Origin of the sequence: Bradyrhizobium sp. BWC-3-1, assembly GCF_032917965.1 — a bacterium.
GTDB lineage: Bacteria > Pseudomonadota > Alphaproteobacteria > Rhizobiales > Xanthobacteraceae > Bradyrhizobium > Bradyrhizobium canariense_D.
Map to the genome: position 1 here is coordinate 6,422,593 of NZ_CP136625.1, position 56,583 is coordinate 6,479,175.

Annotated in this window: 55 protein-coding genes and 1 pseudogene (2 of these 56 cut by a window edge); 20 read left to right on the forward strand and 36 right to left on the reverse strand. The window is 64.1% G+C overall.

Translation table 11 applies throughout. The annotated features are described in order from the left end of the window. From RX329_RS31025 to RX329_RS31050, 6 genes are all read right to left on the reverse strand, one after another. Positions 1-423 carry the start of an NAD(P)/FAD-dependent oxidoreductase gene (locus RX329_RS31025; protein ID WP_231190911.1) on the reverse strand. The gene continues 762 nt to the left of window position 1, outside the view, so only the first 423 of its 1,185 coding nucleotides appear in the window; it begins with the start codon at positions 421-423; its stop codon lies beyond the left edge, outside the window. Positions 424-466: 43 nt separating this feature from the next. Continuing rightward, on the reverse strand, positions 467-895 hold the full coding sequence (locus RX329_RS31030) for a globin family protein (protein WP_026233298.1): 429 nt from the start codon (positions 893-895) through the stop codon (positions 467-469). A gap of 119 nt (positions 896-1,014) precedes the next feature. Further along, entirely contained in the window at positions 1,015-2,394 is a 1,380-nt protein-coding gene (locus RX329_RS31035) for an MFS transporter (RefSeq protein WP_018457089.1), read from the reverse strand. 338 nt (positions 2,395-2,732) lie between these two features. Continuing rightward, entirely contained in the window at positions 2,733-3,527 is a 795-nt protein-coding gene (locus RX329_RS31040; RefSeq protein WP_085362269.1) for an ABC transporter ATP-binding protein, read from the reverse strand. 12 nt (positions 3,528-3,539) lie between these two features. Then, positions 3,540-4,436: a nitrate ABC transporter permease gene (ntrB, locus tag RX329_RS31045; protein WP_085352122.1), complete on the reverse strand. Its 897-nt coding sequence runs from the start codon at positions 4,434-4,436 to the stop codon at positions 3,540-3,542. A 60-nt stretch (positions 4,437-4,496) separates the two neighbouring features. After that, the gene (locus tag RX329_RS31050; RefSeq protein WP_085362268.1) at positions 4,497-5,816 is read right to left on the reverse strand and encodes a CmpA/NrtA family ABC transporter substrate-binding protein; all 1,320 of its coding nucleotides are present in this window, start codon (positions 5,814-5,816) and stop codon (positions 4,497-4,499) included. A gap of 665 nt (positions 5,817-6,481) precedes the next feature. Between RX329_RS31050 and RX329_RS31055 the strand changes: the two genes are divergently transcribed. Together RX329_RS31055 and RX329_RS31060 are read left to right on the forward strand one after the other, a co-directional pair. Next, positions 6,482-7,321 carry a formate/nitrite transporter family protein gene (locus RX329_RS31055; RefSeq protein ID WP_018457093.1) on the forward strand — a complete coding sequence of 280 codons (840 nt, stop codon included), beginning with the start codon at positions 6,482-6,484 and terminating at the stop codon, positions 7,319-7,321. A 55-nt stretch (positions 7,322-7,376) separates the two neighbouring features. After that, the gene (locus RX329_RS31060; RefSeq protein WP_085385886.1) at positions 7,377-9,113 is read left to right on the forward strand and encodes a bifunctional protein-serine/threonine kinase/phosphatase; all 1,737 of its coding nucleotides are present in this window, start codon (positions 7,377-7,379) and stop codon (positions 9,111-9,113) included. Positions 9,114-9,137: 24 nt separating this feature from the next. On the opposite strand, the gene RX329_RS31065 is transcribed toward RX329_RS31060, so the two are convergent. Then, positions 9,138-9,761, reverse strand: a complete 624-nt coding sequence (locus tag RX329_RS31065) for an SDR family oxidoreductase (protein WP_317246453.1) — start codon at positions 9,759-9,761, stop codon at positions 9,138-9,140. After that, entirely contained in the window at positions 9,652-10,452 is an 801-nt protein-coding gene (locus RX329_RS31070) for an NmrA/HSCARG family protein (RefSeq protein ID WP_317244785.1), read from the reverse strand. Before RX329_RS31070 ends, RX329_RS31065 begins: the two co-directional genes overlap by 110 nt. A 102-nt stretch (positions 10,453-10,554) precedes the next feature. On the opposite strand from RX329_RS31070, the gene RX329_RS31075 reads away from it, so the two are divergent. Beyond that, positions 10,555-11,448 (forward strand): LysR family transcriptional regulator, encoded by an 894-nt coding sequence (locus RX329_RS31075; RefSeq protein WP_085362265.1) that lies wholly within the window; start codon positions 10,555-10,557, stop codon positions 11,446-11,448. A 21-nt stretch (positions 11,449-11,469) separates the two neighbouring features. Here the strand turns inward: RX329_RS31075 and RX329_RS31080 are convergent, their stop codons facing one another. Then, positions 11,470-12,387, reverse strand: coding sequence for an intradiol ring-cleavage dioxygenase (locus RX329_RS31080; protein ID WP_085362264.1), 918 nt, complete (start codon positions 12,385-12,387; stop codon positions 11,470-11,472). A gap of 172 nt (positions 12,388-12,559) precedes the next feature. Here RX329_RS31080 and RX329_RS31085 point away from each other — a divergent pair, with 172 nt between their 5' ends. Continuing rightward, complete coding sequence (locus tag RX329_RS31085; RefSeq protein WP_317244786.1) at positions 12,560-13,834, forward strand: serine hydrolase domain-containing protein; 1,275 nt, start codon at positions 12,560-12,562, stop codon at positions 13,832-13,834. A gap of 49 nt (positions 13,835-13,883) precedes the next feature. On the opposite strand, the gene RX329_RS31090 is transcribed toward RX329_RS31085, so the two are convergent. From RX329_RS31090 to RX329_RS31105, 4 genes are all read right to left on the reverse strand, one after another. Beyond that, positions 13,884-15,203 (reverse strand): TRAP transporter large permease, encoded by a 1,320-nt coding sequence (locus tag RX329_RS31090; RefSeq protein ID WP_085362262.1) that lies wholly within the window; start codon positions 15,201-15,203, stop codon positions 13,884-13,886. Beyond that, a complete protein-coding gene (locus RX329_RS31095) occupies positions 15,200-15,715 on the reverse strand; it encodes a TRAP transporter small permease (protein ID WP_085362261.1) in 516 nt (171 codons plus the stop codon). The genes RX329_RS31090 and RX329_RS31095 overlap by 4 nt, the downstream gene beginning before the upstream one ends. Positions 15,716-15,799: 84 nt before the next feature. Then, the gene (locus RX329_RS31100; protein WP_085362260.1) at positions 15,800-16,798 is read right to left on the reverse strand and encodes a TRAP transporter substrate-binding protein; all 999 of its coding nucleotides are present in this window, start codon (positions 16,796-16,798) and stop codon (positions 15,800-15,802) included. Positions 16,799-17,171: 373 nt separating this feature from the next. Further along, positions 17,172-17,405, reverse strand: coding sequence for a hypothetical protein (locus RX329_RS31105; RefSeq protein WP_085362259.1), 234 nt, complete (start codon positions 17,403-17,405; stop codon positions 17,172-17,174). A 137-nt stretch (positions 17,406-17,542) separates the two neighbouring features. Here RX329_RS31105 and RX329_RS31110 point away from each other — a divergent pair, with 137 nt between their 5' ends. The 3 genes and pseudogenes from RX329_RS31110 to RX329_RS31120 all read left to right on the forward strand — a co-directional run bounded on the left by RX329_RS31110 (position 17,543) and on the right by RX329_RS31120 (position 20,830). Next, positions 17,543-17,887, forward strand: a complete 345-nt coding sequence (locus RX329_RS31110) for a DUF1236 domain-containing protein (RefSeq protein WP_085362447.1) — start codon at positions 17,543-17,545, stop codon at positions 17,885-17,887. A gap of 346 nt (positions 17,888-18,233) precedes the next feature. Then, a pseudogene (locus RX329_RS31115) lies at positions 18,234-19,680 on the forward strand (sensor histidine kinase). A gap of 13 nt (positions 19,681-19,693) precedes the next feature. Next, positions 19,694-20,830: a mandelate racemase/muconate lactonizing enzyme family protein gene (locus RX329_RS31120; protein WP_085362257.1), complete on the forward strand. Its 1,137-nt coding sequence runs from the start codon at positions 19,694-19,696 to the stop codon at positions 20,828-20,830. Here RX329_RS31120 and RX329_RS31125 read toward each other — a convergent pair. Both RX329_RS31125 and RX329_RS31130 read right to left on the reverse strand, forming a co-directional pair. Further along, positions 20,827-21,558 (reverse strand): cytochrome c biogenesis CcdA family protein, encoded by a 732-nt coding sequence (locus RX329_RS31125; protein WP_085362256.1) that lies wholly within the window; start codon positions 21,556-21,558, stop codon positions 20,827-20,829. The genes RX329_RS31120 and RX329_RS31125 overlap by 4 nt on opposite strands. Positions 21,559-21,759: 201 nt before the next feature. After that, positions 21,760-22,026 (reverse strand): hypothetical protein, encoded by a 267-nt coding sequence (locus tag RX329_RS31130; protein WP_018457109.1) that lies wholly within the window; start codon positions 22,024-22,026, stop codon positions 21,760-21,762. Positions 22,027-22,541: 515 nt separating this feature from the next. Here RX329_RS31130 and RX329_RS31135 point away from each other — a divergent pair. From RX329_RS31135 to RX329_RS31155, 5 genes are all read left to right on the forward strand, one after another. Continuing rightward, the gene (locus RX329_RS31135) at positions 22,542-23,588 is read left to right on the forward strand and encodes a LysR family transcriptional regulator (protein WP_018457111.1); all 1,047 of its coding nucleotides are present in this window, start codon (positions 22,542-22,544) and stop codon (positions 23,586-23,588) included. Between the two features lie 29 nt (positions 23,589-23,617). Next, positions 23,618-23,989 carry a helix-turn-helix domain-containing protein gene (locus RX329_RS31140; protein ID WP_026233304.1) on the forward strand — a complete coding sequence of 124 codons (372 nt, stop codon included), beginning with the start codon at positions 23,618-23,620 and terminating at the stop codon, positions 23,987-23,989. 374 nt (positions 23,990-24,363) lie between these two features. Continuing rightward, positions 24,364-25,713: a murein L,D-transpeptidase gene (locus RX329_RS31145; RefSeq protein ID WP_317244788.1), complete on the forward strand. Its 1,350-nt coding sequence runs from the start codon at positions 24,364-24,366 to the stop codon at positions 25,711-25,713. Between the two features lie 111 nt (positions 25,714-25,824). Beyond that, positions 25,825-26,646 carry an enoyl-CoA hydratase gene (locus RX329_RS31150; protein ID WP_018457114.1) on the forward strand — a complete coding sequence of 274 codons (822 nt, stop codon included), beginning with the start codon at positions 25,825-25,827 and terminating at the stop codon, positions 26,644-26,646. Positions 26,647-26,826: 180 nt separating this feature from the next. Continuing rightward, entirely contained in the window at positions 26,827-27,111 is a 285-nt protein-coding gene (locus tag RX329_RS31155; RefSeq protein ID WP_085352111.1) for a hypothetical protein, read from the forward strand. A gap of 33 nt (positions 27,112-27,144) precedes the next feature. On the opposite strand, the gene RX329_RS31160 is transcribed toward RX329_RS31155, so the two are convergent. From RX329_RS31160 to RX329_RS31170, 3 genes are all read right to left on the reverse strand, one after another. Continuing rightward, the gene (locus RX329_RS31160) at positions 27,145-28,224 is read right to left on the reverse strand and encodes an isocitrate/isopropylmalate dehydrogenase family protein (protein ID WP_085352110.1); all 1,080 of its coding nucleotides are present in this window, start codon (positions 28,222-28,224) and stop codon (positions 27,145-27,147) included. Between the two features lie 131 nt (positions 28,225-28,355). Beyond that, a complete protein-coding gene (locus RX329_RS31165; RefSeq protein WP_085352109.1) occupies positions 28,356-29,423 on the reverse strand; it encodes an alcohol dehydrogenase in 1,068 nt (355 codons plus the stop codon). A gap of 184 nt (positions 29,424-29,607) precedes the next feature. Continuing rightward, positions 29,608-30,804, reverse strand: a complete 1,197-nt coding sequence (locus RX329_RS31170; protein ID WP_317244789.1) for a CaiB/BaiF CoA transferase family protein — start codon at positions 30,802-30,804, stop codon at positions 29,608-29,610. Positions 30,805-30,999: 195 nt separating this feature from the next. Here RX329_RS31170 and glgA point away from each other — a divergent pair, with 195 nt between their 5' ends. Continuing rightward, entirely contained in the window at positions 31,000-32,415 is a 1,416-nt protein-coding gene (glgA, locus tag RX329_RS31175; protein WP_039799962.1) for a glycogen synthase GlgA, read from the forward strand. A 128-nt stretch (positions 32,416-32,543) separates the two neighbouring features. Here the strand turns inward: glgA and RX329_RS31180 are convergent, their stop codons facing one another. The 3 genes from RX329_RS31180 to RX329_RS31190 form a co-directional block, all read right to left on the reverse strand. Then, positions 32,544-33,542: an oxygenase MpaB family protein gene (locus RX329_RS31180; protein WP_249799825.1), complete on the reverse strand. Its 999-nt coding sequence runs from the start codon at positions 33,540-33,542 to the stop codon at positions 32,544-32,546. A gap of 36 nt (positions 33,543-33,578) precedes the next feature. Further along, positions 33,579-34,724: a patatin-like phospholipase family protein gene (locus RX329_RS31185; RefSeq protein WP_018457121.1), complete on the reverse strand. Its 1,146-nt coding sequence runs from the start codon at positions 34,722-34,724 to the stop codon at positions 33,579-33,581. A gap of 68 nt (positions 34,725-34,792) precedes the next feature. After that, a complete protein-coding gene (locus RX329_RS31190) occupies positions 34,793-35,608 on the reverse strand; it encodes a 3-hydroxybutyrate dehydrogenase (protein WP_094183368.1) in 816 nt (271 codons plus the stop codon). A gap of 177 nt (positions 35,609-35,785) precedes the next feature. Between RX329_RS31190 and RX329_RS31195 the strand changes: the two genes are divergently transcribed. Continuing rightward, positions 35,786-36,673: a LysR family transcriptional regulator gene (locus RX329_RS31195; RefSeq protein WP_018457123.1), complete on the forward strand. Its 888-nt coding sequence runs from the start codon at positions 35,786-35,788 to the stop codon at positions 36,671-36,673. 24 nt (positions 36,674-36,697) lie between these two features. Here the strand turns inward: RX329_RS31195 and RX329_RS31200 are convergent, their stop codons facing one another. Beyond that, positions 36,698-37,414 carry a peroxiredoxin-like family protein gene (locus RX329_RS31200; RefSeq protein WP_085362251.1) on the reverse strand — a complete coding sequence of 239 codons (717 nt, stop codon included), beginning with the start codon at positions 37,412-37,414 and terminating at the stop codon, positions 36,698-36,700. Between the two features lie 80 nt (positions 37,415-37,494). Continuing rightward, positions 37,495-37,779, reverse strand: a complete 285-nt coding sequence (locus tag RX329_RS31205) for a hypothetical protein (protein ID WP_204510571.1) — start codon at positions 37,777-37,779, stop codon at positions 37,495-37,497. Positions 37,780-38,021: 242 nt separating this feature from the next. On the opposite strand from RX329_RS31205, the gene RX329_RS31210 reads away from it, so the two are divergent. Further along, entirely contained in the window at positions 38,022-38,504 is a 483-nt protein-coding gene (locus tag RX329_RS31210; RefSeq protein WP_204510570.1) for a cupin domain-containing protein, read from the forward strand. A 100-nt stretch (positions 38,505-38,604) separates the two neighbouring features. Next, positions 38,605-39,807 carry an MFS transporter gene (locus RX329_RS31215; RefSeq protein WP_204510569.1) on the forward strand — a complete coding sequence of 401 codons (1,203 nt, stop codon included), beginning with the start codon at positions 38,605-38,607 and terminating at the stop codon, positions 39,805-39,807. Here RX329_RS31215 and ccoS read toward each other — a convergent pair. The 10 genes from ccoS to RX329_RS31265 all read right to left on the reverse strand — a co-directional run bounded on the left by ccoS (position 39,804) and on the right by RX329_RS31265 (position 49,215). Continuing rightward, positions 39,804-39,971 (reverse strand): cbb3-type cytochrome oxidase assembly protein CcoS, encoded by a 168-nt coding sequence (gene ccoS, locus RX329_RS31220; RefSeq protein ID WP_007594007.1) that lies wholly within the window; start codon positions 39,969-39,971, stop codon positions 39,804-39,806. The genes RX329_RS31215 and ccoS overlap by 4 nt on opposite strands. Then, positions 39,971-42,163 carry a cation-translocating P-type ATPase gene (locus RX329_RS31225; RefSeq protein WP_204510568.1) on the reverse strand — a complete coding sequence of 731 codons (2,193 nt, stop codon included), beginning with the start codon at positions 42,161-42,163 and terminating at the stop codon, positions 39,971-39,973. Before RX329_RS31225 ends, ccoS begins: the two co-directional genes overlap by 1 nt. 11 nt (positions 42,164-42,174) lie before the next feature. Beyond that, the gene (locus RX329_RS31230) at positions 42,175-42,660 is read right to left on the reverse strand and encodes a FixH family protein (protein ID WP_085352098.1); all 486 of its coding nucleotides are present in this window, start codon (positions 42,658-42,660) and stop codon (positions 42,175-42,177) included. Positions 42,661-42,675: 15 nt separating this feature from the next. Continuing rightward, complete coding sequence (ccoG, locus tag RX329_RS31235; protein ID WP_204510567.1) at positions 42,676-44,142, reverse strand: cytochrome c oxidase accessory protein CcoG; 1,467 nt, start codon at positions 44,140-44,142, stop codon at positions 42,676-42,678. A gap of 110 nt (positions 44,143-44,252) precedes the next feature. Beyond that, positions 44,253-45,128 carry a cytochrome-c oxidase, cbb3-type subunit III gene (gene ccoP / locus RX329_RS31240; RefSeq protein WP_247300295.1) on the reverse strand — a complete coding sequence of 292 codons (876 nt, stop codon included), beginning with the start codon at positions 45,126-45,128 and terminating at the stop codon, positions 44,253-44,255. Positions 45,129-45,134: 6 nt separating this feature from the next. Beyond that, positions 45,135-45,299, reverse strand: a complete 165-nt coding sequence (locus tag RX329_RS31245) for a CcoQ/FixQ family Cbb3-type cytochrome c oxidase assembly chaperone (RefSeq protein WP_018457132.1) — start codon at positions 45,297-45,299, stop codon at positions 45,135-45,137. 13 nt (positions 45,300-45,312) lie between these two features. After that, positions 45,313-46,047 carry a cytochrome-c oxidase, cbb3-type subunit II gene (gene ccoO, locus RX329_RS31250; protein WP_247300297.1) on the reverse strand — a complete coding sequence of 245 codons (735 nt, stop codon included), beginning with the start codon at positions 46,045-46,047 and terminating at the stop codon, positions 45,313-45,315. Positions 46,048-46,057: 10 nt separating this feature from the next. After that, on the reverse strand, positions 46,058-47,707 hold the full coding sequence (ccoN, locus tag RX329_RS31255) for a cytochrome-c oxidase, cbb3-type subunit I (protein WP_317244790.1): 1,650 nt from the start codon (positions 47,705-47,707) through the stop codon (positions 46,058-46,060). A 210-nt stretch (positions 47,708-47,917) separates the two neighbouring features. After that, entirely contained in the window at positions 47,918-48,343 is a 426-nt protein-coding gene (locus tag RX329_RS31260) for an HPP family protein (protein WP_317244791.1), read from the reverse strand. A gap of 38 nt (positions 48,344-48,381) precedes the next feature. After that, positions 48,382-49,215 (reverse strand): universal stress protein, encoded by an 834-nt coding sequence (locus tag RX329_RS31265; protein ID WP_204510564.1) that lies wholly within the window; start codon positions 49,213-49,215, stop codon positions 48,382-48,384. A gap of 205 nt (positions 49,216-49,420) precedes the next feature. Between RX329_RS31265 and fixL the strand changes: the two genes are divergently transcribed. The 4 genes from fixL (at position 49,421) to RX329_RS31285 (ending at position 52,843) form a co-directional block, all read left to right on the forward strand. Next, on the forward strand, positions 49,421-50,938 hold the full coding sequence (gene fixL, locus RX329_RS31270; protein WP_085362240.1) for a sensor protein FixL: 1,518 nt from the start codon (positions 49,421-49,423) through the stop codon (positions 50,936-50,938). A 3-nt stretch (positions 50,939-50,941) separates the two neighbouring features. Continuing rightward, positions 50,942-51,559: a response regulator FixJ gene (gene fixJ, locus RX329_RS31275; protein ID WP_018457137.1), complete on the forward strand. Its 618-nt coding sequence runs from the start codon at positions 50,942-50,944 to the stop codon at positions 51,557-51,559. Positions 51,560-51,618: 59 nt separating this feature from the next. Further along, the gene (locus tag RX329_RS31280; RefSeq protein ID WP_018457138.1) at positions 51,619-52,041 is read left to right on the forward strand and encodes a response regulator; all 423 of its coding nucleotides are present in this window, start codon (positions 51,619-51,621) and stop codon (positions 52,039-52,041) included. Positions 52,042-52,144: 103 nt separating this feature from the next. Beyond that, positions 52,145-52,843, forward strand: a complete 699-nt coding sequence (locus tag RX329_RS31285; protein WP_026233309.1) for a helix-turn-helix domain-containing protein — start codon at positions 52,145-52,147, stop codon at positions 52,841-52,843. Between the two features lie 38 nt (positions 52,844-52,881). Here RX329_RS31285 and RX329_RS31290 read toward each other — a convergent pair whose 3' ends face one another. The 3 genes in view from RX329_RS31290 to RX329_RS31300 are tightly spaced (at most 23 nt apart) and all read right to left on the reverse strand, a layout consistent with a single transcriptional unit that may run on beyond the window. Then, positions 52,882-54,195, reverse strand: a complete 1,314-nt coding sequence (locus RX329_RS31290; RefSeq protein WP_204510563.1) for an MFS transporter — start codon at positions 54,193-54,195, stop codon at positions 52,882-52,884. A 23-nt stretch (positions 54,196-54,218) separates the two neighbouring features. Then, positions 54,219-54,740, reverse strand: a complete 522-nt coding sequence (locus tag RX329_RS31295; RefSeq protein ID WP_026233310.1) for a PRC-barrel domain-containing protein — start codon at positions 54,738-54,740, stop codon at positions 54,219-54,221. A 22-nt stretch (positions 54,741-54,762) separates the two neighbouring features. Beyond that, positions 54,763-56,583, reverse strand: the 3' portion of a protein-coding gene (locus RX329_RS31300; RefSeq protein WP_247300300.1) for an amylo-alpha-1,6-glucosidase. Its footprint extends 384 nt past the window's final position; only the last 1,821 of its 2,205 coding nucleotides appear in the window; its start codon lies off the right edge, out of view — the gene reads right to left on this strand; the stop codon is at positions 54,763-54,765.

Sequence of the window (56,583 nt, forward strand, 5' to 3'; positions counted from 1 at the left end):
ACCGCCGACCACGACGACGCGCTTCCTGGCGGCCGCGAGCGTCAGCAGCAGGTCGACGTCGCGGGTATCGCGAAAGGTGTGCACGCCGGCGAGATCGGCGCCGGGCACGTTGAGCCGTAGCGGCGTCGAGCCGACGGCGAGCACGAGCTTGGAATATTCCATGCTCTCTTCGCCTTCGATCTTGAGCTCGCGTCGGCCGGTGTCGATCTCGGTGACCCGATAGCCGTAGCGCACCGTGACACCGCGATGGCGCCACCAGTCGGCGGGTCGGAGCTCGATCTCGTGCGAGCCGGTTTCGCCGGCCAGCACGGAGGAGAGCAGAACACGGTTGTAAGCGAGCCGCGGCTCTTCGCCGATGACGGCGACCGCGTAGCGGCCGAGTGCGGTCTTGGCGAGCTCGTCGACCAGACGCGCGGCCGCCATACCGTTTCCGACAATGACCAGCGGTTCACTCACAACGCATCTCCTATTCAGCGGCCTGCGACTGTGCGCCGTAGGCCTCGGACATCATGTAGCCGGACAACACGCCGTAGGCGTCGGTCCAGGCGGTAGCGAGTTCGGGCGTCCAGGCCTCGCCAAGGCCCTTCTCCAGGGTCCACAGCAAGGTCGCGCCGACCACGGGGTAGTGCTCGGCCTTGGCGCCGTAGCCGACGTGACGCTTCGCAAGCGCGGAGGCCGCCGGAAGAATCGAGTCCAGATTCGACAGACCGCCGACGACGGCGGCGAGCATGCCCATCAGCTTCTTGCGCTGCTCGGTCATGTCCTCGGGGAACATCGCGCGCACGGATGGCGCCACCTCGAACAGGCGATCGTAGAACAGCACCGCGGCCTGCGCGGAAATCGGCGCGACCTTGGCAAAGCTCTGCTGCACGAGGGTGATCTGTTCCGGCGTCATGATGTTCTCCTGCCTGTTGGGTTTGCCTTGGTGCGCGCCATTGCGAACCAGGTTCATTGTCAAACTGTCGGGCAATGCTTCTCCCCGCGTATGGGGAGAAGCGAGATTCGTACCAAGTATTAGACACGCGCGCCGGCGAGGCTTGACGCGCCTTCGCCCTGCGGGCTGCGACGCAGATAGAACCACCAGGTCAGCGCGAGGCAGGAGGCGTAGAAGCCGAGATAGATCGCGAGCGCGAGCTGCGGCCCGCCGGTCAGCGCGATCGACTTGCCGAACCCGGTCGGGATCAGATAGCCGCCAACGGCGCCGACCGCGCCGATGAAGCCGACCGCAGCACCGCTCTCGATGCTCGCCGTCTTCAAGGCGACCGCGCGCTCCGCATCGCCCTTGCCGCGCACCCTGAACAAGTTCTGCTCGCGGAAGATCGAGGGGATCATGCGGTAGGTCGAGCCGTTGCCGATGCCCGTCGTCACGAACAGGACCAGGAACATCGACAGAAAGCCGATGAAATCCTTGTGCCCGACGAAGTAGAGCACGCCGATCGTCGCGCCTGCCATCACGATGAAATTCCAGAACGTGATCACCGAGCCGCCGATCCTGTCGGCAAGCCAGCCGCCGAGCGGCCGCGACAGCGAGCCGACCAGCGGCCCCAGGAACGCGATCGCAATGGTGACTTGCGGGAACTGGGTCTTGATCAACAGCGGAAATGCAGCCGAGTAGCCGATGAAGGAGCCGAACGTGCCGATATAGAGATACGCCATGATCCAGGTGTGCTTGCGCCTGACCACGGCGAGCTGGTTCTTGATCGACGACTTGGCCGTGGTCAGGTTGTTCATGAAGAACACTGCGCCGAACACCGCGATCGCGATCGGCAGCACCCACATCAGGCCGGCGTTCTGGAGGAAGACGCCGTCGACGGGCGATGCCTGGAACAGGTTGATGACGGCGAGCGTCATCAGGATCGGGGTCAGGAGCTGCACGCTGGAGACGCCGATATTGCCGCCGGCCGCATTCAGTCCGAGCGCCCACCCCTTCATCCGGTCGGGGAAGAAGAACGAGATGTTCGTCATGCTGGAGGCAAAATTGCCGCCGCCGAGACCGGCGGTCGAGGCAATCAGCAGCATCAGCCAGAACGGCGTGTCGGGCTGGCCGACGAAATAAGCCAGCGAAAGCGTCGGAATGAGCAGGATCGCCGCGCTGAAGATGGTCCAGTTGCGCCCGCCGAAGGTCGTCACCGCGAAGGTGTAGGGAAAGCGCATCAACGCGCCGATCAGCCCGGGCACCGCGACGAGCTGGAACAGCTGGTCGGTGGTGTAGTGGAAGCCCGCCTGCGGCAGCTTGGTGGTGACGATGCTCCAGATCAGCCAGACCGAGAAGCCGATATGTTCGGCCACGATCGACCAGATCAGGTTGCGTCGCGCGATAGTCTTGCCAGTCGCATTCCAGAACGCCTCATCTTCGGGGCGCCAGTCTGAAATCCAGGTTGGATTCTTCGTCATTGAGTATCCCTTCTTGCCTCACCGCTGCGTCGTTGCAGGCTCAGCCTCCGGCCACGGAGGCGCGCGCCGAGGCCAAGCCCCGGTGGCGAGTTCACGATGCTGATTGATGATGTTGAGGGACGTCGTCGTTGGCGTCGCGGTCGGTGTTTCAATTTCCGTGCCAACTGCGCGCATTCCGGAAACGCAGGAAATTCAGGAGCTTGTTCGTCGTGCCCCAAATTCTTGCAGCACTATTTCGCACGCAAATTTTGCGATTCGCTCAATCCCTGTGCGCCGCACAAGGATTGAGCTTGATGATTCAAAATTAGGCGTTGCGTGAGCATCTGTTGGTGACGCGCCTACGCGGCTTCGACGAAGCGATGACGCTCATAGAGGAATTCGAGCACGCGCTGCCGGCACTTCAGGTAAGTGACGTTGGTCGCGAGTTCGAGCCGCTTGCGCGGCCGCGCCAGCGGCACCTCCAGCACCTCGCCGATGCGCGCGCTCGGCCCATTCGTCATCATGACGATGCGATCGGACAGCAGCACCGCCTCGTCGACGTCGTGGGTGATCATCAGAATGGTGTTGCCGAGCTTCTGATGCAGCGCCATCACCGAATCCTGCAAATGCGCGCGGGTCAGTGCGTCGAGCGCGCCGAAAGGCTCGTCGAGCAGCAATACTTTCGGCTCCATGGCAAGCGCGCGGGCAATGCCGACGCGTTGCTTCATGCCGCCGGAGATTTCCGAGGGCCGCTTGTCCTTGGCATGGGCCATCTGCACGAGGTTGAGATTGTGCATGACCCAGGCGTCGCGTTCGGCGCGCTTCTTGGTCTTGGCGAAGACCTTGTCGACGCCGAGCCGGACGTTCTCGTACACGGTCAGCCATGGCAACAGGCTGTGGTTCTGGAACACCACCGCGCGATCCGGTCCCGGCGAGTTCACCTCGCGGTTCTCGAGCAGCACGCCGCCCATGGTGGCGTTGGTCAGGCCTGCGATGATGTTGAGCAGGGTCGACTTGCCGCAACCGGAATGGCCGATGATCGAGACGTATTCGCCCTTGTCGATGGTGAGATTGATATCCTTCAGCACCTCCGTGGAGGCTGCGCCGCGGGTGAAAATCTTGTCGATATGGTCGAGCTTCAGATAAGCGGTCATGTGCTTCCCCTTTTAGTTCAGCGCGGTGCCGCGGGTGACGATCTTGCCGGCGCCCGCGATCAGGCGGTCGAGCACGAAGCCGATGATGCCGACATAGAACAGCGCCAGGATGATTTCGCTGATATGCGAGGAGTTCCAGGCGTCCCAGATGAAGAAGCCGATGCCGACGCCGCCGATCAGCATTTCCGCGGCGACGATCGCGAGCCATGACAGGCCGATTCCGATGCGAAGTCCCGTGAAGATGTAGGGCGCGGCGGCAGGGATCATGATCTTGGCAAAGAACTCGAGCGGGTTGAGCTGCACCACTGCGGCGACGTTGCGATAGTCCTGCGGAATGTTGCGGATGCCGACCGCGGTGTTGATGATGATCGGCCAGACCGAGGTAATGAAGATGACGAAGATCGCCGACGGCTGGCCGTCACGGAAGGCCGCGAGCGAAAGCGGCAGCCAGGCCAGCGGTGGGATCGTGCGCAAGACCTGGAACAGCGGATCGAGCCCGCGCATGGCCCAGACCGACTGGCCGACCAGGACGCCGAGCGCGATGCCGGCGATGGCGGAGAGCGAATAGCCGAGGGCAACGCGCTGGAGACTGGCGGAGAGATGCCAGAACAGACCCTTGTCGATGCCGCCATGGTCGAAGAACGGATCGAGGATCAGCTCCTTGGTGTCCTTGAAGACTTTTGACGGCGGCGGCAGCGCCGAGCCGGCGCGACGGCAGACCAGCTCCCATATCAGCATGAGCAACGCGACCACGACGAGCGGCGGGATGACGCGCACGGCGGTCTCCCGCGCCATCCGCGCGTAAGTCTCCGAGCGCGGCGGCCGCTTCGGTGTCATCGCGACGACCGGTGCGGCAGCGCTCGCGGGCTTCGCGGTCTCAACCTCGATCTTCGTGGCGGGCATGTTCATCGCAATATCTCTCCGGCTGCAAAAGACGATGCGGCCGCCCGGAGGCGGCCGCTGGCTCCATCAGACTTCGACGCGCTTGATCGCGAGCGACTTCAGATAGGCAGCGGGATTTTCCGGATCGAACACCTTGCCGTCGAAGAAGGTCTCCTTGCCGCGCGACGTAGAGGCCGGGATCTCCGCACTTGCGACGCCGAGCGTCTTGGCCGCATCGCGCCACATGTCCTCGCGGTTGACCTTGGCGATCAGCGCCTTGGTGTCGAAATTCGCCTCGTACTTGCCCCAGCGGATGTCCTCCGTGAGGAACCAGAGGTCGTGGCTCTGGAACGGATAGGAGGCGAAGTCGCGCCAATACTTCATGATGTGCGGGGAGTTCTCGACCACCTTGCCCGGGATGCCGTAGTCGAACTTGCCAGCGGTGCGGTCGAGCACGTCTTCGACGGGGCAGTTCATCCACTGCCGCTTGCCCATGATGGCGGCAAGCTCGGCCTTGTTCTCGGCCTTGTCCGACCATTGCTGCGCTTCCATCACCGCCATCAGCAGCGCCTTCGAGGCCTTTGGATATTTATCGACGAAGGCGGCGCGCATGCCGAAGGATTTTTCCGGATGCTTGTTCCAGAGTTCGCCGGTGTTGATGGCGGTGTAGCCGATGTTCTGATGGATCAATTGCAGATTCCAGGGCTCGCCGACGCAGAAGCAATCCATGGTGCCGACCTTCATGTTGGCCACCATCTGCGGCGGCGGCACCACGATGGTCTCGATGTCCTTGTCGGGATCGATCCCGCCGGCGGCGAGCCAGTAACGGATCCAGAGGTCATGCGTGCCGCCGGGGAAGGTCATCGCGGCCTTCACGGCCTTGCCCGAGGCCCTCTTCTTCTCCAGCGCCGCCTTGAAGGGCGTGGCGTCGACGCCGAGCTTCAGGTCGGCATATTCGTTGGCGACGGAGATGCACTGGCTGTCGAGATTGAGCCGCGCCAGGATGTACATCGGCGTCGGCTGATTGTTCTGCGTCACCTTGCCGGCCGAGATCAGATACGGCATCGGGGTGAGGATGTGCGCACCGTCGATGCCGTTGCCTTCTGAGCCGAGCACGAGATTGTCCCGCGTGGTGCCCCAGGAGGCCTGCTTCTGCACGTCGGTGTCAGGCATGCCGTATTTGGCGAACAGGCCCTTGTCCTTGGCGACGAACAAGGGGCCGGCATCGCTCAGCGCGATGAAGCCGAGCTTGGCACCCTTGACCTCGGGGCCGGCGTCCTGCGCGAAGGCGCCAGCGGGGAAATTGAGTTTTACGGCGGCCAGGAGTGCGGCGGTCGAGCCGGCGGCCTTCAACAATTGACGGCGGCTGAGGCCAGTGTCCGACGGCCGGCGGGTGCGCTTGGTCATAGGCGATATCGTCCTTTGCGTCGTTGCAGAATGATTGCGTCAGTGCACACGAGCAGCCCATCCGGTCCGGCGACGCCTGAAGCTGCGCATGCGAACGCGCGGCGGGGAGACCCCCGTCTGGTGGCGTCGGCAATTCGGATGAGAAGTCTCGCGGGACGGCTTCAATGGCGTCGGGCTGGAACTATTCAAGCTTCGTGCCAAGCGCCACAAGGCAGAAAACGACCCGATATCAATGCGTTATTGACGACGCGCTAGTCTGTCGCAGGCCTATTCCGCTCGCGAAATTTGCCGCTTGCCCAATAATTGTGCGGCGCACAACAGTTGAGCAGCAGCTCAAGGAAAAGGCCGCACGACGCGCAAAAGCCGCGTCAACCAAAGCTCTATCGCGTTGATATTGCTCGATTTCTATGGAGCCACCACACGGCACGCGACTTGCATTTAAGTTCGCGTCAACGACGACTGCGGCTCGACCGCAATACTGCAGCCTGTGGCGGCTGCAGTCCGGAAGCTCATCGGCTTCGCGGCCCTCCGCGGCTCCATCCTCGTGACGCGAATCCCAAGGCTTCCAAATCTCCCCGGCGCGGCACGTGGCCCGCACGGCCAATAACTTTCGGCGGCGCACTCAGAGCGTCTCGATCTCTCTTACGGAGCAAAAGGAATCATAGATGTCGTATCTCGCGCCTTCGGAATTCGTCACCAAGATGGTGGATGCGGGCGAGTCCAAAGTCTTCATGTCCACCCGGGATACCATCATCCGTGCCTACATGGCCGGCGCTATCCTGGCGCTCGCGGCATGGTTCGCCGTCACGATCAACGTGAACACGGGGCAGCCGCTGATCGGCGCGCTGCTGTTCCCGGTCGGCTTCGTCATGCTGTATCTGCTGGGCTTCGACCTCCTGACCGGCGTGTTCGTGCTCTCCCCGCTCGCCCTGATCGACAAGCGCCCCGGCGTCACCATCGGTGGCGTCTTGCGCAACTGGGGCCTCGTCTTCGTCGGCAACTTCGCCGGCGCCTTCACCGTGGCCTTCATGATGGCTTTCGTCACGACCTTCGGCTTCACGCAGGACCCCGACAAGATCGGCACCGCGATCGGCAATATCGGCGAAGGCCGAACGCTGGGCTACGCTGCGCATGGCGCGGCCGGCATGGCGACGCTGTTCCTGCGCGGCATGCTTTGCAACTGGATGGTCTCGACCGGCGTGGTCGGCGCCATGATCTCGACCTCGGTCCCCGGCAAGGTCATCGCGATGTGGATGCCGATCCTGGTGTTCTTCTACATGGTGTTCGAGCATTCCGTCGTGAACATGTTCCTGTTCCCGTCGGGCCTGATGCTGCACGCAAAATTCTCGATCATGGATTACCTGATCTGGAACGAGATCCCGACGGTGCTCGGCAACCTCGTCGGCGGCCTCGCCTTCACCGGCATGACCCTCTACGCCACGCACGTCATGACCAAGCCGAAGCGCCAGGCCGGCAAGGCCACGTCGCCCCGCGTCGCGGCCTGATACGTCTCGACAGGAGAGCCTCGCCCGATCAGGGTGAGGCTCCCCTTTGCCGGTGATGACGATGACCCGCGGACTTCAGATCTCGGTCGGCCAGCATTCCGACAAGGGTCGCAAGCCCATCAACCAGGATTTTCACGGCGTCCTCGTTCCGGACGAGCCGATGCTCAGCCTGAAGGGCATTGCGGCCGTCCTCGCCGACGGCATCTCCAGCAGCACGGTGAGCCAGATCGCCAGCGAGTCGGCGGTCAAGAGCTTCCTGATGGACTATTATTGCACGTCGGAATCCTGGACGGTGAAGACCTCCGCCCGCCGCGTGCTGGACGCGACCAATTCCTGGCTCCACGCGCAGACGCGCAAGAGCCAATATGCCTATGACCGTGACAAGGGTTATGTCTGCACGCTGAGCGCCATGGTCATCAAGGCGAGCACCGCGCACATCTTCCACGTCGGCGACTGTCGCGTCTACCGCGTGGCCGGCAAGGCGCTCGAACAGCTGACCGACGATCACCGGATCATCGTGTCCTCGGAGCAGACCTATCTCGGCCGTGCGCTCGGGATCAATCCGCAGCTCGAGATCGACTACCAGAGTTTCGAGATCGAGACTGGCGACACGTTCCTGCTGGCGACCGACGGCGCCTATGAATTCGTCGACGCGCGTTTTGTCACGAGTGCGCTCAGCGAGCATGCAGCCGAGCTCGACGGAGCGGCGAAGGCGATCGTCGAGGAAGCCTACCGGCGCGGCAGCGACGACAACATCACAGTCCAGATCCTCCGCATCGATGCAGTGCCGCAGCGCGAGCCGGCCGGCATCTTCAACCAGACCTCCCAGCTGCCGCTTCCCCCGCTGCCGGAGCCGCGGGCCGTCTTCGACGGCTACAGGATCGTCCGCGAAATCCACGCCAGCAGCCGCAGCCACATCTACCTTGCCGTCGACGCGGTGACCGAGGAGCCGGTCGCGCTGAAGCTTCCGTCGATCGATTTGCGCGACAATGCCGCCTACCTGAAGCGCTTCCTGATGGAGGAGTGGATCGCGCGCCGGATCGACAGCCCGCACGTGCTGAAGCCGCTGTCACAGTCGAAACGGCGCGGTTACCTCTACGTCGCGACCGAATTCGTCGAAGGTCAGACCTTGCGGCAATGGATGACGGACAATCCGCGCCCCGATCTCGAAACCGTCCGCGGACTGGTCGAGCAAATCGCCGCGGGCCTGCGCGCCTTCCACCGCATGGAGATGCTGCATCAGGACCTCAGGCCCGACAACATCCTGATCGACAAGACCGGCACCGCGAAGATCATCGACTTCGGATCGGTTAAGGTGGCAGGCGTCGCGGAGGCCGCGCCACAGGACGAGACCGACGAAATTCTGGGAACGGTCCAGTACACGGCGCCGGAATATTTTCTTGGCCAAGGCGGCTCGCCGCGCTCCGACATGTTTTCACTCGCCGTGATCTGTTACCAGATGCTGACGGGAAAGCTTCCCTATGGCACGCAAATCGCGAGGATCCGACGCAAGGCGGACGTGCGGAGGCTCAAATATCGCCCGGCCGATGACGACAGCAACGTGCCCGCCTGGGTCGATGGCGCGCTCAGACGTGCGCTCCATCCGGATCCTTACAAGCGGCACGAGGATCTGTCCGAATTCGTCTTCGAGCTTCGCACGCCCAATCCGGCCTATCTTGACACGCGGATCACGCCGCTCTTGGAGCGCAGCCCGCTGATGTTCTGGAAATTGACCACGGCGGCGCTCGCCTGCGTCGTCGTGGTCCTGCTTGCGATGTTGCACGCGCGCTGATCAGGGGTGTAGCCACGCAAAGCATCACCACGTGATCAGCGGAGACCGATGCAGCCAGGTATCGGCGTGCACCTGATCGAGCACGAATTTCGCAACGTCTTCGCGCGCGATGCTGCCGCCATGGAAGCCCGAAAGATCCGTCAGGGCCCGGATCGAACCGCGGCCGGGCTTGTTGTTCAGGATCGAGGGACGAACCAGGACCCAATTCAGCCCGCTGTTTCTGACGATCGCCTCCTGCCGGTCCTTGTCGGCGTACACCTTCTTCAGGAGAAGCGGAAAGATCACATTGTCGGCGATAAAGCCGCCGTGGCCTGCACTGTCGCCGGCGCCCATTCCCGTGATGCAAACCAGCCGCGAGACCTGCTCGGCCTTCATCGCGCTCACGAGCGCGCGCGTCGCGGTCGAGAGAAGCGTCACCTCGCGGAACGGACTTACCGGTGTACCCAGCGCACTGACCACGGCGTCACGGCCTTCGAGGGCTGCGCGCAGGGCTGTTTCATCGCGGGCGTCTCCGACGATGAGCTTCGCCCCCGTGATGTCACTTGCCTTTCCGGCGGAACGCACCAGCACGGTAACGTCGTAGCCTCGCGCCACCGCCTGGTTGACGATCAGGCGGCCGGTGGCACCGGTCGCTCCAAGCACTAATATCTTCGAAGCCGGCGGTATCGTCACCGGGATAGGCGATCGTGCGGCCCAGCACCTCCGACCAGACGGCGGCGGCTTTCGCGCCGGTCAGCGTCTCAGGACCGACGAGATTGATGCGGTCGAGCGCAAGCGGCGCTGCGGCGCGCTCACGACGGATGAGCTCGACGGCCGCGATCTCGCCGATGTCGCGCGCATCGATCATGGCGAGCCCCCTGCTCCCGATCGGCATCGGATAGATGCCGTATCCGGTCACCACGTCCTTGATCGTGACGTCGTTGTTCATGAAGTACGCCGGGCGCAGGATGGTGGCGTGGAAGCCCATCTGCTCGATCATCCGCTCGACGCCGAACTTGCCGGCAAAGTGCGGGACCTTCACGTAGCGGTCGCTGTGGATCACCGAGAGGTAGACGACCCGCTCGACGCCAGCCTCGCGGGCGACGTTGAGCGCGATCAGTGCCTGCGTGAATTCATCCGGCACCACTGCGTTGAGCAGGAACAGGGTCGAGACGCCCTTGAATGCGCTGCGGAGCGAGTCGACGTCGAGCAGGTCGCCCTGCACCACGGTGACGCCTGCCGGGAGGTTTGCCTCGGCGGGATCGCGGGCGAGAGCACGGACATCGGCGCCGCGCTTGACGAGCTGTTCGACGACGTGGCGGCCGATGGTGCCGGTTGCACCGGTAACGAGGATGGTCATGGGGATCACTCCGGGTTGGGTCAGAAGACATCCGGGAAATTAGTGATCCACAAACGAAACGATAGCCGCTATATCTGGACAGACTGTCTCACTGGTGGAACGATGGACCTGCTCGCACTCACCGATTTCAATCTCGTCGCCCGGCACGGCGGGTTCGGCCGGGCCGCACGGGCCGCCGGCCGCCCGAAAGCCACCCTGTCCCGGCGCGTCGCGGAGCTGGAAGCCGCGCTCGACCTGCGCCTGTTCGAGCGCGGAGCGCGCACCCTGAAACTCACACAGGAAGGACGCGCTCTCTACGAGCGGACGGGGGCCCTGCTCACCGAGCTCGACGAGACGGCGACAGCGATCGCCTCGGGTGGGGACAGGCCGCGGGGGCGCTTGCGGATCAGCGCGCCCTTGCTGTTCTCGCAGACTGCAATGGGAAACCTCGCGGCCGGGTTCGCGCTCAGATATCCGGAGGTCCGTCTCGAGGTCACGACGGAAGATCGCTCCGTCGACATGGTGGAGGAAGGGTATGACCTGGTGATCCGGGTCAATCCCGATCCCGATGACAGCCTTGTCGGACGAATCTTTCTGCGCGATCGGCTGGTGGTCGTGGCGAGCCCGGACCTGAAACGACCGCGGGACGGTATCGCTGCGCCGGCAGTCATGCGCGGACCGGGCGACCAGCTGACAAGCTGGGAAATCGCGGTGCCAAGCGGAACATCGCGCATCGCGATTGATCCGGTCCTGCGTCTGTCATCGCTCATCATGGTCCGCGACGCCGTCCGGGCCGGCGTCGGCGCCGCACGCCTCCCGGTGTCACTGGTCAGTCACGACCTCGCTGCCGGCACGCTGGTGCTTTGGGGCGACATCGAGGGACCGGAGATCGCGTTGTGGACACTCTATCCTTCACGCCGGCTCCTAAGCGCGCGCGTATCCGCCTTCCTCGACTTCATGAAGGAAGCCTTTCCAACGGGGGCACCTGACGAACTGGCGGCCTTTATCGGGCGCTGAAGTACATCCGTCCGCGATACGTCAGGCCGGCTCCTCCGCCTTCATCCCCAGCGGCTTGGGCGCCATGCCGCCGCCGGGCTTGAGATGGAATTCGTAACTCATCAAGTGCCACTGCCCGTTCGCCTTGGTGCCGTCGGGCATCTCCGGGTCGCTGCGCGGCTCGACCTTGGCGATGAGATCGTCCTTCACGCCGAACACCACGTCGGAATCCAGATATTTGTCGCCGTCCATGAAGACGTGGGTGATCAGCGGCTCGTAGCCCTTGGCATTGACCAGGAAGTGCACATGCGCCGGGCGCATCGGATGGCGGTTGGTCTGCACGATCATCTCGCCAACCGGCCCGTCGGTCGGAATCGGATAGCTGCAAGGCAAGATGGTGCGGAAGAAGAAGTGGCCATCGCTGTCGGTGAGGAAGCGCGCCCGTGCCGAGGCGCCGACCTGGTCATAGTTCGGCTTCTGCGAGTCGTAGAAGCCGTCATCGTCGGCGTGCCAGACGTCAACAGGGACATTCGCTAGCGGTTTGCCCTTGAGATCGGTGACACGGCTCTGCACGAACATCCGTTCGCCGCTTTGATTGTTCGGAGAAATGTCCGTGCCGTGCGCCGTCACCTTATGCTCGCCGACATAGAACGGCCCGAGCACGGTGGTCTGGGTGGCGCCCTCGCGCTCGCGATGGTTGACCGCGTCGACCAGCATGGAGACGCCGAGCACGTCGGACAGGAGGATGAATTCCTGTCGTGTGTCCGTGCATTTCTGACCGGTGCGGGTCAGGAAATCGATGGCGTATTCCCATTCCGCGAAGGTGAGGCCGGTCTTGCTCACGTAATCGTGCAGCGACTTCACCAATTCCTGGAGCAGGAATTTCGCGCGCGGGTCAGGTGTCTGGTCAAAGCTCCGGACGACGGCTTCGGTGAGTTCGGTTTCGTTGAACTGGGTCATGGTGCGTTTGCCTGCGTTTTCTCATTGGCCCGTTGGGGGATCTTTTGGGCTGCTCGGAGGCGTTCCAAAGTGAAGCCTACACCAAACAGCCGGCCGGCGTTAAGCGCGACCGGCTTGGAATGAGACCGCCTTTTCGGCTATCAACGGCGGACAAAACTGCCCGGAGGAACTGATGCTCGCCCCCACCCCCGCCTCGCCCGAATCCGTGGGCATGTCCAAGGCCGCGCTCGACCGTGTCGATGCGCATCTGAAGAGCCGGTACATCGATGCCGGTCGCTTCCCGGGCACGCATCTCCTGGTCTATCGCCGTGGCAAGATCGCCCACAGCTCGGTGCAGGGTTTTGCCGACGTCGAACGCAAGCTGCCCGTCAAGGATGACACGATCTACCGCATCTATTCCATGACCAAGCCGCTCACCAGCGTCGCCTTCATGATGCTGGTCGAGCAAGGCCTCGTCGCGATCGATGAGCCCGTCGCCAAGTACATTCCGGAATGGAAGGATCTCGGTGTGTTCGTCGCCGGCACCGCGCCTTCCTTCCTGACCCGTCCGCCGTCGCGGCTGATGCTGATCGTCGACCTCCTGCGCCACACCTCCGGCCTCACCTACGGCTTCCAGCAGCGCTCGAACGTCGATGCCGCCTACCGCGCTGAAAAGATCGGCGAGGTCGAGAAATCCGGCACGCTCCAGACCATGATCGAGAGCCTTGCAAAAATCCCGCTGGAGTTCTCGCCGGGCGAGGCCTGGAACTACTCGGTTTCGACCGACGTGCTGGGCTACCTCGTCGGCAAGATCTCCGGCATACCCTTCGAGCGGTTCCTGAAACAACGCATCCTCGATCCACTCGGCATGACCGACACTGATTTCCACGTGCCGGCTTCCAAGGCCCACCGGTTCGCCGCCTGCTACTCGGCCGACCCGGGTGGCGGCATGACCTTCCATGCCGGCCAGCGGCGCGAGGGACTGACATTGCAGGACGATCCGGCGACGAGCTCGTTCCTGTCGCCGCCGTCCTTGATCTCGGGCGGCGGCGGGCTGTGCTCGACGACGGCCGACTATCTCACCTTCTGCCGTGCGCTGCTCAATGGCGGCGAGCTCGGCGGCGTCAGGTTGATCGGGCCGAAGACGCTGGCGCTGATGACGACCAACCACATTCCGGGCGGCCGCTTTCTCCCCGAGGTGTCGCGCTCGCTGTTCTCCGAAGCGACCTATAACGGCATCGGCTTCGGCCTCGGCTTCGCCGTGACCATGCGCCCGGCCGAGACACTGGTCGCCGGCAGCCCCGGTGAATACAATTGGGGCGGCGCGGCCACGACGTCGTTCTGGATCGACCCGGCCGAGGAGCTGATCACCATCTTCATGACGCAGGTGCTGCCGTCCAGCGCCTACCCGCTCCGGCGCGAGCTGCGCAGCATGGTCTACGCCGCGATCACCGAGAGCAATCTCTAGACCAAATGCACCGATCCCCAGGCATCAGAGCCGCGGGATCAAGCTTGGCTCATTTCAACATCTCCGGCACGATCAGGCGCGGCAGGAACAGGGAAACGCTGGGCCAAATGATGAGCGCCGCCAGCACGAGCAGCATGGGGATCAGCATGATCACCGTGTCCTTCAGCGCATAGCGCAGCCGCACCCCGGCGATCGAGCAGGCGATCATCAAGCACAGGCCATAAGGCGGCGTCACCAGCCCGAAGGCCAGCGAAACGATCGAGATGATCGCAAACTGCACCGGATGAAGGTCCACCGATTTCGCCAGCGGTTCGAGAACGGTACCGACGATGATGATCGCCGGAATGGCGTCGAGGAAGCAGCCCACCACCAGAAAGCAGAACGCGATGAAGAAGCCGGCTCCGATCGCTCCCATGCCCCAGGTCGAGACGTTGGCCAGCAGTTCCTGCGGGATCCTGTAATAAGCCAGCAACCAGCCGAACGCGCTGGCGGTGCCCACGCAGAACAGCGCGACTCCCGCAAGACGGCCGGTGTCGAGCAAGGCCTTGTAGAGTTCGCGCGCGCCGGTTTCACGGTAAAAGAATGTTGATAGCGCCACGGAATAAAGCACCGCGACGCAGGCGGATTCGGTTGCGGTGAACCACCCCAGCAGGATGCCGCCGACGATGATGAACGGCGTCAGCAGCGCCGGTATCGAGCGCCAGATGGCGCAGCACATCTCCCGCCAGGTGTCCTTCGGATAGGTCGGGTAACCTCGTCGCACGGCATAGATATGCACTGTCGCCATCTGCGCTCCGGCGATCAGCAATCCCGGCACGATGCCCGCGAGATACATCGCCGCGATCGAGGTCGAGATCAGTCCACCCCACACGATCATCAGGATCGAGGGCGGGATGATGACGGCGAGCACGGCCGAGACCGCGGTGATAGCAATGGAGAACGAGAGGTCGTAACCCTCCTTGGTCTGGGCATCGATGAAGATCTTGGACTGGCTCGCCGCGTCCGCGGTGGAGGAGCCGGAGATGCCGGCAAAGAACACCGACAGCACGACGTTGATCTGCGCCAGCGACCCCGGCCAGTGCCCGACCATCGAGCGCGACAGCGCGACCAGCCGGTCGGTGATGCCGCCGATGCTCATCAAATTGGCGGTGAGCAGGAAGAACGGTACCGCCAGCAGGATGAACGAATTGTAGGCGTTGAAGGTTTCCTGCGCGAGCGTCATCAGCGACAGATGCGGCTCGATCAGCAGGATCGGCACGCAGGCAAGGCCAAGCGCGAAAGCGACCGGCACGCGTATGATGAGCAGGCCAACGAAAGTCCCGAACAGGACCATCGCGGCCTGTCCGGCAGAAAGAATATTGCCGCTCATTGATCTGCCCCAACCAGAATCCGCATCTCGTCGATAATCTGTTCACCGGCGAACACGATCCAGGTCACGCCGGCAACCGGCCAGGCGACGTGGATCAGCCAAAGCGGCAGATCGGCCAGCTCCGAAGTTCTGTTCCAGGCAAAACGGGTAAACTCGATGCCGGCTGATACGAACACGAGCGCCAGCGCCAGCACGCCGAGCCGCGCGAGAATTCGCACCATGGCTTCACTTCGGCGTGACAGGTCAGGCCAGACGTCGACTTCAAAATGCTGCGACTCTCTGATGCCGACCATCGCGCCGATCATGATCGTCCAGATGAACATGAACCGCGCCATCTCCTCGGTCCAGATGTAGGATGGAATCAAAGGCGTGTAGCGCGAGATGATCTGCAACGTGACCGGAATGACCAGAAGGCCGACAGAGGCGGCGAGCAGGATTTCCAGCAGTTTTGCATAGGCCGCCGTTGCTCGGCGCCACGGCGACGGGTTCGGTGGCATCGATATTTCGGTCATTACGACTCCGGGGGATCACAATCACGCAATGGGGCAAGCCGTCCGGCTTGCCCCGACGTTCTATCGCGTGGGCGGCGACAGTTGTCAGACGACGTTGATCTTCTCGAAAATGCCTTCCGCGCCGATTTCCTTGGCGTAGGTGGCCATCACGGGATCAGCGAGCTTCTTCATGGCGTCGCGCTCTTCGAATGGAACGCGCTTGAGTTTTCCGGCTTTCTCAAGCGTGTCGAGCTTGACGACCTCTTCACTCGACTCCAGCTGACGGCCGTAGTCGCCGGCCTCCTTGCCGGCCTTCATGATCGCGTCTTGCAAATCCTTCGGCAGCGTCTTCAGCGTCTTCACCGAGAAGCAGATCGGCCGGATCGACACGGCGTGCTGGGTCAGATTGAGATGCGGGGCCACTTCGTAGAACTTCATCGCCTCGACGCCGGCCGCCTCGTTCTCGCCGGCCGATATCACGCCGTTCTGGATCGCGTTGTAGATCTCGTTGTAGGCGATCACCGTCGGGCTCATGCCGACGGCCGCGAAGGTCTTCGACCAGATCGGCGCGCCCTGTACGCGCACCTTGAGTCCCCTAAGGTCGGCGAGAGTCTTGAGCGGCTTATTGGCGAAAATGTTGCGGATGCCACCGCCGGAATAGCCGATCAGAACGACCTCGGCCTTGGCCGCGACTTCGTCGGCGATCGGCGCCAGGATATTGGCTTCGACGACCTTGTTCATGTGTTCGATGCCCTTGAACACGAAGGGCGCGTCGATGAACGGGGCCGCCTTGGCGAAGGTCGACATGTGAGCCGGCGAGACGATGCCGTAATCGACGGCTTTGCCCTGCGACATGTACTCGAAGTACTGCTTTTCGAGGCCAAGCGAGGAATTCCTGTGCAGCGTGAAGTTGACGGGCTTGCCGTAATACTTCTTCACCAGCTCTTCGAACCGGAGCAGTGCCCGGTTGAAGGCGTGATCGTCGTTGAACTGGACCGCGCCGTTCAGCGTGATCGGCGATTGCGCCCGGACGATCGACGGCATGCCAATCGCAGCCGCCGCAGTGGTCGCACCGATCCCAGCGAGAAATGATCTTCGCTTCATGGTTTCCCCTCCCTTTGATGCTCCGGCCCTGTCGCCGGGCCGTGAGCGCAGCCGGTATGCGGCTTGCGAGAGGAAGCGTATGAAAAACGTCGGCGGGACGGAAGTCATTTCGCGTGCGCGGGAGGTCCTCTTCGTCGCAGGGCTAGCCGTTGCGCGGACTGTTGCACTGCAACCTGTCCTCCTGCCGGCCGCGGCAGCTGCGGGGCGGCCTCCCACTCTCGCAGGCGACAAACGGCGTGCGGGCCCGTGCGCTGCGCACAGACCCGCCTTCCGTTGCCGCTTAGTGCATGTGGCCGATCAGATAGATGCCGCCGCCGATCACCAGCACGGCGGGCACGGCCCAGAGAATCAGAACTGGCATTTGTGATCCTCCTCAGTTTGATGTGCAGACCTTGACGGTCTTCATGCTGGCTTCGGCTTCGGTGCGCGATTTGTAGATCGTGCCCGAGGGGCTGACGACGGTCATGGACGTGTCCGTCGGCTTCTTGTCGACGATCGTGCACTTCTTCGTCTTGACGTCCTGCACGACGTAGAACTCGTCGGCCGCGAACGCCGGCAGGGATGTTGCGGCAAGCATCAGTGCTGCGGTTACTATTTTCAGCTTCATTTGTTGTCCTCCTCCAGAGCCCGAGCCGTTCAGCCCGGTCATCTACAAACGGGAAAAAGCGGCAATTTGTTCCCTGAGCCGGGAACACTGTCGACGATGAGGGGTTGGTGCGGCGCCTATTCAAACGAGGAGAACGAGTGAAGAAGTTGTTCCTGCTTTCCGCCGCGGCGGTCCTGATTTCGACCGGTGCCTTCGCGCAATCGACTGTCGTGACGACGACCGGGACCGGCCACGCTGCTGCCGTCCAGATCGAGCCGCAGTACCGAACCAAGATCAAATCCTACGTCACCGAGCACCGCGTTCGTCCGGTGACGACGAAGGAAAAGATCGTTGTCGGCGCGGCGGTGCCGAGCGACGTGGAGCTCGAGGCCGTTCCGGCGGACTGGGGTCCCTCCCTCACGAAGTATCGCTACGTCTACTCCGGCGATCGCGTGATGCTCGTCGATCCCGGTTCCCGCACGGTCGTTCAGGAAATTGATTGATCCAGGTGTAAGGGGGCCGCTTGAAGGCGGCCTCCCTCTCTGGGAGTTGAAGTTATGAAAACGCATCGAGAGGCCCGGATCGCCGGGCTCAGCCTGGCGGCCGTGTACGCCACGTGCCTGCTACTGACCGCAATCAGCATGAGCTGAGACGCAGCCGCGGACTGCGCTGCAAAATCTTGTCCCTCGGGCGGCTCGCCCGGACGCGAAAATTATGGCGCAGCGCAAATCCGGCCCCTATGGTCTCCCAAAATCATAAATCCAGCGCCCCCCTGCGCTGGAATCGGGACGCCTGCGTTTGTCAAAGCTCACCCTGCCAGTCCGGCTCGCTCTTCTGGTCACGGGAACGATGTTGCCGCTGATCGTCTTCGCGGTCGGTATTGCCGTCTACAATTACAAGCAGGACCGCAACGACGCGACCCGCCGCGTGCTGGAGAACGTGCGCAGCATGCGCCTCGTGCTGGACTCCGAGGTGCAGCGGATGACCGGCGGCCTGCAGGTGCTCGCGCTGACGAATTCGCTGCGCGACGACGACTTCCAGAATTTTCGCCGCATCGCGCTCGGCTTCGTCGATCAGTACGGCAAGGGCGGCCTGGTGCTGATCTCCGATCGCAAGGGCCGACTGCTGTTCTCCTCCGCGACCGAGGACACCGCAAGCCTGCCGCCACGCGGACATCTTGAGATCATCGAGAGGGTGTTTGCGAGCAGGTCACCGCAATATTCCGACCTGTTCACCGGCGCGATCAACGGCCGGCAGGTGCTTACGGTCGAGGTTCCGGTGCTCCGCGACGGCGAAGTGATCTACGACCTCTGCTTCAGTCCGCCGGTCAGCACCTTTCAGGACGTGGTCGAGAAGCAGCGGCCCGACCGGGATTGGACGGTTTCCCTGCTCGACACCAAGGCCATCGTATTCGCGCGCACGCCGAACCCTACGGAGATCTTCGGCAAACGGGCTACCGGCACGCTGTATGAGAGTATGTTGCGCACGCCTGAGGCCGCACTCTCGACGGTTTCGCTCGACGGTGTTGCGTTGTCCACCGTCTATACGAGGTCGCGGCTGACCGGCTGGACCATCGTCGCCGGCGTCGCCGAGAGCTCGCTGATCGCGCAACATCGCGATCACCAGCCTGATCGGCGGCATCTTGCTGCTGACCGGCCTGACCTTCGCGGTCAGGATGGCAACCACGATCGCGCGCGGTGAGATGCTGCACGATCTCCTGATCGACGAGCTCAACCATCGCGTCAAGAACACGCTCGCCTTGATGCAGGCGATCGCAGTGCAGACCTTCCGCAGCGCCAGCCGCGACGAGCGGACGAAGTTCGAGGGCCGGCTCGGCGCGCTGGCCGAGGCGCATAATTTGCTGAGCCAGGAGAAATGGGCGGGCTCCGAGCTGCGGGACGTGATCGCCCGCGCGCTCCAGCCGTTCCTGCTGAACAATCCAGAGCGCATCCGCATGGCCGGACCCGCCGTGCCGCTGTCGCCGCGGCTCGCCGTCGTGCTGTCGATGATCGTGCACGAGATCGCCACCAACGCTGCAAAATACGGTGCGCTCTCCAACGAGACCGGCCGCGTGACGCTGGAGTGGGAGGTCCTTGCCGAGGCGCCGAAGCCCCGGCTGCGCCTGATCTGGACCGAGATCGGCGGACCGCCGGTGACGGCGCCGGTGCAGCGCGGCTTTGGCTCACGCCTGATCGAACGCAGCGCGCGCGACCAGCTCGGCGGCGAAGCAACGGTCGACTTCCTGCCCCGCGGCGTGGTCTGCACGGTGATTTGCGCGCTGGACGAGGCGCGATGAACGGAGGCCGGCAATGAAGATCACAAGGGTTCGCACGCACATTCTCGAAGCAAAGCTGTCGCAACCCTTCGCCTATTCACGCGCCTGGTACGACACGCGCGCCGCGATGCTGGTCGAGATCGAGACCGATAACGGCCTTGTCGGCTGGGGCGAATGCTACGGTCCGGCACGCATGACGGCGGCGGTGGTTCGCAGCATCGAACCATGGCTGATCGGCGAGGATCCATTGCGCACCGACGTGCTGTGGCAGATGGTCTACGCGCGCTTGCGCGATCATGGCCAGAAGGGCGTCGTGATCCAGGGGATGAGCGGCATCGACATCGCGCTATGGGACATCAAGGGCAAGCATTTTGGCGTACCCGTGCATCAGCTTCTCGGCGGCGCCGCGCGCAAGCAGGTTGCCGCCTATGCGACCGGTCTCTACCGGCGCAAGTCAGGCGATCCGCTGATCTATCTGCCGCAGGAAGCGGCTGGCTATGCCGCCGAAGGATTCCGCGCCGTGAAGCTGAAGGTCGGTTTCGGCGTCGCGGAGGACGCCGCAGTCACCCGCGCGGTGCGCGAGGCGATCGGTCCCGACGTCGCCCTGATGGTCGATGCGAACCATGCCTATGACGCGATCGCGGCGATCCGGCTCGGCCGTCTGATCGAGTGCCATGACATCGGATGGTTCGAGGAGCCGGTGCCGCCGGAGGACGTCGCGGGATATCGCGCGGTGAAATCCGCGCTCACGATTCCGGTCGCCGGCGGCGAGTGCGAATTCACGCGTTTCGGCTTCCGCGAGCTGTTCGTCTCGCATGCGCTCGACATCGCCCAGCCCGACACCTGCGCGGCAGGCGGTCTCTCCGAATGCAAGAAGATCGCCGACATGAGCGAGGCGTTCGGCATCCGCTACAATCCACACGTCTGGGGCACCGGCATCGCGATCGCCGCCTCGCTTCAGCTCCTCGCCGTGCTGCCGTCGCACACGCCTCCCTCGCTGTCGTCGCTCGAGCCGATGCTTGAATTCGATCGCACCGAACATCCGATCCGGCAGGCGATTTTGAAGGAGCCGATCGAGCATGCGAGCGGCGTCGTGCGGGTGCCCGAGGGGCCGGGCCTCGGCATCGAGATAGACCGCGAGGCGCTGGCGCGCTTTGCGGTGGAGGCCTAGCCGATCGTCTGCAACGCCGGAAACGTCTCCAGCAGCCAGATGCTCACATTCGAGACCGCGCCGGTGAGGAATCCAATGCCGGTGATCACCATCAGGACGCCCATGGCGCGCTCGACATTGACGAGGTGGCCCTTCATGCGCGCGAACAGGGTGGAAAACTGTTCGATCATCAGGGCGGCGATCAGGAAGGGAATGCCGAGGCCGGCCGAATAGACCGCGAGCAGGCCGGCCCCCTTGGTCACCGTGGCCTCGGCCGCGGCGACCGAGAGGATCGCGGCAAGGATCGGGCCGATGCAGGGCGTCCAGCCAAAGGCAAAGGCGAGCCCCATCACATAAGCGCCCCAGAGGCCGACGGGCTTGGGCGCGGTCAAGCGTCCCTCGCGCATCAACAGGCCGATGCGCGTCAGGCCCAGGAAGTGCAGGCCCATGACGATAATGACGATGCCGGCGAGGATCGACAGTTCGGCCGACCAGGCGCGGATCAGCCCGCCGATCAGCGAGGCGCTGGCGCCGAGCGCCACGAACACCGTGGAGAAGCCGAGCACGAACAGGAGCGCCGACATCATGATCGCGCGTTTGGAGACTGATGCGGGCTCTTCGCTTTCGACATGCTCGATCGTCGCGCCCGTCAAATAGATCAGGTAGGGCGGGACCAGCGGCAGGACGCAAGGGGAGAGGAAGCTGACGAGGCCGGCAATCAGCGCCGCCGGGATCGAAACATTTTGCATGATGCAGTCGGAGCCATCTCAGGCGCCGGCGCGGCGCGCGGGGAGCGCGCGCGGCGCGGAGCCGGCTCAGATGTAGCCGATGCCACCGAATGCGCAACAGAGGCGCTCAAAACCAGGGCTCCTCCCGATGCCGTCTGTGATCACAGATGCGGCACCGGGACACGCACAAATCTCGCCAAAAAGCGAAACTCGGCGGCGCGGCTACTTCACCACGCGGAGCAGCGGACGCCGGGGCTGGTCCTGCGTCTGCTTGGAAGGGGGCTGCGGTTCGCTCGTGGCCGTCCGCAGCATTTCGTCGCACAGTGCCTTGAGATCGGCACTGTCAATTCCTTTGAGCTTCATCCGCACGTCCAGGATGACAATGGACAGCAGCTCGGCCGACTCACGGCTATTGCTCTCGTTGAGCACCCTGCGGCACTCTTCGAGCGTTTCCAGCACCGACTGCAACTGTTCGTCTGAATGCGACACGGCGTTCTTTCCGCTAATTCGGCCTGTGAGACGTGGTTGTGACGACCCCTTTGGCCCCCATGGAGCGTCGAGGATAACACGAGGCCGCTACGCCCCCGAACATGATTTCAGTGTGTTTCTGCCTTGAAACCGCGGTTCCGGCGCGTATCGCGTCGCGCCGCCGGCCGTCGAAACGCTCAGTCGTAAAGCGCTCGATCGTAAAACGCTCGCTCGTAAAACGCCTGGCGTGCTGCAATTGATCCATCGTGGAAGGCACCTGCTCTCGCGCAAGGACGTTCATTGCGGACAATGCCGACAATCCCGCAGGCAAGTCACGGCTCACAACGGAACTCACGCCACACCCCTTCATACGGGCGATGGTCTGCCCGATTCCTAGCCCTTGTTCCTAGGCTTGGCAGCACCCGAATACCACCTGCGGCGTAGTAAGGATGACGTTCAAAACTCGTCGTTCCCCAACCCGCCGTGGTTGTGGTTTGCCCGAGATTCTGCCAGTTTAGCGACCCGAAGGGACTTGTATGCACTCCTTGGCGGAAAGGGGCGTTCCTCTGGAGGAACGCCCAAAGACAAACGTCAGCGGCCTCTCGGACTGGGATGCGGCGCGCATTTTCCTGGAAGTTGTCCGATGCGGAAGTTTCCGCTCGGCGGCCGAGCGCCTGTCGCTGTCGATCAACGCCGTTCGCCGCCGGATCGATGATTTCGAACGCCAGACCGGCACCACGTTGTTCACCCGCGACGTCCACGGCACCCGTCTGACCGACGAAGGCGCGCTGGTGGTCTCCGCCGTCGAGCAAATGGAGGCGGCTGCCTTCGACGTGCTGCGCACCAGCGATTCGACAGCGAACGCCCTGTCCGGCGAGGTCCGCGTCGCCGTCACCGAGGGACTTGGCACATTCTGGCTCGCCCCGCGACTGGTCGAATTCCAGCAGACCTATCCGAAGATCCTGGTCGATTTGCATTGCGCGATGCGTTCGGCCGACGTCTCCCGCCACGAGGCCGACGTCGCCATTCACCTGTCGCGGCCTTCGGCACTCGACGTCAAGCTGGTGCGGCTCGGCCGCATGCATCTGATGTTCTGGGCCTCCGAGAAATACATTTCAAAACATGGCGCGCCGCGCTCGGCGGCGGAGTTGATCAAGCATCGCCTGGTGCTGCAGTTCGCGGACCAACTCGCCGCCAAGCAAACTTTCGAGAGCTTCTTCCCCGGCGTTCCGGAACGTGACCTTCTGGTCATGAAGACCAACGTCTCGAGCGCCAACTACTGGGCGGTCGCGAATGGCGCCGGAATCGGCGTGTTCCCGAGCTACGCCATTGCGCTTGGCGGGAAGTTGATTCCACTGGAGGTCGAGCTGAACAGACCGCTGGATATCTGGTTGTCCTACCATCCTGGTAGCGGCCGGATTCCGCGCGTACGGCACATGATTGACTGGCTGATCGAAGCCTTCAATCCGGCGCGTTTCCCGTGGTTTAAGGAAGAGTTCGTGCACCCGCATGAATTCAAGGACGAGTATATGGGCGAACCCCTGACCCAGCTCTTCGGGGGGTTTTCAACCGAAGACCGATGAGAAAAAAGATGAAGACAGCGGCGAAGAGAATGAAGCAGCGCAGTGCCGGCAAGCCGGACATTGAGCTGGGCAAGCGAATCCGTCTACGGCGCGTCGAGATGAAGGTCTCGCAGGCCGAGCTCGGCGAGAAGCTCGGCGTCAGTTTCCAGCAGGTCCAGAAGTACGAGAAGGGCGTCAATCGCGTCGGCGCGGCCCGGCTTCAGCAGATCGCCACCGCCCTCGATGTGCCCGTGACCTTCTTCTATGACGGCGACAACAAGGCGCGCGAAGTCGAGAGCCTGCTCTTCCTGGACTCGGCCTTCAGCCTCCGCCTGCTGCGCGCCTACAGCAAGATCAAGGACCAGACGGTGCAGCGTCAGCTCGTCTCGCTGATGGAATCGATCGCAGCGAACGAAGCCTGAGCCGATCGGCGTTCGTGCCTTTCCGCCCGATGTTCAATCCGCCGCGTCACGGGGCGCGGCTGGATTGAACGAGACCCGGACGAGATATATCCGGCCCGCGCTTGCGCGGACTTCTCGGGGCGGCATGACCGCCCCTTTTTGTTGACCATTTTTCCCGCCGTCGCCCGCGGTTTGCGCGAACCCATTCCTGCCCTGTCGCGACCCAATCCAGAGACCGCGTGCCTTGCGCATGGGGCTCGCGATGCGCCGTGCTTGAGGGAGCCGCAACCGGGAGACGCTAGCCTCCCGCCGATTTCTCGAATCAGCCCGACGAACCGGGAATTGCCGATGCGAGCGCCCGTCCGGGCCTCGCTCTCATAGGGAAGATGGGACACATGTCGAAGCGCCATGCGATAATCATTGCTGTCGGCATGCTTGCGAGCGCCTCTGCGCTTGCTCAGACCGAGACCATTGGACAGGCCGGGCCCAAGCCGGCGACTGCGGCTGGCACGGTGCCGGCCACCGCCAATCCGGCCCACGCAGCCGCACCGAAAACCGCCGCGCCGGCGGCCGCATCTACGGCGGAGAGCCGTTCGGCCGCAGCGCTCGCGCTGACGCATGAGCCGACCTATGACGAAGGCTCCGCCCAGCGCATCAAGGATGCGGCGCTGAGCTATTCCGATCTGGCCGTGCGCGGCGGCTGGCCGACGATCCCGGCAGACGCCAAATTCGCGCCCGGCGCCCAGGGCGCCAATGACGATCTCCTGCGCAAGCGGCTGATCGTCTCCGGCGATCTTTCCGCCGACAAGGCGAGCGGCGCCTTCGACCAGGATCTCGCCGACGCCGTGAAACGCTTCCAGGCCCGCCACGGCCTCGCGCCGACCGGAACGATGACGCCGCGCACGATCGCGGCGATGAACGTGCCGGTGCAGAAGCGCATCCGGCAGCTGGAGGCTTCGCTGCAGCGGCTCGAGAACATGAATTTCGGCTTCGGCCAGCGCTATGTCGTGGTCAACATCCCCGCCGCCTTTGCCGAAGCGGTCGAGAACGACGTCGTGGTAAGGCGCTATCGCGTGATCGTCGGCAAGACCGAAAAGCCCTCGCCGACGCTGACGGCCCAGATCAGCAGCGTCGTCCTCAATCCGACCTGGACGGTGCCCTCCTCGATCGCCAAGACCGAGATCTCCGCGCATATGCGCAAGGATCCCAGCTATCTGTCGCGCATGCACATGGAGGTGCTCGACGCCCACGACAATCCGATCGACCCGAATTCGGTTGACTGGTCGGGCACCCATACGCCGAATTTCACCGTGCGCCAGCACAACGGCACGTTCAACGCGCTCGGCGCGGTCAAGATCGACATGCCGAATTCCTATTCGGTCTACATGCACGACACCAACCAGCGCAATCTGTTCAGCGATGATTACCGCTTCGATTCCCACGGCTGCTCGCGCGTCGACAATGTGCGCGATCTCGCCGCCTGGCTGCTGAAGGACCAGCCGAAATGGAGCCGCGCCGCGATCGACGCGGAGATCGCCAGCGGCCAGCATCTCGACGTCGCCATGGCGAAGAAGGTGCCGGTGGCCTGGATCTACCTCACGGCGTGGATGACCAAGGACCAGACCGTCCAGTTCCGCAACGACGTCTATCACCAGGACGAGCAGTTGCTGGAGGCGACCGCCGAAGAGGCGGCCTTCTTCAGCAATGCCGGCAGCCACCCGCTGACCGCGCACATGACCAGATAGATCGCGCCATGCAATCGCGGCACAGGCGGCTGCAAAGCCAGGTCCGTTGTCGCGGTTGACCCTGGCCTCGCCCCGGCCGAACATTGCGCCTCGCCAACGAAAGCGCCCGCGATGTCCGACATGTCCAGCACGACCGAAATTCCCTACGCCGACGGCAAGATCCTCAAGCACACAGCCAGTGGCGTCGGCGTGATCACGTTCAACAATCCCGACAAGCGCAACGCGATGTCGCTGGAGATGTGGGAGGGATTTGGCGAGGCGCTGACCGCCTTACGCGATGACGCTGCCGTGCGCGTCGTGATCCTGCGCGGCGGCGGTGGCAAGGCATTCGTGTCGGGCGCCGACATCAGCCAGTTCGAGAAGACGCGCCATAACGCCGCCGCTTCCGAGGAATACGCAAAACGCAGCGCCGCCCAGCGCGCGCTGCTCGCCGATTATCCCAAGCCAACGATTGCCTGCATCCAGGGTTTTTGTCTCGGCGGCGGCATGCAGGTGGCGATGCTCGCCGACATCCGCATCGCCTCCCATGGCAGCCAGTTCGGCATTCCCGCGGCGAAGCTCGGCATCGCTTATGGCTATGACGGCTTGCGGCACTTGGTGTCGCTGGTTGGCCCGTCCTGGGCACGGCTCCTGATGTATACGGGCATGCGCATCGATGCGTCGGAAGCGCTGCGCATCGGGTTGGTCGAGCGCGTGCTTCCGGAGGATCAGCTCTGGGGCGAGACCATGGCCATCGCCGAGACGATCTCGCAAAATGCGCCGCTCGCGATCAAGGCCGCCAAGCTCACCATCGCGCAAGTGTTGAAGGACGAAAGCGCGCGCGACATGGACGCGATCAGGGCGGTCGGCACGGCCTGTATGGACAGCGTGGATTTTCGCGAGGGCCGGCAGGCCTTCATGGAGAAGCGCAAGCCGCAGTTCCAGGGACAGTGATTCCGTCGCCAGCGAGCAAAATGAAACAATCCAGAGTGCCTCTGCCTGCTTGGCTCTTCGCGATGACGGCGGGCAAACTGAACATGCATTCAGGAAGATTAAATTCCCACGGCCCCGCAACACCATAGCAACCAGCTGATTTGCTGGAAGTTCTCTCGCCATCAAACGAGGGAGATTGCGATGAAACTGAAATTTGCTGTTGTTGGTCTGGCTGCCCTGGGCGGCGCCGCTCTCGCATCAGGACAGGCACTCGCAGCGATGCCGAACGGCATTCCGCAGGCCGACCGTATCGCGAGCGGCCCGGCAGCCGACGTCGATCAGGTGCGCTGGGTCTGCAACCCCTGGGGTCGCTGCTTCTGGCGTCCGAATTATTACGGCGCCTACGGTTTTTACGGCGGCCCGCGACGCTTCTACGGCGGCCGTCCGTGGGGCTGGGGCGGCCACCGCCACTGGCGTCGCTGGTGAATTGCGAGGGGCCGCGAGGCCCCTCTTCCTTGACTACAGCGCCGCAAGCACCGCCTTCGTGATGTCGGCGGTTCCGTTGCGGCCACCAAATTCCATCGGCTTGAGACCGTCGGCATAGACCTTGTCCACCGCACGCTCGATGGTCTCGCCGGCCTCGGCCGCTCCTTCGACGCCGTGCTTGTCGGCGAGCCAGTCCAGCATCATTGCAGCCGACAAGATCATCCCGGTGGGATTGGCTTTGCCCTGCCCCATGATGTCGGGCGCGGTGCCGTGGCACGGCTGGAACACTGCGTATTTGTCGCCGATGTCGGCCGAGGGCGCCATGCCGAGGCCGCCGATCAGGCTCGCGGTGATGTCGGAGACGATGTCTCCGAACATGTTCTCCATCACCATCACGTCGAAATCCCAGGGACGCTTCACCAGCATCGCCGAGCAGGCATCGACATAGAGCCGGTCGGTCTTCACCTCCGGATGACGCTTGGCGATCTCGTCGAAGATGCCGCGGAAGAACGCAAAGGCCTTGAACACGTTCGCCTTGTCGACGCAAGCCAGCGCGCCGGGCTTGCCGCGCGCCTTGCGCCGCTCGGCGAGGCGAAACGAGAACTCGAACAGGCGCTCGGACGTCTTGCGCGTGATCACCATGGTTTCGCGCGCCTCCTCATGGGTGACGACGCCCTTGCCCATCGAGGCGAACAGGCCTTCGGTGGACTCCCTGATCACGACGAGATCGATGCCGCGCTGGTCGGCGCCGACGATCGGGCTCGGCACGCCCGGAATGAGCCGCGCCGGGCGCACACCGGCATAGAGATCGAAGATGAAGCGCAGCTCGATCTGCGGCGCGATCTCGGTGTTGTCAGGATAGCGCACCGACGGCAGGCCGCAGGCGCCGAGCAGGATCGCGTCCGCCTCCTCGCACAGCTTGATGGTGGTGTCCGGCATCGACTTGCCGGCGGCGAGATAATGATTGGCGCCCGCCGGCCCCTCGGTGAAGCGAAAGCTCAGGCCGGATTTCGTCTCGATCTTGCGCAGGACTTCGATGGCCGGCGCCATGACTTCGGGACCGATGCCGTCACCGGCAAGCACGGCAATGTGGAAGGCATTATTTGCGGACATGGGAAGCCTCAGGAGGAGCGAGCTAAATCGTCATTGCGAGCGAAGCGAAGCAATCCAGAACTGCATCTGCGGAAACACTCTGGATTGCTTCGTCGCTTCGCTCCTCGCAATGACGGAGGATGGAGCGTTGGTTACGGCGTCAGCACCGTGCGGCCAACCACCGCGCCCTGCTGCAGCTGCACCAGCGCGTCGTTGGCCTTGGCGAGCGGCTGCCGCGTCACGGGGATCGGCGCTATGTTCTTCGCTCGCACCAGGTCGAGCAGCTCCTGCGTCTCGCGCAAATTGCCGACATAGCTGCCCTGGATCGTCACCGCCTTGATCGGAATCAGCGGCAGCGCCCAGGTCGCACCGCCGCCGAACAGGCCGACGAGGACGAGCTTGCCGCCCTTGGTCAGGCAGTCGAAGCCGAGTTGCGTGGTGGCGGCGTTTCCGACGAGATCGAGCACGGCGCGGATGGGACCACCGGCTTTCTTGGCAAGCTGCTCCAGCGCGTCGGCCGCCTTGGGATCGACGGTCGCGAGCGCGCCGGCTTGCTCCGCCGCTTCGCGTTTCTTCGCGTCGATGTCGACCATGATCGCGCCCTTGCCGCCCATCGCCTTCAGCAGCGACAGTGCCATCAGGCCAAGTCCGCCGGCGCCGAACATCACGATCGGCGTGTCGAAGTGCTGCTCGAGCTTCTTCAGCGCGCTGTAGGTCGTGACGCCCGAGCAGGCGTAGGGTGCAGCTGACGCGGGATCGAGGCCTTTGAGGTTGAGCAAATAGCGCGGATGCGGCACCAGCATGTGGTCGGAATAGCCGCCGTCGCAATAGACGCCGAGCGAGCGCGGCGTCAGGCACATGTTCTCGTCACCGGCGAGACAGGTCGCGCATTTGCCGCAACCGATCCAGGGATAGACCAGCCCGACATCGCCGATCTTCACGTCGCCCTGGTCCGACGACTTCACGTCCGGGCCGAAGGCGAGCACCTCGCCGACCGTCTCGTGCCCCATGGTCAGCGGCAGGTTGATGCCGCGATCCTTCAGCGAGAGCGGCTTGCGGCCGTGGCCGAGATCGTAGCCACCTTCCCAAATGTGAAGGTCGCTATGGCATACGCCGGCCGCCTTCACCTTGATCAGCACCTGCGTGCCGGACGGTTGCGGCGTGGCCTCGTCGAACTCCTGCAGCGGCGCCTTGAAATCGGCGACCTTGAAACTTTTCATTGGCGTCCTCCCGGATATTTTTCTTATCGTCGCCACCATGGCATGGGCGGCGGGACGAGACAAACTCGGACCTGTCTAATTTAGGCTGACGGATGATGGCAAGCCGGCCACGCGCAACGCCGCATTGCTTGCCACAGCGTAGTATCCGTCAGACTTCCCGTGAGACTTGCCGTCAGCCTTGCCCTCAGCCTTGCACGGCTGTTTTGCCTGACGGAATTGGCGCATTGTCGGTGAGCCCGATCTCCGCGCGCAGTCCGTCCGTGTGCTCGCCAAGAACGGCCATCGTCTTGCCCGGTGTTGTATCAGCACCGGTCATCCGGAACGGCAGATTGAGGACCTGGAACGAGCCGCCTTCATCCTCGACAGACGAGAGCGCCTCTCGGTGCGCGAGCTGCGGATCGGCCAGTGCTTCGGACACAGTGCGGTAGGCCGAGGCCGGCACGCCGGCCGCACCTAACGCGACAAGACAGACATCGGTCGAGAGCTGCCGCGACCAGGCCTCTACACCGTCCATCAAGTCGGCCCAATGATCGCGACGCGCGGCGTAGGTGGAGAAGCGCGGATCGGAGATCCATTCGGGGCGGCCGATCACTCCCATCAGTCCCTGAAACGTCTTCTCGCTGGCAACCGTGATCATGACATAACCGCTCGCCGTCTCGGTCGGCCCGAACATCGGGCGCGGCGGCGGCTTCACGGTGAACTGCGAGTTCTGCAACTCGATCAATGTCAGCGTCAGCATCGATTCCAGCATGGAAACGTCGATATGCTGGCCGAGCCCAGTCAGGGTGCGCTGGTAGAGCGCCGACGCGATCGCGCCGAACCCGTAGGTGCCGGTGACGACGTCGGCATGGTAGATGCCGCAATAATCCGGGCGGCTGCGGCCGGGCTGATAGGCGAGATGCGCCATGTCGTAGCCCGAGGCTGCATGGATCACCGGCGCATAGGCCGGCAGCTCGGCCGACGGGCCGCTCTGGCCGTAGCCGGAGATCGAGCAGTAGATCAGCTTCGGGTTGACCGTGCGTATTCTGTCATAGTCGAGCCGCAGCCGATGCATCACGCCCGGGCGGAAGTTCTCGACCAGGATGTCGGCAGTCGCGGCCAGCCGGCGGACCGCCTCCTTGCCGTCCTCGGACTTGAGGTCGAGCACGACGCTCTTCTTGCCGACGTTGAGCTGGCCGAACACGGTGCTGCAGCCCTTGCGCAGCGGCGGCCGGGTCCGCATCGTCTCACCGCCGTCGGTCTCGATCTTGATGACCTCGGCGCCCATGTCGGCGAGCATCCGCGCACAATGGGGACCGGCGATGGTGGTCGAAAAATCCAGGACCCTGAGGCCGGCGAAGGCCTTTGTCGTGGTCCCCTCATGCTTATCTGATAGCTGCATGCCTGCTTGCGTCCTTGAGTCACTTAGGAACTTATCGAAGTTCTCTGTTGTTGGTGCGCCGACCCTAGAGGGCGGCGGCTGAGTAGGAAAGTCTTTACCGAACAGACACGTCTCGCGGGCGGGCTTGGGAATTCCAGGGCAACTGGACCCGTTCTTGCATAGCAGCAATCGGGCTCCGGCAGAGGGCAGCAGTTCTTGAGGGTCTTGTTCGTTACGACAGAAATGGACGACTTTGTCCGCGTCGGCGGACTTGGAGCCGTTTCCGCTGCACTCCCCCGAGCCCTTCGTCCTTTCGCCGACATCCGGGTCATGTTGCCCGGCTATCGCGACATCATCGAACAACTCACGCATATCCAGGTCGTTGGCCGCTGTCCGGCGTTCGCGGAGATGCCGGCCTGCTCGCTCGGCCGCGCCGCGACCAAGGACGGCCTGCCGGTCTATGTGCTGTTGTGCTCGCAACTCTACGACCGGCCCGGCAACCCTTATGGTGACGAGTCCGGGCGCGACTGGCCCGACAACGACATCCGTTTCGCGCGCTTTGCCTCGGCCGCCGCTGAGCTGGCGATGGGCACGTTGGACAAGGATTGGGCAGCAGACCTGATCCACGCCAATGACTGGCAGGCTTCGCTCGTGCCGGCCTACCTCGCCTGGCGCGGCTCCAAGCTGCCGTCGATCCTGACCATTCACAACCTCGCCTATCAGGGCCTCTTCCCGAAGGACTCGCTGCGGCGGATCGGCGCGCCGGAGAGCTCCTTCCACATCGACGGCGTCGAGTTCTACGACCAGCTCTCCTTCCTCAAGGCCGGGCTGGTCTACGCCTCGCATCTCACCACAGTCAGCGGCACCTATGCGCGGGAGATCACCACGGATGAATTCGGCTGCGGTCTCGAGGGCCTGCTTCGAGTCCGCTCCGACGCGGCCGAGCTCACCGGCATCCTCAACGGCATCGACGAGAGCTGGGACCCGCGTTCCTGCGCCCAGCTTGCCCAGCAGTTCGGCGCCGGCGACTGGGTCGGCAAGAAGGCCAATGCGGATTACGTGCGCAAGCAGTTCGGGCTTGCGGTGTCGCGCGGCCCGATGTTCGGCATCGTCGCCCGGCTGGTGCACCAGAAGGGCATCGACCTCGTGCTGGCGGCGGCCGACGAGATCGTTGATGCCGGCGGGCAGATCGTGGTCACCGGCTCCGGCGAGCCGGCGCTCGAGCAGGCGCTAATCGACGCGCATCGCCGGCGGCCTGACGCGATCGGGGTCGTGATCGGCTTCAACGAGGCCCAGGCGCGCCGCATCTTCGCCGGTAGCGACTTCACATTGATGCCGTCACGCTTCGAGCCCTGCGGGCTCAGCCAGATGTACGCCCAGCGCTTCGGCTCGCTGCCGATCGGCCACCAGACCGGCGGCCTCGCCGAGACCATTACCGACGGCGAAACCGGCTTCCTGTTCTCAAAACCTTCGCATGAATCCTTCCTCGGCGGCGTCCGCCGTGCGTTCTCCGCCTTCATGGCGCAGGACCAGCTCGACACCATGCGTCGCAGTGCGATGGGACGGTCGTTCTCCTGGAGCATCCCGGCCGGCAGCTACAACGCGCTGTACCGGAAGCTGGCGGCGGTGTGAGGCCTGCGTGTCCTCGTCATTGCGAGCGTAGCGAAGCAATCCAGACTGTTTTCCGTGGCAGCAGCCTGGATTGCTTCGTCGCAAGAGCTCCTCGCAATGACGGTGGTTTGTGGCAACGGCGGAGGACTTCACCCCCTCCCGCGCACATCCATCTGCGACCGTCCGATCCAGGCACGGTTGAGGCACCGCGTCATCCAGTCGGGCTGCGGCTCTCCGCGCAGCCGCGCTTGCGCTTCCTGGTAGGGACCGACATAGCGCAGCCGGTCTGGCAACCTTGGATAGACCCGCCGTATCCATCGCAGCGCCTTCTCGGCGGATCTGGTGTCACGCTCGTCAAGCTCGAACCCGAATCCCACACGCAAGCTTTCCGGCAGCAGGCTCGCGGTGAGCGCGCGATACCAGCGCGGCGGACGCAACCACGGGCGCGCTCCACCAAAGATCTGCGCGGCGATATCGCGCGCGGCCGGGCTGACGGTCAGCGTATCCGACTGCGTCATTGCCGCGGTGTAGGCCGCAAAGCCGGACCAGTCCGCCGGCAGATCGTGCGCCGTCAACCCGAACAACGCACCGAACAACCGACTCTCGGCCCAGTAGCGTTCGCGTTCGTCCGCCGAGAGCGGCGGCAAGACCAGATCATGCGCCATCAGCGCGGTCTCGACCAGCGTGGCATGAACCCAGCGCAGCGACGGGATGTCGTTGGCACAGTAGCGCGAGCCTGCCGCGAATGGACCGACGGTCTCGGGCATCTCGCCGACGATCATGCTGTGGCGCCGGTGCAATTGCCGCGACGACAACAGCGCGCGGTCAAGCGAACCGAACACCATGGCAAAGACGATGTCGAAGGTGCGGTGAAATCGTCCGATCGGATCAGCGAGGGTTTTCGAATGCTCGGCGATGGCGGCGGCGACCCAGGGATGCGCGAGTTGAAGGAGCAGCGCCCGGCCGGCGCCGAGAAAGATCACGGCCTCGCGGTCGATTTGCCAGGTCACCGTGTCAGGGCCGAACACGCCGGCGACCGGTCCCGCCGCGTTGGCGCGGACGGTATCAAGGGCAGATTCAAGTTCGCTCCCGGACACCACCTGCAGGGACTTTCGATTGCGGACCAGGACCGACAATCCGCAAGGCATGTGGCAATTCGATGAAGGGGACGATCGCTTGCGGCCCTACTCCGCCGCCATCGGCATCTCGTCCATATGTTCGTGCAGCACCACGCTCGCGAGCGGATCGAACTCGCCAACCCACGGCCTTCGCTCAAGCACTGACTTTGTGTGCGAATAGCCGGCATCCCAGCGCCGCATGATGCCGGACGGACTGAAGTCGATATCCTTGGTGTGGCTCTCGCGGTCGAGCTGCGGCGCAAGCAGGCGCACGACATGCATCCTGGTCGGGCAGCCGTAGTCGATCAATTCCCTCACCGCCGGATTGCTGCGCTCGCTTTCAGGCAGTCGCGCGGCGAGCTGGCTAATGACGTGGCGCAGGCGATGGGTTTGCTGCTGGCGCGTGATCTGGCTCGCGATCCGGCTGGAATATTGCACATCCTTGTGCCGGTTCAGCACCTCCGCCATCGTGGTCGGCTCGGCGCCGGCGGGATTCCACAAATGCACGGCGAGGATCAGCGAATTTTTGCGCGGATTGTCGTCGAAGACGGCCTCGGTCGGCGTGTTCGACAGAATGCCGCCGTCCCAATAGAGCTCGCCGTCGATGCGTACCGCCGGAAACGCCGGCGGCAGCGCGCCCGAAGCCATGACATGCTTCACCGTCAGCTCGCCGTCGCGGCTGTCGAAATAGCGCATCTGGCTGCTGCGGACGTGAGCGGCGCCGACCGTCAACCGTGGCGCGCAGCGGTTGATCCGGCCGAAATCGACAAGCTCGAGCAGCGTCCGCTCCAGCGGCGCCGTCGAATAGAAGCCGGCGTGATCGGCTCCGAGCGGATAGGAATCGCCCGCATGCGCCAATGGATTGGGACGGAAGAAGCCGGGAATGCCGTGGGTCAAGGTCGACCAATAGGCGAGCTTTTCATTGAAGCCGGCAAACGGGGTGCGCAGATTCCAGACCGGATTCTGCTCCATCCGTTTCCAGAACTGCTTCAGGCGCAGCAGCCGCTGGTCAGGCGCGTTGCCCGCAATGAGCCAGGCATTGATGGCGCCGATCGAGGTGCCGATGATCCAGTCCGGCTCGATGCCGGCCTCGTGCAGCGCCTGGTACACCCCGGCCTGATAGGATCCGAGTGCACCGCCGCCCTGAAGCACCAGCACCACCTGGCCGGGCAGATCCTTCGACACGCTGGTATCGCGCTTCACATCGTTCATATTCTGCTCCCTGAGAGCCCGTACCCTTGCCATGTTCGCTCCTAGCGACCCTATGTTACGCGCTCGCCTCAATGCGCGGTCCAGCCTCCGTCCACGGGCAACGCAATCCCGGTGATCGTGGCCGCTGCGTTGGTGGACAGAAATACGCTGAGCGCACCGAGCTCCTCGACGGTCGAGAAGCGCTTGTTCGGCTGTTGCGCCAGCAGCACGTCACGGATCACCTGGTCACGCGAGATTCCATGCGCCTTGGCCTGCCCATCGATCTGCGCCTCGACCAGTGGCGTATAGACATAGCCGGGACAGATCGCGTTGCAGGTAATGCCCTCTTCTGCCGTCTCCAGCGCGGTCACCTTGGTGAGCCCGACGATGCCGTGCTTGGCGGCGACGTAGGCCGCCTTGAACGGCGAGGCGACCAGGCCGTGCGCGGAGGCGATGTTGATGATCCGCCCGAACCCGTTCTGTCGCATTGCGGGCAGCGCGAGCCGCGTGGTGTGGAAGGCCGACGACAGATTGATCGCGAGGATCTGGTCCCATTTCTCGACCGGAAACTGCTCCAGCGGCGCAACGTGCTGGATGCCGGCATTGTTGATCAGGATATCCAGGCGGCCGGCCTGCGCAACCGTCGCCGCGATCATTTCGGCGATCGAATTCGGTCTGGTCATGTCGGCCGGCGAAAACCTTGCCTTGACGCCGAACTCCGCCGCGATCTGCTCGCGCGTCCGGTCGAGCTCGGCCGCCACACCAAGGCCGTTCAGCACGATGTCGGCGCCGGCCGCGGCAAGTGCCCGCGCGATACCGAGGCCGATGCCACTGGTTGAGCCCGTGACCAGCGCAACCTTGCCCGCGAGCGCCCGGGAGGCGGACGTCTGCGGTTTGACGGACATATTCACGGGCAAACTCCTTTGACATGACGACTTGTGCTGAGCCGACTGTGAAGCATCGCCGGGTTTGACGGAAATGCCCGTTGGCTTCCGAAACCATGCCTGTGCGCTATTGCGGTCGGGATGTCATTCTCCGCGCCGATCGGCTAGCTTTCGGCTGATCTTGCCGGGAGCCGATCCATGGAAATGCACCAGGTCCGCTATTTCCTCGCGGTGGCGCAACTCTTGAACTTCACGCGTGCCGCCGAGGAATGCAACGTGACGCAGCCTTCGCTGACGCGCGCGATCAAGCAGCTCGAGGCCGAGCTCGGCGGCGATCTGTTTCGCCGCGAACGGCCCGCGGCGCAATTGACCGAGCTCGGCCAGCGCATGCATCCGCTGCTGAAGCAGTGTTTCGAAGCGGCCACCGGCGCCCGATCGCTGGCCTCCTCGTTCCGGAGCGGCGAGATCGGCGCGCTCCGCGTCGCGCTGACGCATGCGATCGACCTGTCGCTCCTCATTCCGCATCTCAACCAGATCAAGCGGCAGTTCAACCGGCTCGAATTCCGCTTCCTGCGCGGCTCGAGTCGTGAAGTGGCCGAGTTCCTGAAGAAGGGCGAGGCCGAGCTAGGGATTGCCGCGGACATCGACGAGGCCTGGGAGCGGCTCGATGTCTGGCCGCTGTTCACCGAGAGCTTCGAGCTCGTGGTCAGCGACGGACATCGCCTGGCCGGCCGCAGCAGCATCGCACTGGACGATCTGCGCGCGGAGCAGCTGCTGAGCCGGACGTTTTGCGAGCATTCCGCCCGTATCTCGGCGAGCCTGCGCGAGCACGGCATCGCGATCGAGCAGGGTCACGAAATCTCGAACGAGCGCGATTTGATCGAGCTGGTCGAGGCCGACATCGGCGTCGCCATGCTGCCGCACACCTCGCCCGTTCCGGAGACGTTGACGCGCGCTGCGGTCGCCGGGCTGGACGCCCGTCGCACCGTCAGCCTCTACGGGGTGGCCGGCCGGCAGCGCACGGCGGTGGCCAATGCCGTTATGCGCATGTTGCGCGGTGCGGATTGGCGGGAGATTGCGGGGTAGCAGCCACGCTCGCTCCTCACTCTTTCAGGCCTCCCTGCTCGCGCCTTCCAACGCTTCAAGCAGATCATCGATCTCGATTCGCTTGCGGAAATCCGGATCGACGAAGCGGGCTTTCACGAGACCGTCGCGACCAACGACGAACACGGCCGGGATCGGCAGCATCCAGCCATCATTGCCGTGGAATTTCGCCATGTCCTGATAGGACAACAGGTGCTGGATCTCGGCACCGAGCCAGATCGCGAGATTGAGCGACAACGCATAGCCGTTGTCGAGGTCGGTCAGGATCGGAAATGGGGCACCAGCTTCCGCCTTGAGCTGCTGGGTGTATTCCTGCGTCTCCGGCATGATCGCGACTATGCGCGCACCCATGGACTCGACGCGGTCCAGCGCCTGGACCACCGCGCGGACATTGAGCCGGCAATAGGGACACCAATGGCCGCGGAAAAACATCACGGCGACCGGGCCGCTCTCCAGCAGTGAGGACAGCGCGACGAGACGCCCGCTCTCGTCCGGCAACATGAACGGCGGCATCGACTCGCCCGGACGCGGCGCGGTCTCGCCGCCGCCGTTTCCATTCAATCTGGTCACCAGATTGTCGACTGCCTCGCCATAGGCCGGGAACACGTCGCGGCTGGCGTCGGCATAGGCGCGGAGCTGCTCGTTCAGCGTGCCATCCATGTCACGGCAGCGCTGGAAGGCGTGTTTAAGCCGCTCGGCATCGGCCGGCGAGAGAGAGGTCATCTTGCGCTCCAGCGTTCAGGGGACGAATATTAGGTGCCCGATCCGGCCGCCCGCAAGGGGCGGCCGTCATGCGCACGCGATCAGTTCACGTAGAAATTGCCGGTCGGGTCCAGCCGCCCCGAGGTGGAATACAGCGATCCGTTGTCCATGAAGAAGACGGTGTTGTCGGGGACTTTCTTGGCGTTCTTCATCATGGCCTCGTGGTTCTTCTCCGCCGGGGCCATGGCCATCGCCGACATCTTGCCGGGTCCGCCATACATATAGGCCATGCCGGCCTTGAAGTCCCATGTGGCTTCCGCGAAGGCCGATGTGGCGATGACCACGAACGCAGCCGTGGCAATCAAGGTCTTGGACAATTTCGTCATGAGATGTTCCTCCGGAGTGACGTGAACGCCCGCCAACCGGGCGCCCCACCATCGAACGCCAGTCGCTCGGGAAGCGGAAATGCCAATCCCCAATCGGTTCGATAGCGAGCGCCTATCGGGCCCGATAGCGCCGGTCTATCGCAGCGAGAGCGAAAGAGCATTTCAGAACGAGCGCTCTCTCGACGAAAGTCCCAACATAGCCAGCGACCATTGCGGTTGCGGCCAACACAGGAGACGTCCCGATGTTCAAGCATCACACATTGTCGCGTGCGGTCTGGCCCGGCTTGGCCATCCTCGGCGTATTGACACTCTCGGCGCAGCCAGTCTCCGCCGGCGAATGCCCGGCCGACAAGATCAAGCCGAACGCGCAGCAGATGGTCGACTACAAGCCGGTCGGCGTCACCGACGTCACGCTCGGCGCCATCGACCTCGGCAAACAGCCGGCGCATATCGAAGGCCGCGAGCTGCGCTTCCGCAAGCTGACCATCGAGCCCGGCGGCATCGTGCCCTGGCACAGCCATGACGACCGCCCTGCCCTGATCTTCGTGCAGCAAGGCGAGATCGTCGAACACGTTTCCAACTGCGTCGATCCGATCGTGCACAAGGCCGGCGACATCCGCCCGGAGGTGTCCGGCACCTCGCACTGGTGGAAGAACCTCGGCAAGGAAACGGTCATTCTCTATGTCGGCGACGTCCGCAAGGACCCGCACGACCACAACATGTAACGGGTGCGCGACCCCAGCGCACGCGTGACGGAATGTGGCGCCCGCGATCCCCATGCTGCCCCGCATGCGGGCGCCACATTCATCACAAGGGAGGCCTGCCATGACCGATCTTTCCGCGCCGATCAAACCAACCGCGATGGCGATGGACGCGCATTCACCAGGTCTTGCGCTTCGCTCTCTCGTGATCGGCCTCACTGCGTTCCTGACGGTCGTCGATCTCTTCGCGACGCAGGCGATCCTGCCCTCGCTGACGCGCCGCTACGGCGTCACGCCGGCCGCGATGAGCCTGGCCGTCAACGCCAGCACGTTCGGCATGGCCGTCGCAGGCCTCGTCGTCGGCCTTCTCAGCCCGCACATCGACAGGCGGACCGGCATCCTGCTCAGCCTGACCCTGCTCGCGATTCCGACGAGCCTGCTGGCGACTGCACCCAATCTTGCCGTCTTCACCGGCCTGCGGGTCGCGCAGGGTCTCTGCATGGCGTCCGCCTTCGCATTGACATTGGCTCATCTCGGCGAGCAATGCAGCGCAATGGATTCCGGCGGCGCCTTTGCCGCCTACATCACAGGAAACGTCGCCAGCAATCTCGTCGGCCGGCTGGTCTCGGCCGCGATCGCCGATAGCCTTGGCCTGGCATGGAATTTCTACTTCTTCGCGGCCCTCAATCTGGCCGGTGCCGCCCTGGTCTATTTCACCATTGCGCGCGTACAGCCGACGCGTGCAACGACGTCGACGGCATCGGCGTTTGCCGCGACGATCGCGCAGTGGCAGGATGCACGGCTGCGTGCCGCCTACGGCATCGGCTTCTGCATCCTGTTCGCATTCATCGGCACCTTCACATTCGTCAATTTCGTTCTGGTTCGACCACCGCTGTCGCTGGGCATGATGGACCTCGGCTTCGTTTACTTCGTCTTCCTGCCGTCGGTGGTCACCACGTTGCTGGCTGGCAAAGTGGCGTCGCGCCTCGGAACGCGTCCGACGATCTGGGGCTCGCTCGCCATCGCCGGGGTCGGCTTGCCGCTGATGTTGGTCCCGCACCTGGGCGCGGTCCTCGCCGGGATGGTTCTGGTCGGAACCGGCACCTTTTCCGCGCAAGCGGCTGCGACAGGATTCGTCGGACAGGCTGCGGCTGTAAACCGCGGCATCGCCAGCGGCACCTATCTCGCCTGCTATTTCTGCGGTGGGCTCGTCGGCACCGCCGTCCTCGGCCGGCTGTTCGACGCGTATGGCTGGCATGCCTGCGTGGCCGGGGTGGGCCTGGCGCTCGCTGTCGCGGCCCTGCTGACGCTCGCCTTGAAGCGCTAGCGCTTGGCCGGCGCCTCCTGCGGCGGCTCGTCGTCGGCGATGGCGCGCCAGGCGGCGCCGTCGAGATCGTCGTACTGGCCGCTTCGAAGCGACCAAAGGAAAGCGGCCAGACCGGCGAGACCGAGCATCAGCGCCAGCGGCACCAGGATGACCAGGATTTCCATCACACGATCTCCCGCGGGGCGCCGCGCGCACGCAGCGAATTCAGCATCACCAGGATCGACGATCCGCTCATGGCGGCAGCCGCGATCAGCGGCGTGACGACGCCGCTGATCGCGACCGGCACCGCGAGGAAATTGTAGCCGATCGCCAGCCAGAGATTCTGCCGCATCAGGTGCAGCGCCTTGCGCGAAGCATCGATGGCGGCGACAACCGGGGCCAGCGGCCGACCGAGGAAGACGAGATCGGCGGTCGCTTGGCTCAAATGCGCGGCCGAGATCGGCGATATCGAGACATGGGCCGCCGCCAGCGAGGGCGCATCGTTCATGCCGTCGCCGACCATCAGGACCTTCATGCCCCGCTGCTTCAGGACCTCGATCCGCGCGATCTTGTCGGCCGGGGTCACCCCGGCGCGCCATTCGGAGATGCCCAGCGCGTGGGCCGCCGCGATCACCGCCGGTTCACGGTCGCCGGAGAGAATCTCGATGCCGATATTGCGCGCCTTCAGCGCCGCGATCACAGCCTGCGCATCGGGACGGAGGCCCTGGCGCACGGAGAGGATGAATTTTTCGCTGCCCTTGCTGAAAGCCACGACGGAGGCTTCGGGGTCGAGATGTGTCACGTCCGAGACCAGCGTCTCGGCGCCGCAGAAAGACGGACGGCCGAGGCGAATCTCGATGCCATCGACCACAGCGCGCACGCCCTGGCCGGCCTCCTCGACCGCGCCAACGATCGGCGATCTGGCGTCGGCGGCCTGCGCGACCGCGGCGGCGACCGGATGATGGCTCGACAGCGCGAGCCGCCCGGCAAGCTCGAAGATGTCTGCTGGAATATCGGCCGCATTCATCACTTCGAGATCGGGCAGCGTCAGCGTGCCGGTCTTGTCGAAGACGACGTGATCGGCTTCCGCGAGACGCTCGATGGCATCGCCGGAATTCAGCAGGACACCAGCCTTGAACATCGCGCCAGAGGCCACGGTCTGTACCGTCGGAATGGCGAGCCCGAGCGCGCAGGGACAGGTGATGATCAGCACCGCGACGCCGGTCACGATGGCATCATGCCAGCCGGCGCCCGCGATGACCCAGCCGAGGATGGTGACGAGCGCGGTGGCATGCACCACCGGCGCGTAGAGTCGCGAAGCGCGGTCTGCGAGCCGCATGTAGCGCGAGCGCGCCTGCAGCGCATTGTCGAGCAGCCGCGTGATCTCGGCGAGCAGCGTCGCCTCGGAGGCCGCCGAGACCCGCACCCGCAAGGTCCCCGAGATGTTCATCGATCCCGCATAGACCGGCGTGCCCTGGCCTGCCGTGACGTAGAGCGTCTCGCCGGTGATCAGGCTCTGGTCGATCTCGGAACGGCCCTCGATCACAGTGCCGTCGACCGCGCAGCGCTCGCCGGGCCGCAGCAGCACGATGTCGCCGGGATAGATCGCGGCCACCGGCACTTGGGATATCTCGTCGGGCCCGACGAACTTGGCCGCGGTCTCCGCCTTGAGCGCGGCGAGATTGCCCGCGACCGCGCGGGTCCGCCGCCGCATGTTCTGGTCGAGGAAGCGACCGACCAGTAGGAAAGTGAGCAGCATGATCGCCGCGTCGAAATAGGCGTGCTCGGCGTGGTTGATGGTCTCGACCACGGACATGCCGAGCGCCAGCGTCACGCCGATCGAGATCGGCACGTCCATGTTGGTGGTCCTGGCCGACAGCGCGCGCCAGGCCGAGCGGAAGAACGGCTGGCCGGCATAGGCCGCCGCCGGCAGCGCGATCAGCGCCGACAGCCAGTGGAAGAAATCGCGCTGCTCCGGCAGCATGTCCGAGACGTTGCCGGACCACACCGGGATCGACAGCATCATCACGTTCATGGTGGCGAACGCGGCGACGCCGAGGCAACGCAGCAGGAAGCGCGATTCGGCGACCTCGGTCGCCTCCGCGCTCTCGGTTTCGTAAGGATAGGCCTTGTAGCCGAGCTCTTCGAGGCGATCGATGAAGCTGATAGGATCGAGCGTGCCCGCCTTCCATTCCAGCGCAACGCGCCGGTCGGTGAGGTTCACGCGCGCCAGCGTGACGTCGGGAATCGCGGACAGCCCGCGCTCGATCTTGGCCATACAGCCGGCGCAGTGCACGCCCTCGACCGCGAGATCGATGTGCTGGACGCCCTCGCCCGCAGTCCGGACGTAATGCGAAAAGTCCCGCGAGACGTGCATGGCAAAATCCTTCAGTTCAGGATCACGCGGTTGCGCGACATGAACACGCGCGTTCCCCGCGCCTCGCCTTGGATCACCAAGTCCCACTGGCCCGACGCGACCGATGCGGCATCGCCGCGATAGAGGCCGATACCGGCCTCCGAGAGCTCGATTGCGAGATCGGCGCGCTTGTCGGTCGGCCGCTCCAGGCGGCCGCCGAATTTCAGTCCGGCGATCGGCTGGCCGCTCGCGTCGCGCGCCTCGACCTGAAGCACGGCGCCGCCATCGGCGCGGCGCTCGACATGGGCGTTGACCTTCCATTTGCGCGCAGCCTGGTCCTGCGCCGCCGAGATCTCGCGGTCATAGGCGAGCCCAGCGGCATAGGGGCTGTCGACGTCCGTCCCTGGCAGCGTCGCGATCGCGAGCTTCATCATGGTCGCGTTGACGCCGATCACGACGCCGAAGAAGGCGACCAGCATCAGAAACACTTTTGTTCCGGTCAGCGGCTTGGTTGCCATGGCGAACTCCTGATCCTAGGGCGCGACGAAATTGTCGGTGGCGCTGGCGACTTCGCCGAGGCCGATATCGGTGACGTGAAAGTGAACCGGGATGGACTTTTCCGGATTGCCCTCCACCGAAGCGGTCACGAGCAGCCGCAGCTCGCTGGTGGAGTCGCGCGGAACCACGATCATCGGCCGGTCCGGCGTCACAGAATCGATTCCGATGACATGGATTGTCGCATTGACCGGGCCGCTCGCGTCGATCGCGATGACCCGGTCGTAACCGCTCTTGTTGAGCAGCCGCACCGTGTAGGCATTGCGGATCGAGCCGTCGCTGAGCCTGACCGCGACCGGGTTGCGGTCGTGCAGCACGTTGACGTCGAGCAGGCTGCGAGTCGCCAGCGTATAGATCATGATGCCGCCGACCGCCGCGATGATCGCGCTGTAGGAGACGGTGCGGGCCCGGACGATGCGGTAGATCGGCGCCTTGCCTTCCTGGCGGCGCTGGATGTTGACGTCGTTGTCATAGCCGATCAGCCGCTTCGGCCGGCCGATTTTCGTCATCACATTGTCGCAGGCATCAATGCAGAGCCCGCACTGGATGCATTCCATCTGCGGTCCGTTGCGGATGTCGATGCCGGTCGGGCAGACCGCCACGCACTGGTAGCAATCGACGCAATCACCAACCTGCTGCCCGAGCGCGCGCAGCTCGGCCGCCTTCTTCACCGACGTACGCTTCTCGCCGCGGTCGTAGCGGTAGGTGACGTTGAGCGCCCATTCATCGGTTAGCGCCGCCTGGATGCGCGGCCACGGGCACATATAGGTGCAGACCTGCTCGCGCATGTAGCCGGCGAGCAGATAGGTCGTCGCGGTGAGAATGCCGATCCAGACATAGGCGAGCATCGGCGCCTGGAACGTGACGAGTTCCTTGACCAGCGTCGGTGCGTCGTTGAAATAGAGCACCCAGGCGCCGCCGGTCCACCACCCGATCAAGAGCCAGATCGAATGTTTGAGCACGATCTCGGAGATCCGCTCCAGCTTCATCGGGTCGGACGATTTGTCCTTCTTCATCCGCTCGCGCCGGTCACCCTCGATCAGACGCTCGACCGCATAGAACAGGTCGGTCCACACCGTCTGCGGACAGAGATAGCCGCACCAGATACGGCCGCCGACCGAGTTCATCAGGAATAGCGCCACCGCGGCGACGATCAGCAGGCCGGTGAAGTAGTAGACCTCCTGCGGCCACAGCTCGATGAAGAAGAAATAGAAGCGACTGTTGGGAAGATCGATCAGCACCGCTTGGCTGGGAGCGCCGAGTCCGCGGTTCCAGCGCACGAACGGCAGGAAGTAGTAGACGCCGAGGCAGAAGGCCATCAGGCCCCATTTGATCCGGCGGAAGGTGCCGGAGGTGCTCTGGGGATAGACTTTCTTCTGGGCCACATAGAGCGGCCCGTTGTCATCGTCTAATGGGAGCTCTTTTGGGTTCGCGGTCCTGTTCATCGCCTGCAGCTTTTCGAGAGGTGCGATAAAACCTAGACCCGACGCCGCCGCGTCAGTTGATCCAGCGCAAGCGGGAGCTTTTTTGTTCGCCCCCGCGTGTCCCGGATTGGCTATTTTCCGCCGCCCAGCGAGTGGACGTAAACTGCCATCGCCTTGATGGTGGCGGGATCGAGCCGCCCTTCCCAGGCCGGCATCACGCCCGCGCGGCCCTGGCTGATGGTCTCGATCAGCGTCGCCTCGTCCGAACCATAGAGCCAGATCTTATCGGTCAGGTTGGGGGCACCCATCTCCGGGTTGCCCTTGCCGCCGCCGCCATGGCAGGCGACGCAATTCTCCGCGAAGATCTTCTCGCCCTTGGCCGCGTCATAGCCCTTGCGGGTCGGAAGGCCCGACAGTGCCCGGACATAGTTGGCGGCCGTGACGATCTCATCCGGCTTCAGCACGCCGTCCTTGCCGAATGCGAGCATCTGGCCTTCATGCGTCTTGGCGTGGCCGGAACGTGCGCCGAACTGGATGGTCTGCATGATCTGGTCGAGCGAACCGCCCCACAGCCAGTCGTCGTCGTTCAGATTCGGATAGCCCTTGGCACCCGCGCCGCCTGAGCCGTGACATGGCGCGCAATTGTCGCCGAACACGGTCTTGCCCTTGGCGCGCGCGAGCGCCAGCAGCGCCGGGTCCTTCTCGATGTCGGCGAGCGAGGCCGCGCCCAGCGCAACCATCTTGGCTCCGCGGATCTTCTCGAGATTGGCGAGCTCGACCGCGACATCGGCGCGTGTCGAGTAGCCGAACAGGCCCGTGGTATTGCTGGAGATCAGCGGCCAGGCCGGATACACGATCCAGTAGCCGATCGACCAGACGATGGTGAGGTAGAAGCTGATCACCCACCAGCGCGGCAGCGGCGTGTTGAGCTCCTTGATGCCGTCCCATTCATGTCCGGTCGTGGACTTGCCGGTGACGGAATCGATGTCGCTATGATGATCGGTCATGGTCTCTCACTCCTCCCGCAACGGCAGGTGTGCTGCTTCGTCGAACGCAGCCTTGTTACGGGGCCATAATGCGTAGGCGATGATCGCGAGAAAGATCGCGACGAACACCGGCGTCCAGATCGTGGTCACGAGACCGGACGCGAGATTGTCGAGTGTCAGGATGGCTTTCATCGTGGGTGCCTTCTCAGCGAAGATTGGCTTTCTCGTTGTAGATCTTGAAATCGACCAGCGTGCCGAGCATCTGGAGATAGGCGATCAGCGCGTCCATCTCGGTCGGCGTGCCGGCCTTGCCGTCGAAGTTGCGCACCACGGCCTTGGCGTAGCGCTTGGTGAAAGCGTCGGAGCCGGCATTGTCAGGATCGGCCTGGGCCTTCATGTCGGCGCCCGCATTGGCGATCTGGTCGTCGGTGTAGGGCGTGCCGACGGTCCGCAGCGTGCGCATGTGGTCGGCGATCGTGTCCGGATCGACCTCGGTCTGGCTGAGGAACGGATAGCCTGGCATCACCGACTGCGGCACGATCGCGCGCGGATTGGCCAGATGGGTCACATGCCAGTCGTCGGAATATTTGGCGCCGACGCGGGCAAGGTCGGGACCGGTGCGCTTCGAGCCCCACTGGAACGGATGGTCGTACATGCTCTCGGCGGCCAACGAGAAATGTCCGTAGCGCTCGACCTCGTCGCGCAAGGGCCGGATCATCTGCGAATGGCAGAGATAGCAGCCCTCGCGGATGTAGACGTTGCGCCCGGCGAGCTCCAGCGGCGTATACGGCCTGATCCCGTCGACCGCCTCGATCGTGCTCTTGAGGTAGAACAGCGGGGTGATCTCGACGAGACCGCCGATCGCGATCACCAGCAGGATGCCGACGATGAGGATGATCGAGTTCTTTTCGAAGATTTGGTGGCGTGTCCAGAACGACATGGAAGACTCCTCATTCCGCCGGCTGAAGAGCGACGGGCATCTGGACTTCCTGTTCGCCGACGCGAACCGTCATCCAGAGATTATAGGCCATGATCAGCGCGCCGATCAGGAACAGCCCGCCGCCGGCGGCGCGGATGATGTAGAAGGGATGCATCGCCTCGACGGTCTCGATGAAGGAATATTCGAGGAAGCCGAGCGAGGTGTAGGCGCGCCACATCAGGCCCTGGAGGATGCCGGACACCCACATCGCCGAGATGTAGAGGACGATGCCAAGCGTCGCGATCCAGAAGTGCCAGTTGACGAGCTTGAGGCTGTAGAGGCCCTTCCGATTCCAGATCCAGGGCACGAGGCAGTAGAGCGCGCCGAAGGAGACGAAACCAACCCAGCCGAGCGCGCCGGAGTGCACGTGGCCGATGGTCCAGTCGGTGTAGTGGCTGAGCGAGTTGACCGCCTTGATCGACATCATCGGGCCTTCGAAGGTCGACATGCCGTAGAAGGCGACGGAGACCACGAGCATGCGCAGCACGGGATCGGTGCGCAGCTTGTCCCAGGCGCCCGACAGCGTCATCAGGCCGTTGATCATGCCGCCCCAGGACGGCATCCACAGCATGATCGAGAAGGTCATGCCGAGCGTCTGGGTCCAGTCCGGCAGCGCCGTGTAGTGCAGATGGTGTGGGCCGGCCCAGATGTACAGGAAGATCAGCGCCCAGAAGTGGATGATCGAGAGACGGTAGGAATAGATCGGCCGCTCGGCCCGCTTCGGAATGAAGTAATACATGATGGCGAGGAAGCCGGCGGTCAGGAAGAAGCCGACCGCGTTGTGGCCGTACCACCACTGGAACATGGCATCCTGGATGCCGCCCCAGGCGATGTAGGATTTCGAGCCGAACACCGAGACTGGCAGCGCCGGGTTGTTGCCGAGATGCAAGACCGCGATCGTCACGATGAAGGCGAGATAGAACCAGTTCGCAACAAAGATGTGCGGCTCCTTGCGCTTGATGATCGTGGCAAGGAAGACCAGCAGATAGGTGACCCAGACGATGGTCAGCCACAGATCGGCGTACCATTCCGGCTCGGCATATTCCTTCGACTGGGTGACGCCGAGCAGATAGCCGGTGCCGGCGATCAGGATGAAGAAATTGTAGCCTACGACGACGAACCAGGGCGCGAGATCGCCTGCAAGGCGCACGCGGCAGCTCTTCTGGACGACGTAGAACGACGTCGCGATCAGGACGTTGCCGCCGAAGGCGAAGATCACTGCGGACGTGTGCAGCGGACGCAGGCGGCCGAAGCTGGTCCAGGGCAGATCGAAGTTCAGCGCCGGCCACGCCAGTTGCGAGGCGATGATGAGGCCGACGAGAAAGCCGGCAATGCCCCAGAACATCGCCATGACGGAGGAGAACTTGATCGGCCCCATGTTGTAGTTGGGCCGGCCGTTGATCTCCGCAGGCGGCAGCGCCGCCGGTCGGTCGAGGTAACGGTTGATGATGCAGAAGACCGCGGCCAGGCTCGCCGCCGCGCTCAGCGCGGCATGGAAGGCGAAGGGCGCATCGAGCGCCTTGGCCGAGGCAATCACGCAGAGGAAGGCGGTGACCGCGAACACGACAGCCAGGCCGCTTTCACCTGACGTCATGGACTTGGAGATGGAGGGCTGGCTCATGCGGACTCTCTCTGAAAGAACACAGGGCCAGAAACCACATTCGCCCTCGCGGGGAATTGATTGAAATCAAGCTATGTGGATTTCTGTTAATGTGAGACCGATGTAGATCGCAGAGCGATATCAGTCGCTTGGGCACCGCAGAGCATAAACGGCAGCCCACCGCCTGCGTGACATGGCGGAGTCGAGAATTGCGAATCTGCAGCCGCCTCCTCAGTCGCGTGCCGTCGCCTTGAGCGCCGCGATGACGTCCTCGCGCGCGACGATTCCGATCAGCTTCTGCGCGCCGTCGAGCACGATGATGCTCCTGATGCGGTGCTCGACCATGATCTGGAGCACGCGCGTCAGCCGCGTGTCGGGGCTGACATAGATAAAGTCGGGCGTCATGACGTCGCCGATTTTGCGGGTCATCAGGTCGTGGTAGCGCGGCAGCATCTGGCTCGGCGTGAAGGCGAAGCACTTCAGGATGTCGAACTTGGTGACGATGCCGACGACCTGTCCGTCGTCCTCGACCGGATAGGAATTGAAATCATCGCGCTCGAACATCTCGCTCAGCGCGAGCAGGTCGAGGTCGCGCCTCACTGTCCTGACGTCCTGCGTCATGTAGCTTTCGACGGTCTGTTCAAGGAGTCTGTACACGGCGCGTCCTCTTTGATTGGTCTTGTATCGCTCCAGCGTCAGTGCGACAGCAGCACGCAGCGGGCAGATTGAGTGACCAGATATTGGGTGACGCCGCCGAGGATCAGTTCGCGGAAGCGCGAATGACCGTAGGCACCGGCGACGATCATGCTGGCGCCGACGTCGCCGGCAATTTTCTCCAGTTGCCCGGCGACGGTTTCGTTCCGGGCCGCTTCGGAAACGCGCGTGATCGCGGTCACGCCGTGGCGGGCAAGCCACGCCGTCACGTCGGTCGCGCCAGCGACCGCGGCAGTGCGGTCGTCGTCACCTTCGGGAATTGCGAGGACGGTGACATCCCTGGCCTTGCGCAGTAATGGCAGCGCATCGGCGAGCGCCCGCCGCGCTTCCGGCGTATCCTTCCACGCCACCAGGACGCTGCGCAGATCGAGCCAGTTGACCCCGTCAGGCACGACCAGGATCGGTCGGCCGGCTTGCATCACCAGATCCTTTGGGCTCGCGAGCGCGAAGGCGTCGGAGAAGGCCGGGCTCTGCCCGCCGGCGACGACGATGTCGGCGCAACGTGCCTGAGCGAACGTAAGGCGCGCCGGGAAATCCATGGCGCTGCGCCATTCCACATGCCCGCCGCGATTCCTGATCGCGGCGCGGAATTGCGCCTCGAGCCTGCTCAGGCGTCGCTTGACCGAGGCTTCTCCCTCATCGATCAGTCCCTGCGCTGCGGCGCCATCGCTGTAGTAGAGCGGCGGGGCGAACTGCGCCGCAGCAACGCCGATGATCGACGCCTCAAATCGTTCGGCAAGCTCGCCCGCGACCTGAAGCCGCGCCTCGTTGGGCTGATCGAGCGCCAGGCTGACCATCACGGTCGCGTATGTCATCGGAGTCTCCGGGGCAATGAGCTTTGATCCGATCGTAAGCCCACCGCCGCCGGGGCAGGATGAGATAGATCAAAACCTTGGATCACCGCGCCGGCCGGAAATCTGCCGATGGTATAAGACATCGGAACTTGCCTCTGGCCCCTCCTTGGGTACATTGCCAACGGTAACGCTGTGCGGTTCCCCGCATCAGAATGGGAGTGATCGTTTGGCGCCGACCCGCGTGATTCATCCGCAAGATGACGGCCGGGGCGAACATTTCCGCGTTCGAATCGAAGGATTTGGCGTCGGGACCTGGGACCTCGATCTCAAGACACTGGAGTTGGAGTGGTCGGAGACGGCCAGGATCCTGTTCGGAATCGAATCTGGCCAATCGGTGAGTTACGCGCTGTTCCTGTCCCGGCTGGAGCCGAACGACCGCGAGCGGATCGAGAGTGCGATCCGACACGTCTCCGAACGGGGCGGCAGCTTCGACGTGTCGTTCAGGGTCGCGGGGGCGTTGGGCAGAGCGCAGTGGATCCGTGCGCGCGCGGGGCTGATTCGGGACGACGCCGGCGCCGCCCGACATCTCAGCGGCATCTTTCTTGACGTCGATGAAGAGAAGCAGGTCGAGGAAACCCTGCGCACGCGCGAGAGTCACCTCCGCTCGATCCTCCAGACGATTCCAGACGCCATGATCGTCATCGACGGCCACGGCGTCATCCAGCTCTTCAGCGCGGCGGCCGAGCGCCTGTTCGGCTGGGTCGAGTCGGAGGCGATCGGCCAGAACGTCCGCATCCTGATGCCGGAGCCCGACAGCTCACGTCACGACGGCTACATCGCGCGCTACCGGACCACCAGCGACCCACACATCATCGGCATCGGCCGCATCGTGACCGGCAAGCGCCGCGACGGCACGACCTTTCCGATGCACCTGTCGATCGGCGAGATGCAGTCGGGCGGCGAGCCCTATTTCACCGGTTTCGTCCGCGATCTGACCGAGCATCAGAAAACCCAGGCGCGGCTCCAGGAACTGCAGTCCGAACTTGTCCACGTCTCGCGGCTGAGCGCGATGGGCGAAATGGCGTCCGCGCTCGCTCACGAGCTCAACCAGCCGCTGGCAGCGATCAGCAACTACATGAAGGGGTCGCGGCGGCTCCTCGCCGGAAGCCAGGATCCGAATACGCCGAAGATCGAGAGCGCGCTGGACCGCGCCGCCGAGCAGGCGCTGCGCGCCGGCCAGATCATCCGCCGCTTGCGCGACTTCGTCTCCCGCGGCGAATCGGAGAAAAGGGTCGAGAGCCTGTCCAAGCTGATCGAGGAGGCCGGCGCGCTCGGGCTCGCCGGCGCGCGCGAGCAGGACGTGCAGCTTCGGTTCAGCCTCAATCCAAATGCCGATCTCGTGCTCGCCGACCGGGTGCAAATCCAGCAGGTGCTGGTCAACCTCTTCCGCAACGCGCTGGAAGCGATGGCGAAGTCGCCACGGCGCGAGCTCGTCGTCACCAACACCCGCGCCGCCGACGACATGATCGAGATCGAGGTCTCCGACTCCGGCTCCGGCTTCCAGGACGACGTCATGCCAAACCTGTTTCAGACTTTCTTCACCACCAAAGACACCGGCATGGGCGTGGGACTTTCCATCAGCCGCTCGATCATCGAGGCTCACGGCGGCCGGATGTGGGCCGAGAGCAACGCATCGGGTGGGGCGACATTCCGCTTCACCTTGCCGGCAGCCGACGAGAACTGATCCATGACGACCAAGGGAACCATCTACGTCATTGACGACGACGAGGCGATGCGGGATTCGCTGAACTTCCTGCTGGATTCAGCCGGCTTCGGCGTCACACTGTTCGACAACGCGCAGAGTTTTCTCGATGCCCTGCCCGGCCTCGCCTTCGGCTGCGTCGTCTCCGACGTGCGGATGCCCGGCATCGATGGGATCGAGCTTCTGAAGCGCCTGAAGGCGCAGCGCAGCCGGTTTCCGATCCTGATCATGACCGGTCATGGCGACGTGCCGCTCGCGGTCGAGGCGATGAAGCTCGGTGCGATGGATTTCCTGGAAAAGCCGTTCGAGGATGACCGCCTCGTCGCCATGATCGAATCCGCGATCCGCGAGGGCGAGCCGGCCGCCAGGAACGAGGCCATGGGCCAGGACGTCGCCGCTCGCGTCGCGTCCCTGAGCCCCAGAGAACGACAGGTCATGGAGGGGCTGATCGCGGGCCTCTCCAACAAGCTGATCGCTCGCGAGTACGACATCAGCCCGCGCACCATCGAGGTCTACCGGGCCAACGTAATGACCAAGATGCAGGCCAACAGCCTGTCGGAGCTGGTCCGGCTAGCGATGCGCGCCGGAATGCTCAATGATTGAAGTCAACAGGAGTTGAGGCAAGTCAAAACCCTCCGCTCGCCCTGTGCTACCAGATCGGAATGATTGCGATCAGCTCCCATCCCGAGCGGCTCCAGATGTCGTCACCCGCAAAGCCAACTGTCTATGTGGTCGACGACGATGCCGCTGTGCTTGGCTCGCTGAGGTTTTTGCTGGAAACCGACGGTTTTGCCGTACGGACCTTCAGGAACGCCACGGCGCTGCTCAATGCGGCGCGCCCGTCCGGTGCAGACTGTTACGTGATCGACTACAAAATGCCTGACATCAACGGCATCGAGCTGGCCGGGCGACTGCGCCAGTCCGAGGGCGATACCCCCGTGATCCTGATCACCGGCTATCCCGACTCGAATATCTCGGCCCGGGCGGCGGCCGCAGGCGTGAATGAAGTGATTCTGAAGCCGCTTCTGGACGAAAACCTGGTCAAACGCATTCGCCACGCCATCCAGAACCGGGTCCATAGCTGACCTACGGGATTCTACGTAAGGCAATCTCCTTAAGATATCTCGCGAAATTTTCGAGGCACCCGATACCGCGTACCTAAGCGTCATCACAACGGAGATGGCGCAGATGCTGACCCAGACCTTCAACGCCCCGGCGATCAAGACCCAGATCGGCGGCAAGATCGCACCCGCCCATCCCGTCTCTGACCAGTTCGGTGCGATCGCCGGCCATGTCGGCCTCGTTGCCACCGAGTTCTCCTACCGCAAGGAGGAGGAAATCTATGGCGAGGACGAGTCGGCCGAGTATGTCTATCAGGTCGTCACCGGCGCCGTGCGCAGCTACAAGCTTCTCTCCGACGGCCGCCGCCAGATCGGCTCCTTCCACCTTCCCGGCGACGTGTTCGGCCTCGAATCCGGCACCACCCACCGCCTTGCTGCTGAAGCTATCATCGACACCACTGTGCGCCTCGTGAAGCGCGCGAGCCTCGAGAAGGCCGCAGCCACCGACGTCCAGGTCGCCCGCAAGCTTTGGGCGATGACCGCCGGTGAGCTTCGCCACGCCGAGGACCACATGCTGCTGCTGGGCCGCAAGACCGCGATGGAGCGCGTCGCAACCTTCCTGCTCGAAATGGACCGCCGCCTCGCGGTTGCAGGCATGATGGCGCTGCCGATGTGCCGCCGCGACATCGGCGACTATCTCGGTCTCACGCTCGAGACCGTCTCGCGCGCGCTGTCGCAGCTTCACGCCCAGGGCATTCTCGGCTTCTCCGGCGCCCGCCATATCGTGCTGCGCAACCGCGCACGCCTGCACAATCTCGACGCCTGATCTCCCCTCTCCCACCCCCTCATGGCCGGCTGATTGATTCAGCCGGCCATTTCTTTTGCTGCGATCATGCCCTTGCGCCGCGTCTCCGGCATGACAAGCAGAATAAGCAGAAGTCCCGTCGCCGCGACGCCGGACAGTCCGGTGAACGCCATGGCATTGCCGAATTTATCGCTGACATAGCCGCCAAGCGCGGTGCTCAGCGACGCGCCGATGCCCATTGCCGTGCCGACAATGCCCTGCGCGAGGTTGAAATGGCCGCTGCCGAAGGCGACGTCGGCCACGATCAGCGGGATCATCACCGCGAACACCGCCGCGGTGAGGCCGTCGAACACCTGCACCAGCACCAGCAGATACGGATCGCGCACTGTCGCGAACAGCAGACCGCGAATCGTCAGCGCCGCGAATCCGATCAGCAGCAGCGGCCTGCGGCCCCATACTTGCGCCTTGCGCCCGACGCTCGGCGACAGCAGCGCCACGATCGCCTGCGGCACGACGATGCAAAAAGCCACGAGCACCGTCGCCCACTCGCTCGATCGCGCTGTCACCGCGCTTGCCATCAGCGGCATCATCGAGGCGTTCGCGAGCTGCAACAGGAGTACGCTGAGTGCAAAGACAATGAGCGGCCGCTGCCGGATCAGATGCCAGATATTGGTGTCGCCGCGATCCTCCGCCTCGCGCGGCATCTCGCCGTGACAGCGCGCGATGTCGACTTCGTGCTCGCGGATGCGAGAGAGTGCGATCAAGGTGGGAATTGCGAGCAGGAAGGTGACCAGGAACACCGACCGGCTCGACAGCAGATAGCCGGCAGTACCCATCACGGCGGCCGCAACGCCGTTGCCGAGCGAAGCAAAGCGCGCGTTGCGGCCGAGACGCTCGCCGATCGCGAGCGGGCCGACCAGACCGAGGCTGATCGCCGCGATCGCCGGTCCGAGCACGCAGCTCGCTGCCGCGTGCAAGGTGGCCGCAGCCACCACCACGGGGAAGATCGGCATCGCCGCATAGGCGAGCGCGCAGCAGCCGATCGTGCCGATCGCGAGGCCGGCGACCAGCCGCTCGGATTTCGCGGCATCGATGATGGCGCCGCCCGGCATCTGACCGATCAGGGCAACGATGCCGCCGATCGACAGCACGAGGCCGATCTCGACCTGGGTCCATTTCTGGGTCGTCAGATAAACTGCGATGAACGGCCCGAATCCGGTCTGCACGTCGGCGAGGAAGAAGATGAACCAGTCGAGGCCACGCAGGCTCTGGCGCGACGGAGCCGGAATGCCGGCAGGCGACGGCGCCGAGAATTTATCCTGCTCAACGCGGCCCTCGCGGTCTGCATCATTCGGCTTCCTCGACAACAGCACCGGCGGCCATCCCTCCCCGCGCCTCACTGAACAGCTTGCAGCGGCTGCAGGCTGCCGGACGCGCCGAGTACCACCATCGGCGTGTCCTCCTTGTATTCCGGCGCGGCTGCGACCTGTGCCTTGGTCAATTCCAGCGTGATGCTGTCCTTCTTGTTGGTGATCTTGCCGAATCGGAGCGCGTTCCAGTCCACCACGATCTTGCGGCTGCCGACGCCGAGGAAGCCGCCGAAATCGATCACGGCGGCGCGCACGTGCCCGCTCCGATCGACGATGACGTCGACGATGCGGCCCATGTCTTCGTTCGCCGCGCTGAGCACGTCACGGCCAAGCACACCGTGCGCATCGCTCGCGCCGATGATCGTGACCGACGGCGGTGGCGCGGCATTCTTTGGCGTGACGGGGACCGATGACGCCGGCGGCTGCGCCGTCGGCGGTGCATTCGCTTCCGTCGAGGGAGCGGGCGACTCCTCCGCGGCGCGTGACACGGCGAGAGTCGTTCCGCAGACGATCACGACGCCCAGAGCCAACCATCCGGCGGTACGCATGCACCCTCCTTCCGGCGCGCCGCTAGCGCGCCAGCACGATCGAGACCTGAATCTGGCCACGCGTGCGCAACACCTCCAGCGCCACGTCGTCGCCATGGCGGCTGACGCGCAGGTCCACGCTGGACTCGCCCAGACGCAGATCGCGCAAGATCACCTCGTGCAGGAACGCCGGCAGATGCGGATTGCGCAGCCGGATCTCGCCGCGCGCCACGTCGAACTCGATGCCCAGCGCCGCCTCCAATAGCGTGAACGCCGTTGCGCTGGCCCAGGCCTGCGGCGCGCAGGCGACCGGATAGAGCGTCGGGCCGCGCCGCTTTTCGCGCCGGAAACCGCAGAATAATTCGGGCAACCGGCGCAGGTCCATGTAGGTCGCGGCGTCGAACAATCCCTTGAAGACATGCGCGACCGAATGCTTGAGCCCATAACGCGCGAGCCCGAGCGCGATCAGCGCATTGTCGTGCGGCCAGATCGACCCGTCATGATAGGACATCGGATTGTAACGCACCTCGCCTTGCGCGACGGTGCGGATGCCCCAGCCCGAGAAGAAATGCGGCCGCATCAAATCGGCGGCGACGAGGCGCGCGCGGTCCTCGCGGATCATGCCGCTGAACAGGACCTGGCCGGCGTTGGAGGTCCGCACCTTGCAGGGCCGCTTCTTGCCGTCGAGCGCAAGCGCATAGGTACCGAGCTCCTCGCACCAGAACGCGGCCTCGAAACGCTCGGCCAGCGTCTTGGCCTCGGCCTCGAGCTTCTTGGCGAGATCAGGCTTGCCCAGCCGAAGCGCGCAGCGCGCGGCGAGCCGCTTGGCCGCAAAGACGTAACCTTGCACCTCGGCCAGCGCGAGATTGCCTTCCGCGAGCTGGCCATCAGCATGGAAGATCGCGTCGTAGGAATCCTTCCAGCCCTGGTTGGCGAGGCCCTTTTCCGTGGCGCGCTGATATTCGACGAAGCCGTCCTTGTCGGGGTCCCCCGGACCGTCGATCCAGGCCAGCCCCGCCTCGATCGCCGGCCACAGCTCGGTCAACGTCGTCTGGTCGCCGGTGCGCTCGAAATAGCTTCCCGCCAGCAGGACGAACAAGGCCGTGGAATCGACGCTGCCGTAATATTGCGCGAACGGTACCTCCCGCAGCGCCGCCATCTCGCCGCCGCGCATCTCATGCAGGATCTTGCCTGGCGCGGCATCGGCGAGCGGATCTACCGCCTTGGCTTGGAAATGGGCGAGCCGCCGCAGCACGCCCTTGGCGATTCGCGGATCGACCCACAGCATCTGCAACGCGGTGATCAGCCCGTCACGGCCGAACGTCGTCGAGTACCAGGGAATTCCCGCATAGGGATAGCGGCCCTGCGGCGTCTCCGTCATCAGCATGTTGAGGTCGGCCATGGCCTGGCACAGCACCTCGTTGAAGATGTTGTTGGAGGTCTCGATGCTGGCCGCCCCCATCGTCGATTGCCGCATCTCGCGGCGATGGGCGAGCAGGCTTCTGAAAAAGCGCGCAGGCTTCTCCGCGACCGGCCGATTGCAGGACACGGCCACGAACAAGGATTTCGACTCATGCGGGTCGAGTTCGAGCTGCCAGGTCGCGGCATTCACCGACAACTTGGTTGGGCGCGGGTCGAAATGCAGGCCCGTGGTGCGCTCGGCGTCATCGAGACCGCGGTAATCGAACAGCACGTCGGTCGGTCCCAACAGCCGGCTCGAGCCGATGCCGCGGCGCGGGCGCCGTTCGCCGCGGACCTCGAACAGATCGGCGAAATCGTTGTCGAACAGCAGCGTCAGCGCAAAGCCGGCTGGGCGGTCGCCGTGGTTCTGCACGCCGATGCGCTGATACGCGGTGCCGCGCCA

Coding starts and splice junctions, on each gene's coding strand:
- RX329_RS31120 (WP_085362257.1), top strand. CDS start 19,694: ATGAAGATCACAAGGGTTCGCACGCACATTCTCGAAGCAAAGCTGTCG.
- RX329_RS31105 (WP_085362259.1), bottom strand. CDS start 17,405: ATGAAGCTGAAAATAGTAACCGCAGCACTGATGCTTGCCGCAACATCC.
- RX329_RS31040 (WP_085362269.1), bottom strand. CDS start 3,527: ATGACCGCTTATCTGAAGCTCGACCATATCGACAAGATTTTCACCCGC.
- RX329_RS31155 (WP_085352111.1), top strand. CDS start 26,827: ATGAAACTGAAATTTGCTGTTGTTGGTCTGGCTGCCCTGGGCGGCGCC.
- RX329_RS31210 (WP_204510570.1), top strand. CDS start 38,022: ATGTTCAAGCATCACACATTGTCGCGTGCGGTCTGGCCCGGCTTGGCC.
- ccoP (WP_247300295.1), bottom strand. CDS start 45,128: ATGACCGATCATCATAGCGACATCGATTCCGTCACCGGCAAGTCCACG.
- RX329_RS31195 (WP_018457123.1), top strand. CDS start 35,786: ATGGAAATGCACCAGGTCCGCTATTTCCTCGCGGTGGCGCAACTCTTG.
- RX329_RS31055 (WP_018457093.1), top strand. CDS start 6,482: ATGTCGTATCTCGCGCCTTCGGAATTCGTCACCAAGATGGTGGATGCG.
- RX329_RS31135 (WP_018457111.1), top strand. CDS start 22,542: ATGCACTCCTTGGCGGAAAGGGGCGTTCCTCTGGAGGAACGCCCAAAG.
- RX329_RS31170 (WP_317244789.1), bottom strand. CDS start 30,804: ATGCAGCTATCAGATAAGCATGAGGGGACCACGACAAAGGCCTTCGCC.
- RX329_RS31200 (WP_085362251.1), bottom strand. CDS start 37,414: ATGACCTCTCTCTCGCCGGCCGATGCCGAGCGGCTTAAACACGCCTTC.
- fixJ (WP_018457137.1), top strand. CDS start 50,942: ATGACGACCAAGGGAACCATCTACGTCATTGACGACGACGAGGCGATG.
- RX329_RS31215 (WP_204510569.1), top strand. CDS start 38,605: ATGACCGATCTTTCCGCGCCGATCAAACCAACCGCGATGGCGATGGAC.
- RX329_RS31125 (WP_085362256.1), bottom strand. CDS start 21,558: ATGCAAAATGTTTCGATCCCGGCGGCGCTGATTGCCGGCCTCGTCAGC.
- RX329_RS31075 (WP_085362265.1), top strand. CDS start 10,555: ATGGACCTGCTCGCACTCACCGATTTCAATCTCGTCGCCCGGCACGGC.
- RX329_RS31070 (WP_317244785.1), bottom strand. CDS start 10,452: ATGACCATCCTCGTTACCGGTGCAACCGGCACCATCGGCCGCCACGTC.
- RX329_RS31245 (WP_018457132.1), bottom strand. CDS start 45,299: ATGAAAGCCATCCTGACACTCGACAATCTCGCGTCCGGTCTCGTGACC.
- RX329_RS31185 (WP_018457121.1), bottom strand. CDS start 34,724: ATGAACGATGTGAAGCGCGATACCAGCGTGTCGAAGGATCTGCCCGGC.
- RX329_RS31295 (WP_026233310.1), bottom strand. CDS start 54,740: ATGCGTACCGCCGGATGGTTGGCTCTGGGCGTCGTGATCGTCTGCGGA.
- RX329_RS31030 (WP_026233298.1), bottom strand. CDS start 895: ATGACGCCGGAACAGATCACCCTCGTGCAGCAGAGCTTTGCCAAGGTC.
- RX329_RS31165 (WP_085352109.1), bottom strand. CDS start 29,423: ATGAAAAGTTTCAAGGTCGCCGATTTCAAGGCGCCGCTGCAGGAGTTC.
- RX329_RS31150 (WP_018457114.1), top strand. CDS start 25,825: ATGTCCGACATGTCCAGCACGACCGAAATTCCCTACGCCGACGGCAAG.
- RX329_RS31035 (WP_018457089.1), bottom strand. CDS start 2,394: ATGACGAAGAATCCAACCTGGATTTCAGACTGGCGCCCCGAAGATGAG.
- RX329_RS31100 (WP_085362260.1), bottom strand. CDS start 16,798: ATGAAGCGAAGATCATTTCTCGCTGGGATCGGTGCGACCACTGCGGCG.
- ccoG (WP_204510567.1), bottom strand. CDS start 44,142: ATGAACAGGACCGCGAACCCAAAAGAGCTCCCATTAGACGATGACAAC.
- ntrB (WP_085352122.1), bottom strand. CDS start 4,436: ATGAACATGCCCGCCACGAAGATCGAGGTTGAGACCGCGAAGCCCGCG.
- RX329_RS31180 (WP_249799825.1), bottom strand. CDS start 33,542: ATGCCTTGCGGATTGTCGGTCCTGGTCCGCAATCGAAAGTCCCTGCAG.
- RX329_RS31050 (WP_085362268.1), bottom strand. CDS start 5,816: ATGACCAAGCGCACCCGCCGGCCGTCGGACACTGGCCTCAGCCGCCGT.
- RX329_RS31060 (WP_085385886.1), top strand. CDS start 7,377: ATGACGATGACCCGCGGACTTCAGATCTCGGTCGGCCAGCATTCCGAC.
- RX329_RS31090 (WP_085362262.1), bottom strand. CDS start 15,203: ATGAGCGGCAATATTCTTTCTGCCGGACAGGCCGCGATGGTCCTGTTC.
- RX329_RS31145 (WP_317244788.1), top strand. CDS start 24,364: ATGTCGAAGCGCCATGCGATAATCATTGCTGTCGGCATGCTTGCGAGC.
- RX329_RS31205 (WP_204510571.1), bottom strand. CDS start 37,779: ATGACGAAATTGTCCAAGACCTTGATTGCCACGGCTGCGTTCGTGGTC.
- ccoN (WP_317244790.1), bottom strand. CDS start 47,707: ATGAGCCAGCCCTCCATCTCCAAGTCCATGACGTCAGGTGAAAGCGGC.
- RX329_RS31265 (WP_204510564.1), bottom strand. CDS start 49,215: ATGACATACGCGACCGTGATGGTCAGCCTGGCGCTCGATCAGCCCAAC.
- RX329_RS31160 (WP_085352110.1), bottom strand. CDS start 28,224: ATGTCCGCAAATAATGCCTTCCACATTGCCGTGCTTGCCGGTGACGGC.
- RX329_RS31280 (WP_018457138.1), top strand. CDS start 51,619: ATGATTGCGATCAGCTCCCATCCCGAGCGGCTCCAGATGTCGTCACCC.
- RX329_RS31140 (WP_026233304.1), top strand. CDS start 23,618: ATGAAGCAGCGCAGTGCCGGCAAGCCGGACATTGAGCTGGGCAAGCGA.
- RX329_RS31190 (WP_094183368.1), bottom strand. CDS start 35,608: ATGTCCGTCAAACCGCAGACGTCCGCCTCCCGGGCGCTCGCGGGCAAG.
- RX329_RS31095 (WP_085362261.1), bottom strand. CDS start 15,715: ATGACCGAAATATCGATGCCACCGAACCCGTCGCCGTGGCGCCGAGCA.
- RX329_RS31085 (WP_317244786.1), top strand. CDS start 12,560: ATGCTCGCCCCCACCCCCGCCTCGCCCGAATCCGTGGGCATGTCCAAG.
- ccoS (WP_007594007.1), bottom strand. CDS start 39,971: ATGGAAATCCTGGTCATCCTGGTGCCGCTGGCGCTGATGCTCGGTCTC.
- RX329_RS31230 (WP_085352098.1), bottom strand. CDS start 42,660: ATGGCAACCAAGCCGCTGACCGGAACAAAAGTGTTTCTGATGCTGGTC.
- RX329_RS31285 (WP_026233309.1), top strand. CDS start 52,145: ATGCTGACCCAGACCTTCAACGCCCCGGCGATCAAGACCCAGATCGGC.
- RX329_RS31225 (WP_204510568.1), bottom strand. CDS start 42,163: ATGCACGTCTCGCGGGACTTTTCGCATTACGTCCGGACTGCGGGCGAG.
- RX329_RS31080 (WP_085362264.1), bottom strand. CDS start 12,387: ATGACCCAGTTCAACGAAACCGAACTCACCGAAGCCGTCGTCCGGAGC.
- ccoO (WP_247300297.1), bottom strand. CDS start 46,047: ATGTCGTTCTGGACACGCCACCAAATCTTCGAAAAGAACTCGATCATC.